62 protein-coding genes, 1 tRNA gene and 4 pseudogenes (1 of these 67 running past the window's edge) are annotated in these 52505 nt (G+C 70.0%); 24 read left to right on the top strand and 43 right to left on the bottom strand.

The window, feature by feature from the left end; translation table 11 throughout:
* Positions 1–1217, top strand: partial view of an amidohydrolase family protein gene (locus ACZ6KY_RS38150; protein WP_469314856.1) — the 3' portion only. Its footprint begins 34 nt before the window's first position; the window shows 1217 of its 1251 coding nt (coding positions 35–1251); its start codon lies beyond the left edge, outside the window; the stop codon is at positions 1215–1217.
* 168 nt (positions 1218–1385) lie between these two features.
* On the opposite strand, the gene ACZ6KY_RS38145 is transcribed toward ACZ6KY_RS38150, so the two are convergent.
* Positions 1386–2486, bottom strand: a complete 1101-nt coding sequence (locus ACZ6KY_RS38145) for a hypothetical protein (RefSeq protein ID WP_469314855.1) — start codon at positions 2484–2486, stop codon at positions 1386–1388.
* A 119-nt stretch (positions 2487–2605) separates the two neighbouring features.
* On the opposite strand from ACZ6KY_RS38145, the gene ACZ6KY_RS38140 reads away from it, so the two are divergent.
* Entirely contained in the window at positions 2606–3262 is a 657-nt protein-coding gene (locus ACZ6KY_RS38140; protein WP_469314854.1) for an SDR family oxidoreductase, read from the top strand.
* Between the two features lie 47 nt (positions 3263–3309).
* Here the strand turns inward: ACZ6KY_RS38140 and ACZ6KY_RS38135 are convergent, their stop codons facing one another.
* Positions 3310–3522 carry a hypothetical protein gene (locus ACZ6KY_RS38135; RefSeq protein WP_469314853.1) on the bottom strand — a complete coding sequence of 71 codons (213 nt, stop codon included), beginning with the start codon at positions 3520–3522 and terminating at the stop codon, positions 3310–3312.
* A gap of 323 nt (positions 3523–3845) precedes the next feature.
* On the opposite strand from ACZ6KY_RS38135, the gene ACZ6KY_RS38130 reads away from it, so the two are divergent.
* Complete coding sequence (locus ACZ6KY_RS38130) at positions 3846–5948, top strand: hypothetical protein (protein WP_469314852.1); 2103 nt, start codon at positions 3846–3848, stop codon at positions 5946–5948.
* Between the two features lie 242 nt (positions 5949–6190).
* Here the strand turns inward: ACZ6KY_RS38130 and ACZ6KY_RS38125 are convergent.
* Positions 6191–6272 (bottom strand) — tRNA-Tyr (locus ACZ6KY_RS38125).
* 202 nt (positions 6273–6474) lie between these two features.
* Here ACZ6KY_RS38125 and ACZ6KY_RS38120 point away from each other — a divergent pair.
* A complete protein-coding gene (locus tag ACZ6KY_RS38120) occupies positions 6475–6963 on the top strand; it encodes a YajQ family cyclic di-GMP-binding protein (protein WP_469314851.1) in 489 nt (162 codons plus the stop codon).
* A 19-nt stretch (positions 6964–6982) separates the two neighbouring features.
* Here ACZ6KY_RS38120 and ACZ6KY_RS38115 read toward each other — a convergent pair whose 3' ends face one another.
* Together ACZ6KY_RS38115 and ACZ6KY_RS38110 are read right to left on the bottom strand one after the other, a co-directional pair.
* A complete protein-coding gene (locus tag ACZ6KY_RS38115) occupies positions 6983–8341 on the bottom strand; it encodes a tyrosine-type recombinase/integrase (protein ID WP_469314850.1) in 1359 nt (452 codons plus the stop codon).
* On the bottom strand, positions 8334–8885 hold the full coding sequence (locus tag ACZ6KY_RS38110) for a helix-turn-helix transcriptional regulator (protein WP_469314849.1): 552 nt from the start codon (positions 8883–8885) through the stop codon (positions 8334–8336). Before ACZ6KY_RS38110 ends, ACZ6KY_RS38115 begins: the two co-directional genes overlap by 8 nt.
* 110 nt (positions 8886–8995) lie before the next feature.
* On the opposite strand from ACZ6KY_RS38110, the gene ACZ6KY_RS38105 reads away from it, so the two are divergent.
* From ACZ6KY_RS38105 to ACZ6KY_RS38070, 8 genes are all read left to right on the top strand, one after another.
* Positions 8996–9226 (top strand): helix-turn-helix transcriptional regulator, encoded by a 231-nt coding sequence (locus ACZ6KY_RS38105; RefSeq protein ID WP_469314848.1) that lies wholly within the window; start codon positions 8996–8998, stop codon positions 9224–9226.
* 193 nt (positions 9227–9419) lie between these two features.
* On the top strand, positions 9420–10325 hold the full coding sequence (locus ACZ6KY_RS38100) for a bifunctional DNA primase/polymerase (protein ID WP_469314847.1): 906 nt from the start codon (positions 9420–9422) through the stop codon (positions 10323–10325).
* The gene (locus ACZ6KY_RS38095) at positions 10322–12175 is read left to right on the top strand and encodes an ATP-binding protein (RefSeq protein ID WP_469314846.1); all 1854 of its coding nucleotides are present in this window, start codon (positions 10322–10324) and stop codon (positions 12173–12175) included. Before ACZ6KY_RS38100 ends, ACZ6KY_RS38095 begins: the two co-directional genes overlap by 4 nt.
* 64 nt (positions 12176–12239) lie before the next feature.
* Positions 12240–12626 carry a helix-turn-helix domain-containing protein gene (locus tag ACZ6KY_RS38090; RefSeq protein WP_469314845.1) on the top strand — a complete coding sequence of 129 codons (387 nt, stop codon included), beginning with the start codon at positions 12240–12242 and terminating at the stop codon, positions 12624–12626.
* Complete coding sequence (locus ACZ6KY_RS38085) at positions 12623–12847, top strand: hypothetical protein (RefSeq protein WP_469314844.1); 225 nt, start codon at positions 12623–12625, stop codon at positions 12845–12847. Before ACZ6KY_RS38090 ends, ACZ6KY_RS38085 begins: the two co-directional genes overlap by 4 nt.
* Positions 12844–13020 (top strand): hypothetical protein, encoded by a 177-nt coding sequence (locus ACZ6KY_RS38080; protein ID WP_469314843.1) that lies wholly within the window; start codon positions 12844–12846, stop codon positions 13018–13020. Before ACZ6KY_RS38085 ends, ACZ6KY_RS38080 begins: the two co-directional genes overlap by 4 nt.
* On the top strand, positions 13017–13409 hold the full coding sequence (locus ACZ6KY_RS38075) for a hypothetical protein (protein ID WP_469314842.1): 393 nt from the start codon (positions 13017–13019) through the stop codon (positions 13407–13409). Before ACZ6KY_RS38080 ends, ACZ6KY_RS38075 begins: the two co-directional genes overlap by 4 nt.
* Complete coding sequence (locus ACZ6KY_RS38070; protein ID WP_469314841.1) at positions 13406–13804, top strand: hypothetical protein; 399 nt, start codon at positions 13406–13408, stop codon at positions 13802–13804. Before ACZ6KY_RS38075 ends, ACZ6KY_RS38070 begins: the two co-directional genes overlap by 4 nt.
* A gap of 189 nt (positions 13805–13993) precedes the next feature.
* Here the strand turns inward: ACZ6KY_RS38070 and ACZ6KY_RS38065 are convergent, their stop codons facing one another.
* The 4 genes from ACZ6KY_RS38065 to ACZ6KY_RS38050 form a co-directional block, all read right to left on the bottom strand.
* Positions 13994–14395 carry a hypothetical protein gene (locus tag ACZ6KY_RS38065; protein WP_469314840.1) on the bottom strand — a complete coding sequence of 134 codons (402 nt, stop codon included), beginning with the start codon at positions 14393–14395 and terminating at the stop codon, positions 13994–13996.
* A complete protein-coding gene (locus ACZ6KY_RS38060; protein WP_469314839.1) occupies positions 14392–14853 on the bottom strand; it encodes a hypothetical protein in 462 nt (153 codons plus the stop codon). The genes ACZ6KY_RS38065 and ACZ6KY_RS38060 overlap by 4 nt, the downstream gene beginning before the upstream one ends.
* Positions 14854–14938: 85 nt before the next feature.
* The gene (locus ACZ6KY_RS38055; protein WP_469314838.1) at positions 14939–15778 is read right to left on the bottom strand and encodes a helix-turn-helix domain-containing protein; all 840 of its coding nucleotides are present in this window, start codon (positions 15776–15778) and stop codon (positions 14939–14941) included.
* The gene (locus ACZ6KY_RS38050) at positions 15775–16518 is read right to left on the bottom strand and encodes a DUF6879 family protein (protein WP_469314837.1); all 744 of its coding nucleotides are present in this window, start codon (positions 16516–16518) and stop codon (positions 15775–15777) included. Before ACZ6KY_RS38050 ends, ACZ6KY_RS38055 begins: the two co-directional genes overlap by 4 nt.
* A 156-nt stretch (positions 16519–16674) precedes the next feature.
* Here ACZ6KY_RS38050 and ACZ6KY_RS38045 point away from each other — a divergent pair, with 156 nt between their 5' ends.
* The gene (locus ACZ6KY_RS38045) at positions 16675–17085 is read left to right on the top strand and encodes a hypothetical protein (RefSeq protein ID WP_469314836.1); all 411 of its coding nucleotides are present in this window, start codon (positions 16675–16677) and stop codon (positions 17083–17085) included.
* Between the two features lie 125 nt (positions 17086–17210).
* On the opposite strand, the gene ACZ6KY_RS38040 is transcribed toward ACZ6KY_RS38045, so the two are convergent.
* The 15 genes from ACZ6KY_RS38040 to ACZ6KY_RS37970 all read right to left on the bottom strand — a co-directional run bounded on the left by ACZ6KY_RS38040 (position 17211) and on the right by ACZ6KY_RS37970 (position 24999).
* A complete protein-coding gene (locus tag ACZ6KY_RS38040) occupies positions 17211–17480 on the bottom strand; it encodes a hypothetical protein (RefSeq protein WP_469314835.1) in 270 nt (89 codons plus the stop codon).
* Between the two features lie 172 nt (positions 17481–17652).
* On the bottom strand, positions 17653–18045 hold the full coding sequence (locus ACZ6KY_RS38035) for a hypothetical protein (protein ID WP_469314834.1): 393 nt from the start codon (positions 18043–18045) through the stop codon (positions 17653–17655).
* Between the two features lie 397 nt (positions 18046–18442).
* Complete coding sequence (locus tag ACZ6KY_RS38030) at positions 18443–20587, bottom strand: FtsK/SpoIIIE domain-containing protein (protein WP_469314833.1); 2145 nt, start codon at positions 20585–20587, stop codon at positions 18443–18445.
* Between the two features lie 85 nt (positions 20588–20672).
* A complete protein-coding gene (locus ACZ6KY_RS38025) occupies positions 20673–20852 on the bottom strand; it encodes a hypothetical protein (protein ID WP_469314832.1) in 180 nt (59 codons plus the stop codon).
* Positions 20853–20855: 3 nt separating this feature from the next.
* Entirely contained in the window at positions 20856–21065 is a 210-nt protein-coding gene (locus ACZ6KY_RS38020) for a hypothetical protein (RefSeq protein ID WP_469314831.1), read from the bottom strand.
* Between the two features lie 94 nt (positions 21066–21159).
* The gene (locus ACZ6KY_RS38015) at positions 21160–21483 is read right to left on the bottom strand and encodes a hypothetical protein (protein ID WP_469314830.1); all 324 of its coding nucleotides are present in this window, start codon (positions 21481–21483) and stop codon (positions 21160–21162) included.
* The gene (locus tag ACZ6KY_RS38010; protein ID WP_469314829.1) at positions 21480–21653 is read right to left on the bottom strand and encodes a hypothetical protein; all 174 of its coding nucleotides are present in this window, start codon (positions 21651–21653) and stop codon (positions 21480–21482) included. Before ACZ6KY_RS38010 ends, ACZ6KY_RS38015 begins: the two co-directional genes overlap by 4 nt.
* Before the next feature lie 5 nt (positions 21654–21658).
* Positions 21659–22951, bottom strand: a complete 1293-nt coding sequence (locus tag ACZ6KY_RS38005; RefSeq protein WP_469314828.1) for a hypothetical protein — start codon at positions 22949–22951, stop codon at positions 21659–21661.
* Positions 22948–23142 (bottom strand): hypothetical protein, encoded by a 195-nt coding sequence (locus ACZ6KY_RS38000; protein ID WP_469314827.1) that lies wholly within the window; start codon positions 23140–23142, stop codon positions 22948–22950. The genes ACZ6KY_RS38005 and ACZ6KY_RS38000 overlap by 4 nt, the downstream gene beginning before the upstream one ends.
* Positions 23139–23510, bottom strand: coding sequence for a DUF6907 domain-containing protein (locus tag ACZ6KY_RS37995; RefSeq protein WP_469314826.1), 372 nt, complete (start codon positions 23508–23510; stop codon positions 23139–23141). The genes ACZ6KY_RS38000 and ACZ6KY_RS37995 overlap by 4 nt, the downstream gene beginning before the upstream one ends.
* Positions 23507–23689: a hypothetical protein gene (locus ACZ6KY_RS37990; RefSeq protein ID WP_469314825.1), complete on the bottom strand. Its 183-nt coding sequence runs from the start codon at positions 23687–23689 to the stop codon at positions 23507–23509. The genes ACZ6KY_RS37995 and ACZ6KY_RS37990 overlap by 4 nt, the downstream gene beginning before the upstream one ends.
* Positions 23686–23847, bottom strand: coding sequence for a hypothetical protein (locus ACZ6KY_RS37985; protein ID WP_469314824.1), 162 nt, complete (start codon positions 23845–23847; stop codon positions 23686–23688). Before ACZ6KY_RS37985 ends, ACZ6KY_RS37990 begins: the two co-directional genes overlap by 4 nt.
* Positions 23844–24071 carry a hypothetical protein gene (locus ACZ6KY_RS37980; protein ID WP_469314823.1) on the bottom strand — a complete coding sequence of 76 codons (228 nt, stop codon included), beginning with the start codon at positions 24069–24071 and terminating at the stop codon, positions 23844–23846. Before ACZ6KY_RS37980 ends, ACZ6KY_RS37985 begins: the two co-directional genes overlap by 4 nt.
* On the bottom strand, positions 24068–24508 hold the full coding sequence (locus tag ACZ6KY_RS37975) for a hypothetical protein (RefSeq protein WP_469314822.1): 441 nt from the start codon (positions 24506–24508) through the stop codon (positions 24068–24070). Before ACZ6KY_RS37975 ends, ACZ6KY_RS37980 begins: the two co-directional genes overlap by 4 nt.
* Positions 24508–24999, bottom strand: coding sequence for a hypothetical protein (locus ACZ6KY_RS37970; RefSeq protein WP_469314821.1), 492 nt, complete (start codon positions 24997–24999; stop codon positions 24508–24510). Before ACZ6KY_RS37970 ends, ACZ6KY_RS37975 begins: the two co-directional genes overlap by 1 nt.
* Positions 25000–25209: 210 nt before the next feature.
* Here ACZ6KY_RS37970 and ACZ6KY_RS37965 point away from each other — a divergent pair, with 210 nt between their 5' ends.
* The gene (locus ACZ6KY_RS37965) at positions 25210–25419 is read left to right on the top strand and encodes a hypothetical protein (RefSeq protein ID WP_469314820.1); all 210 of its coding nucleotides are present in this window, start codon (positions 25210–25212) and stop codon (positions 25417–25419) included.
* A gap of 455 nt (positions 25420–25874) precedes the next feature.
* Here the strand turns inward: ACZ6KY_RS37965 and ACZ6KY_RS37960 are convergent, their stop codons facing one another.
* Positions 25875–26141: a GlsB/YeaQ/YmgE family stress response membrane protein gene (locus ACZ6KY_RS37960; RefSeq protein WP_355840698.1), complete on the bottom strand. Its 267-nt coding sequence runs from the start codon at positions 26139–26141 to the stop codon at positions 25875–25877.
* Between the two features lie 189 nt (positions 26142–26330).
* Here ACZ6KY_RS37960 and ACZ6KY_RS37955 point away from each other — a divergent pair, with 189 nt between their 5' ends.
* Positions 26331–27575 (top strand): APC family permease, encoded by a 1245-nt coding sequence (locus ACZ6KY_RS37955; protein WP_469314819.1) that lies wholly within the window; start codon positions 26331–26333, stop codon positions 27573–27575.
* A gap of 4 nt (positions 27576–27579) precedes the next feature.
* Here the strand turns inward: ACZ6KY_RS37955 and ACZ6KY_RS37950 are convergent, their stop codons facing one another.
* Both ACZ6KY_RS37950 and ACZ6KY_RS37945 read right to left on the bottom strand, forming a co-directional pair.
* Complete coding sequence (locus ACZ6KY_RS37950; RefSeq protein WP_469314818.1) at positions 27580–28146, bottom strand: SMI1/KNR4 family protein; 567 nt, start codon at positions 28144–28146, stop codon at positions 27580–27582.
* Between the two features lie 213 nt (positions 28147–28359).
* A complete protein-coding gene (locus ACZ6KY_RS37945; RefSeq protein WP_469314817.1) occupies positions 28360–28707 on the bottom strand; it encodes a YccF domain-containing protein in 348 nt (115 codons plus the stop codon).
* A gap of 57 nt (positions 28708–28764) precedes the next feature.
* Between ACZ6KY_RS37945 and ACZ6KY_RS37940 the strand changes: the two genes are divergently transcribed.
* On the top strand, positions 28765–29166 hold the full coding sequence (locus ACZ6KY_RS37940; RefSeq protein ID WP_405916365.1) for a YccF domain-containing protein: 402 nt from the start codon (positions 28765–28767) through the stop codon (positions 29164–29166).
* On the opposite strand, the gene ACZ6KY_RS37935 is transcribed toward ACZ6KY_RS37940, so the two are convergent.
* A complete protein-coding gene (locus ACZ6KY_RS37935; RefSeq protein WP_469314816.1) occupies positions 29163–29444 on the bottom strand; it encodes an amphi-Trp domain-containing protein in 282 nt (93 codons plus the stop codon). The two genes, ACZ6KY_RS37940 and ACZ6KY_RS37935, sit on opposite strands and share 4 nt — an antisense overlap.
* Between ACZ6KY_RS37935 and ACZ6KY_RS37930 the strand changes: the two are divergent.
* Positions 29329–30067 (top strand): annotated as a pseudogene (locus ACZ6KY_RS37930) (SCO6745 family protein). The gene ACZ6KY_RS37935 and the pseudogene ACZ6KY_RS37930 sit on opposite strands and share 116 nt — an antisense overlap.
* 50 nt (positions 30068–30117) lie before the next feature.
* On the opposite strand, the gene ACZ6KY_RS37925 reads toward ACZ6KY_RS37930, so the two are convergent.
* Entirely contained in the window at positions 30118–30816 is a 699-nt protein-coding gene (locus ACZ6KY_RS37925; protein WP_469314815.1) for a hypothetical protein, read from the bottom strand.
* Between the two features lie 14 nt (positions 30817–30830).
* On the opposite strand from ACZ6KY_RS37925, the gene ACZ6KY_RS37920 reads away from it, so the two are divergent.
* Positions 30831–31547 carry a potassium channel family protein gene (locus ACZ6KY_RS37920; protein ID WP_469314814.1) on the top strand — a complete coding sequence of 239 codons (717 nt, stop codon included), beginning with the start codon at positions 30831–30833 and terminating at the stop codon, positions 31545–31547.
* 36 nt (positions 31548–31583) lie between these two features.
* Here the strand turns inward: ACZ6KY_RS37920 and ACZ6KY_RS37915 are convergent, their stop codons facing one another.
* Positions 31584–33014: a DUF2252 domain-containing protein gene (locus tag ACZ6KY_RS37915; RefSeq protein ID WP_469314813.1), complete on the bottom strand. Its 1431-nt coding sequence runs from the start codon at positions 33012–33014 to the stop codon at positions 31584–31586.
* A 103-nt stretch (positions 33015–33117) separates the two neighbouring features.
* Positions 33118–33444, bottom strand: a complete 327-nt coding sequence (locus ACZ6KY_RS37910; RefSeq protein WP_469314812.1) for a carboxymuconolactone decarboxylase family protein — start codon at positions 33442–33444, stop codon at positions 33118–33120.
* A gap of 113 nt (positions 33445–33557) precedes the next feature.
* Here ACZ6KY_RS37910 and ACZ6KY_RS37905 point away from each other — a divergent pair, with 113 nt between their 5' ends.
* Positions 33558–34226 carry a transposase gene (locus tag ACZ6KY_RS37905; protein WP_469314811.1) on the top strand — a complete coding sequence of 223 codons (669 nt, stop codon included), beginning with the start codon at positions 33558–33560 and terminating at the stop codon, positions 34224–34226.
* Here the strand turns inward: ACZ6KY_RS37905 and ACZ6KY_RS37900 are convergent.
* The 12 genes and pseudogenes from ACZ6KY_RS37900 to ACZ6KY_RS37845 form a co-directional block, all read right to left on the bottom strand.
* Positions 34192–34290, bottom strand: a pseudogene (locus tag ACZ6KY_RS37900) (YccF domain-containing protein); the annotation flags it as partial. The gene ACZ6KY_RS37905 and the pseudogene ACZ6KY_RS37900 overlap by 35 nt on opposite strands.
* A gap of 26 nt (positions 34291–34316) precedes the next feature.
* A complete protein-coding gene (htpX, locus tag ACZ6KY_RS37895) occupies positions 34317–35180 on the bottom strand; it encodes a zinc metalloprotease HtpX (protein WP_401339000.1) in 864 nt (287 codons plus the stop codon).
* A gap of 288 nt (positions 35181–35468) precedes the next feature.
* The gene (locus ACZ6KY_RS37890) at positions 35469–36968 is read right to left on the bottom strand and encodes an NADH-quinone oxidoreductase subunit N (protein ID WP_469314810.1); all 1500 of its coding nucleotides are present in this window, start codon (positions 36966–36968) and stop codon (positions 35469–35471) included.
* Positions 36965–38539, bottom strand: a complete 1575-nt coding sequence (locus ACZ6KY_RS37885; protein ID WP_469314809.1) for a complex I subunit 4 family protein — start codon at positions 38537–38539, stop codon at positions 36965–36967. Before ACZ6KY_RS37885 ends, ACZ6KY_RS37890 begins: the two co-directional genes overlap by 4 nt.
* Positions 38540–38545: 6 nt before the next feature.
* Entirely contained in the window at positions 38546–40537 is a 1992-nt protein-coding gene (locus ACZ6KY_RS37880) for an NADH-quinone oxidoreductase subunit 5 family protein (protein ID WP_469314808.1), read from the bottom strand.
* A complete protein-coding gene (gene nuoK, locus ACZ6KY_RS37875; RefSeq protein ID WP_389284135.1) occupies positions 40534–40914 on the bottom strand; it encodes an NADH-quinone oxidoreductase subunit NuoK in 381 nt (126 codons plus the stop codon). Before nuoK ends, ACZ6KY_RS37880 begins: the two co-directional genes overlap by 4 nt.
* A complete protein-coding gene (locus ACZ6KY_RS37870; RefSeq protein ID WP_469314807.1) occupies positions 40914–41564 on the bottom strand; it encodes an NADH-quinone oxidoreductase subunit J family protein in 651 nt (216 codons plus the stop codon). Before ACZ6KY_RS37870 ends, nuoK begins: the two co-directional genes overlap by 1 nt.
* On the bottom strand, positions 41561–42223 hold the full coding sequence (locus tag ACZ6KY_RS37865) for a NuoI/complex I 23 kDa subunit family protein (RefSeq protein WP_469314806.1): 663 nt from the start codon (positions 42221–42223) through the stop codon (positions 41561–41563). Before ACZ6KY_RS37865 ends, ACZ6KY_RS37870 begins: the two co-directional genes overlap by 4 nt.
* Before the next feature lie 2 nt (positions 42224–42225).
* Positions 42226–43194, bottom strand: coding sequence for a complex I subunit 1/NuoH family protein (locus tag ACZ6KY_RS37860; RefSeq protein ID WP_469314805.1), 969 nt, complete (start codon positions 43192–43194; stop codon positions 42226–42228).
* On the bottom strand, positions 43191–44711 hold the full coding sequence (locus ACZ6KY_RS37855; RefSeq protein ID WP_469314804.1) for an NADH-quinone oxidoreductase subunit C: 1521 nt from the start codon (positions 44709–44711) through the stop codon (positions 43191–43193). Before ACZ6KY_RS37855 ends, ACZ6KY_RS37860 begins: the two co-directional genes overlap by 4 nt.
* A 266-nt stretch (positions 44712–44977) precedes the next feature.
* Positions 44978–45574 (bottom strand): annotated as a pseudogene (locus tag ACZ6KY_RS37850) (NADH-quinone oxidoreductase subunit B); the annotation flags it as partial.
* Complete coding sequence (locus ACZ6KY_RS37845; protein ID WP_469314803.1) at positions 45565–45978, bottom strand: NADH-quinone oxidoreductase subunit A; 414 nt, start codon at positions 45976–45978, stop codon at positions 45565–45567. The gene ACZ6KY_RS37845 and the pseudogene ACZ6KY_RS37850, both read right to left, overlap by 10 nt.
* A 350-nt stretch (positions 45979–46328) precedes the next feature.
* Between ACZ6KY_RS37845 and ACZ6KY_RS37840 the strand changes: the two genes are divergently transcribed.
* The 5 genes and pseudogenes from ACZ6KY_RS37840 to ACZ6KY_RS37820 form a co-directional block, all read left to right on the top strand.
* Entirely contained in the window at positions 46329–47528 is a 1200-nt protein-coding gene (locus ACZ6KY_RS37840) for a sensor histidine kinase (protein ID WP_469314802.1), read from the top strand.
* Positions 47529–47858: 330 nt separating this feature from the next.
* Positions 47859–49214, top strand: a complete 1356-nt coding sequence (locus ACZ6KY_RS37835) for a sensor histidine kinase (RefSeq protein ID WP_469314801.1) — start codon at positions 47859–47861, stop codon at positions 49212–49214.
* Between the two features lie 290 nt (positions 49215–49504).
* Positions 49505–50164, top strand: coding sequence for a LuxR C-terminal-related transcriptional regulator (locus ACZ6KY_RS37830; protein ID WP_469314860.1), 660 nt, complete (start codon positions 49505–49507; stop codon positions 50162–50164).
* Between the two features lie 238 nt (positions 50165–50402).
* The gene (locus tag ACZ6KY_RS37825; RefSeq protein ID WP_469314800.1) at positions 50403–52346 is read left to right on the top strand and encodes a 2-oxoacid:acceptor oxidoreductase subunit alpha; all 1944 of its coding nucleotides are present in this window, start codon (positions 50403–50405) and stop codon (positions 52344–52346) included.
* Positions 52339–52505: pseudogene (locus tag ACZ6KY_RS37820) on the top strand (2-oxoacid:ferredoxin oxidoreductase subunit beta); the annotation flags it as partial. The gene ACZ6KY_RS37825 and the pseudogene ACZ6KY_RS37820, both read left to right, overlap by 8 nt.

The following is a 52505-nucleotide window of genomic DNA, read 5'->3' as shown; positions in this document are numbered from 1 at the left end:
CGTCGGGACACACCGACACGGCCGCTCTCCTGCTGTGCGGGGCGCGGCTCACCGACGGCCGGACCGTGGACGTACGGCTGGGCGATGGCCGTATCGAGGCGGTCGGCACCGCGGGGAGCCTGGCGGCGGGGGCCTCGGGGGCTCTCGTCGCGAAGGTGGACCTCGACGGCTACCTCCTCCTGCCGGCTCCCGCCGAGGCCCACGCGCACAGCGACACGGCCCTGACGGCCGACGGTGACGGCCCCCTCGCCTACGACGACCAGGACATCCGGCGCCGGGCCACCGAGGCGGCGCTGCTGCAACTGGGGCACGGCGCCACGGCGTTGCGGTCCCATGTGCACGTCGGCGACGTACAGGGGCTGGACGCGCTGACGGCGGTGCTCGAGGTGCGGCGGTCGTTGCGGGGGCTCGCCGAACTGGCGACGGTGGCGATGCCGCGGGTACTGACCGGAGCGGCCGGCGCCGACGGGCTCGCGATGCTGCGGGACGCCCTGAAGATGGGCGCGTCCGTGGTGGGCGGCTGCCCGGACGCGGACCCCGATCCGACGGGTTACGTCCAGGCGGTCCTGGAACTCGCCTCCGAACACGGCTGTCCGGTCGATCTGCACACGGACGCGGCCGATCCCGCCCGGCTCGCCCGGCTCGCGGCGATGGCGGGCGGGCTGCGGCCCGGGGTGACGCTCGGCCCGTGCGGCGGCCTCGGCCGGCTGCCGTCCGAGGTGGCCGCCCGCGCCGCGGACCAACTCGCCGCGGCCGGAGTGACGGTGGTGTGTCTGCCGCAGGGCGGCTGCGGCTCGGCCGACCGGCACGGCACCGCTCCCGTACGACTGCTCCGGGCGGCCGGCGTGCGGGTCGCGGCGGGCGGTGGCGCCCTGCGCGACGTGTCCAACCCGGTGGGACGCGGGGATCCGCTGGAGGCCGCCTACCTGCTGGCCTCCCGGTGCGGGCTGCGCCCCGAGGACGCGTACGACACGGTGAGTCGCGCCGCCCGAGCGGCTCTCGGGCTGCCCGAGGTCCGCGTGGAGGCGGGATTCCCGGCCGAGTTGCTCGCCGTACGCGGGGACCGGCTCGCGGGGGCGCTGTCCCTTGCGTACAGCCGGATCGTGATCCACCGCGGACGCGTGGTGGCACGGACCAGCGCGGTGCGGGAGTACTGCGGCTCGGCGGCCGAGTCGGGGCTGGAACTGCCCCGGCAGGGACGGGGAGAGCCGTCGTAGCCGGGCCGGGCACGACGGCCTTCACGCGCGCGTGAAGCTGCTAAACGACGGTCCACGCGTGCGTGAAGCGCCGCTCTACGGGCTCCACGCGCCCCGGGAGTCCTGCCTGCCTGGACAGGCCGGGCTCCCGGGGGCCGGGGAAGGCTTTGGCCGACGGGCGTCCGCGCGCTAGAGCTCGTCGCCGCCCGGGAACACGCCGCCCAGCGGGCTGCCCCCGGGAAGCTTGCCCACGGGGATCTCGGTGGCTCCCGACGGCGCGCTGATGTCGCCCGCCCGGGAGAACTTCAGGACGAGGGGCAGCTTGGCGTTCTTCGGGCTGTCGGCGAGGACGGCCAGGTCGACCTTGATCTGCCGGAGGTCACCACTCTTCAGGGTGAAGTCGACGGCGACCTTCTTGTTCGGGGCGTCCTTGAGGTCCTTGGCAGAGGGGAGTTCCGCGCCCGCCGGAAGGTCTCCCCGCAGCGGACGGAGTCTGTCGAAGACTCCGGTGAGCAGGTCACGGACATTGCCCGTGGCGACGACGTGCTCGACGCCGTCCGCGCCACTCCTGGTCCGGAAGGTGACCTCGCGACCGATGACACCTCGTACGGCTTCGAGAACCTTCTTCTGGGTCTTGGCGTCGATGTCACCGGCACCGGCGGATCCCTTCGCGGCACCCCCGGCGGACTTCCGCGAACTCTCCAGCTCCTTGGTGTCGACCTTCACCCAGTCGCCTTCGAGGACCTTCTTCATCTCCTTCTCGCCCGGAGGGAGATCGCCGACCGACGGCATGGGAACGCCCATCGCCTCACCGACGGCCTTCATGTCGGCGCGGTAGTACGTGAAGTCGCCGATGATCCGGTATTCGACCAGGACGCCGCCGGTCCCGGTGATCCTCACGCTCGCACCGACGAGATCCTTCTGACCCGAATCCGCCAGCGCCTTCCGGGACTTGACGGAGACGTCGACGCGCAGCCCACTGACGAACCTCGCGAACTCCGGCGGAAGGGGCTCGTCGGAACTGGCCTCGCCCGCCAGCGTGTTGATCGTGTCGGCGTCGGCGTCGAGGTCCAACTGGAAGGCCAGGGACTTCTGTTCGCCGAGCCGTTCGACGGCCTGGTCCACTTTCTGCCCGGCCGTGAGGTTCTGGACCGTACCGCAGGCGGCCGCCGTGGCGAGGAGGACGGCGGCGCAGCCGACCGCGGTGACGGTCTTGCGTACGGCGGTGATGATGGTCTCCTCTATGACGCCGTACGAACTCGCACGGCGTTCCCTCGTTCGCGTGTTCACTCGTCTTCACTCGTTCTCGCGGCGATCACCCGAGCATCCACAGTGATCACCCATGTGACTCACGAGTTGTCCACAGGGTTGTGCGGCGAACGCCGTCATCCGGGCGTACGGTCGGAAACATGCGCATTGTCATCGCTGGTGGTCATGGTCAGATCGCGCTGCGGCTGGAGCGGCTGCTCTCCGCGCGCGGGGACGAGGTCGCGGGGATCATCCGTCGCGCCGAACAGGGCGACGATCTGCGGGCGGCCGGCGCCGAGCCGGTCCTGTGCGATCTGGAGTCGGCGTCGGTGGAGGAGGTCGCCGCGCACCTGCAGGGCGCGGACGCGGCCGTCTTCGCGGCGGGCGCGGGACCGGGCAGCGGGACGGACCGCAAGCAGACGGTGGACAAGGGCGCCGCGATCCTGTTCGCGGACGCCGCCGAGCGCGCGGGCGTACGCCGGCACGTGGTCGTCTCCTCGATGGGCGCGGACCCGGCCCACCCGGGCGACGACATCTTCGACGCGTATCTGCGCGCGAAGGGCGAGGCCGACGAGTACGTACGCGGTCGTACGGGCCTGGACTGGACGATCCTGCGTCCCGGCGGCCTGATCGACGACGCCGGGACCGGTCTCGTACGCCTGGAGGCCTCCACCGGCCGCGGCATGATCCCCCGCGACGACGTCGCCGCGGTCCTCGCCGAACTGGTCGACACCCCGGCCACCGCCGGTCTGACCCTGGAAGCGGTCAGCGGCTCGACACCTGTCTCGGTGGCGGTGAAGTCGGTGGCGGGCAATTAGCTAGGGACTGCTCCTTCGGGAGCTGGTTCAGAACAACGGGAGCTGGTTCAGAACAGCGGGAGCTGGCCGGGGAATTCCGGGACGGTGTACCCGTCCAGCCCGGGCTGGGCGGCTCCGAGTTGTGCCTGGCGGCGCGAACCGGGGCACGAGACCAGGTCCCCGCTCCCCCGCACGCCGGGCGGATCGTGCCGAGCGAACCGGCCCGCGACGACGGCGATCTCCCGACGGCACTCCGGGCAGTGTCTGCGACGCGATGACATGGGATCAGTGTGCCCCGTAGGTACCGGACCCCATCAGCGCGCCCGTTGTCGGCCGTTCTCCGTCGCTCCACTGGTTCCCAGACCCGCGGCACGTGGCATGGGGGGCGCCGCCCGGCTTCGAGGCGGCTGGAAACCGCCCGTTTTCTCCACTCTTGCCCAGCCCGCGGAACCGAGGAGGTGGCGGCATAGGTGACGTTTACATGTACCCCATATGTACTCCTGGCATACAGAAGGTAAGGTCCGACCACCTTCCTGAAGAGAACATCCGTACGCACCGGATTCCGGACCTCAGATCTCGCCGGGCGGCGAGTCCGTGCCCGAGGATGTTCGAGTTGCCTGAAGCCCACGAAGCATCAGCATCGCCTCTGCCCGCTCGGTTGCGCACCGCAGCGGTACGTCTCCTCCTTCCCACGGTGCTCGCGCTGTCGTTCGCCGTTCAGGCAGTAGGTGCGCTCCTCCCCAGCGTCTCCCTGCTCGTGGCCTCCACCGCTGTCGGGCTGACGGCGGACATCGCCCTGCACCGGTGGCAGCGGAACACGGCCACCGCTCTCGGGAAGCTGCACGCGACCGTGTTCGTGCGCCAAGTCGTCCGGGGCTTCCTGCTGGTGGCCGGCCTGATCCGCATCGAGGACCAGGACTACGAGACGAGGTACCTGGCTCTCGTCTGCAGTCTGCTGTTCTGCTGCTCCCTGCATTTCGCGTGCCAGGCGCTGGCGATCACCGTACGTCGCACCCGCACCCTGCCCGTGGTGACCCGGAACATCGACGCCTCGCCCCTGCGGCTGAGCCCCGCCCTCCCAGGGCTGCTGATGCAGCGCGCCGGACAGCGGCTCCTCATGTTCGGTCTGCCCTCGACGGCCGGTCTGCTGATCACCGCGGCGACCGGCTCGGCGCGGTGGGCCGCGGCGGGAATCGGCCTGTCCGCCGCCTTCGGGGCGGTGGCGCTCGGCATGCTGCTGCTGCGCCTGCTGCCGAAGCGCAGGCCGGTGGCCAGCGAGCAGGCTCTGGAGTGGTTCGAGGCGTGGCTCGCGGAGTACCAGCCGACGGTGGGCATGTACTTCTCCGGCGGCACGAGCTCGGCGTATCAGGCGAACATGTGGCTGGAGCCGCTGGCCCGGCTCGAGGGCCGTCCGCTGATCGTGCTGCGTGAGCGCTTCATGGTGAAGCACATCGCGTCCACCGACATCCCGATCGTGTGTCTGCCGAGGGTCGCCGACCTGATGAGGCTGGAGCACTCCACGCTGAAGACGCTGATCCACCCGTCGCACTCGGGGAAGACCTCGCAGGTGCTGCGGATCCCCAGCATCAAGCACGCGTTCGTCAACCACGGCGAGAGCGACAAACTGTCCAGCTGCAACCCGTACGCGAAGGCCTACGACGAGGTGTGGGTGGCCGGTCCCGCGGCGCGCGAGCGGTACGCCCTGGCGGACGTCGGGATCGACGACAGGGACGTCGTGGAGATCGGACGCCCGCAACTGGAGACGATCGAGCCGTACGCCGGTGCGCCCTCGGGCCCGTACACCACGGTTCTCTACGCCCCCACATGGGAGGGCTGGGACGGCAACCCCGGCAACACCTCGATCATCGAGGCCGGCGAGAACATGGTCCGCACCCTCCTGGCCGATCCCGGGGTCCGGCTCCTGTACAAGCCGCACCCGTTGACCGGCTCGGTCGAACCCCGCGCGGGAGCGGCGAACGCCCGGATCCAGGAGATGATCCGCGCCGCGAACCCTCGCCGTGCCGCGGAACACCCCGCTGAAGGACCCGCGCCCTCCGCGGCGGCGGAACTGGCCCACCGCACCGCCGAACTCGACCGGCTGACCACGTCCTCGTTCCGGGCGGGCGCGGACGACGTGGAGCGGATGCAGCTGCAGACGGTCCCCGAACCCGACCGGGCCGCGGCGGTGGCCGCCACGACCGCAGCCTGGCAGGCCGCGTACTGGGCCTCGTTCCCCGCGTGGGAGCACCAGATCGTCGTCGGGGCCCGGCCGAACGTCTACGCCTGCTTCAACGAGGCCGATCTGCTGGTCAGCGATGTCTCCAGCGTCATCTCCGACTACCTGGCGAGCGAGAAGCCCTACGCCGTCGCCAACACCAGCGGTCTTTCCGAGCAGGACTTCCGCGACGCCTTCCCCACCGTCCGGGCAGGCGCCGTCCTCGCGTCGGACGGCTCCGGCATACCGGCCCTTCTGGAGTCCGTGCGCCACCCCGAGAAGGACACCTACGCCGAGGCCCGCAGCGAGCTCGAACTGCATCTGCTGGGCCCCTCGGACCCGCCGTCCGTCGTCCGCTTCAACGAGGCCGCCCGTGCGCTGTGCGCGGCGGCCGACCAACACCGGGCGGGTATGGCGGTACGAGCGCTCCCGGCCATCCCGGCACAGCGAAACGCCGGCGCGGCACTGGACAACGAACACGTCAAGGGCTGAGCCCTCGGGGCATGTTCGCCGGCATCCCCGGAGCAGGCGGCCACCGCACAGCGTGTGCGGCGGCCGCCTGCTCCATGGAACGGCCCTCGCCTCGCCCTGAAGTCCCGCTCGACCCCTCGATCCGGATGTCACAGAGTGACTCAAGTCACCTCTTTTCGACTCCGCCCGAAAGGCCGCCCCAACGCAAGAAAAGACCCCCTCCGATCCACGTTTCCGCAGTTCGGAGGGGGTCTATCTTCATGTGGCGGCGCCAGGGTTCGAACCTGGGTAGGCTAAGCCGGCAGATTTACAGTCTGCTCCCTTTGGCCACTCGGGCACACCGCCGGGGTCGCTGCCCCTGAACCCCGCTCTTCGGCGGTGCTCCTTGGCAACGACGTAAACGATACCTGATGCCCAGGGATGCTTCGCCACCCAATTGATCGACGCTTGGGGGGAGGGGGGTGACTAGGCTTATGCGGATGCGGCCGGAGGCCTACGCCGGGCTCGACCGCCGCCCCTACGCACCCGATACAAGGAGCCACAGGACATGGCCGACTCCAGTTTCGACATCGTCTCGAAGGTCGAGCGGCAGGAGGTCGACAACGCCCTCAACCAGACCGCCAAGGAGATCTCGCAGCGCTACGACTTCAAGAACGTCGGCGCCTCCATCTCCTGGTCCGGCGAGAAGATCGTCATGGAAGCGAACTCCGAGGAGCGGGTGAAGGCCATCCTCGACGTGTTCGAGACCAAGCTGATCAAGCGGGGCATCTCGCTGAAGTCACTGGACGCCGGTGAGCCCCAACTCTCCGGCAAGGAGTACAAGATCTTCGCGACGATCGAGGAGGGCATCTCCCAGGACAACGCGAAGAAGGTGGCGAAGATCATTCGCGACGAGGGCCCCAAGGGCGTGAAGGCCCAGGTGCAGGGCGACGAGCTGCGCGTCAGCTCGAAGAGCCGTGACGACCTCCAGGCCGTTCAGGCTCTCCTCAAGGGCAAGGACTTCGACTTCGCTCTGCAGTACGTGAACTACCGGTGATGCAAGCCCCTGAGCTGCGCTAACGGGAAATCGTCGCGGCCGGAGGGCACAACGCGGGCACATCGCCGAGGATCGCCTCGACGGCGGCCCGTGTTGTGTCCTCGTCGTCTGGCCAAAGGTGGGTGTAGATGTCGAGCGTGATCGACGGCTTCGAGTGCCCGAGTCGCCGCTGCACCGTCTTCACGCTCTCGCGGTTCCGGATCAACGCCGAGGCGTAGAAGTGCCGCAGGTCGTGCATGCTCGCCCCGTCCGGCACGCGTACCGGTGCGGGCTCCTGCCCGTCCGGCCGGCCCCGCTGGACCCAGGCCGCGTACGACTCCGCGTACGCCTTGCCGAGGGCGTCGTTCGCCCGCTCCTCCATCCGGGCCCAGACGTGCGACCAACTGGCCCGCTTCAGCACGTCGTTCCGCCCGTTGGTGAACAGCATCCGCGCCGTCCGCGTCCTCGGCTTCCGCGGGTCCGTGCGGTCCTCGATCTCGACCTCGACAGCGGGGTACTGCTGGAGGTGCGCGGCCAGCGCCTCGACCGCCACGGCCGCGAGCGGCACGGTGCGGTAGCTCTCGTGTGTCTTCGGCTCGCCGAGGTACGGCTCGGGCGTCTCGTCCTCGGCCGCGTCGGTGTCCCTGTCCGGGGTGATGAGCTGCTGTCGCACCGTCACCTCGCGGCGCAGGAAGTCGATGCAGTCGAGTTCGAGACCGAACACCTCGCCCTGGCGGAGCCCGGATGCCGCGGCGAGCAGGATCATCGCCCGGTGCCGGGGCGGGGCGGCCTCGATCAGCGCCCGCACCGCGTCCGTGTGCAGAGGGACGATCTCAGCTCGGCGAACCTCAGGCAACTTGATGCCGGCGCACGGGTTCAGCGCGATCGTCCGGTCCCTCACGGCCGTGTGCATCACGGTGACGAGGTAGGCGAACGTCACCCGGAGCGTGGACGGGGCGAGAACCTGTGACCGGTGCTTGACCCAAGCCTGCACCTCCGAGGGGCGGATGGTCACGACCGGGCGGTCGCCGAACGTCGGGTAGATGTGCAGCCGTAGTGCCCGCTCGACGCGCGACGAGGTGCCGCCTCGGTGTACGGCCGAGGTGCGCCAGCGCTCGGCGACCGAGCGGAAGCTCTCCTTGCCCGCAGCCGGATCGACGTACAGGCCGCGGGCGAGGTCCGCCTCGATCGTCGCTGCTCGGGTGTCCGCCTGGCTGCGCTTGGTGAAGTTCTCCTTCTGCTGCTCCCCCGCCGCGTCGCGCCAACGGACCTGCCAGCGCTTCCCCTTGCCATGGTCCTTGCTCGGCGCCAGGGTGCGCGTCCTGCTGGAGTGCTCGGTACAGGGCTCGGCGCCCTTTGGCGGGCGGGCGAGGTGCCAACGGTCGTAGACGCTAGCCACGGCGCTCCTCCTGGTCCGCCGCGTCGGCCGACGAGTCTCCAGACTCCGGCTCAACCCGGCTGTAGCTGACCAGAGGGACGGACCGGTCTGGATCATCAGGATTGTCGGGGTCAGGCACGAGAGTGGTTCGCAGCTCAGCGAACTCGGGCTTCCGGCCTTCGAGGTCAGCAAGGGGGCGCTCAGACAGATAAGTGCGCGTCCGTTCCCCGTGCATGCTGAAAAGCGGGACGTTGCCCCGGAACCACTCACGAGCATCAAGGGTCGGCAGGGTGTAGTTCGGGACGATCTTGTAGAGGCGATCGTCCAGCGGGATGATCAGGTGGGTAGGCGCGACGTCGAGAGCCAGGGCGAGAGCCATGAGTTCGGACACCGTGACGTTCTTGCGCTTCCCGGTCTCCAAGCTGGCCACGGCGAAGCGGTCCCAGGAAGGGCCGTACTTCCCCATCTCCTTCCCCAGCTGGGCCGCGGTCCAGCCGCGTCGCGCGCGGAGCTCCTTCACTCGCCGGGCAATGGTCTCTACTGGACCTACCGCTTCAGGTGACATGAGTTCACCTTAGCGAGAACTTGCATCACCTGCCACCGTGAGGCATCATCCCTCCTCAAGGAGTCTTTGCAGCCACTCTAGGTGAATCTATTTCACATACAGGAGAAGTGATGCCTCGAATCCAACTGTCTCAGGTCACTGAGGCGCAGAGGCGGAAGCTCGCCACCGCCGACGAGGTCGCCGAATACCTCGGCGTTCCGCTCGGCACCGTCTACCAGTGGTCGAGCCGCGGCGGCGGCCCGAAGCTCATCAAGGTCGGTCGCCACCTCCGCGCACGCTGGTCGGACGTGGAGGAGTGGCTGGACGCCCAGACCGTGAAGACCGGGGGCGCCGCGGCATGAGCCAGAACACAGAAACGCCCCGGGTCGTAGCCGGGGCGTTTCAGGAAGTCCTCTTCGCTGCGGGCGGCGGGACCGCGTCCAATGTAGCGCGCCCGATCGTCCTGATCACAAGGGGACGTATCGAATTCCTCGCACGCTGCCCCCGCTGCCAGGCGATGCACCGACACGTCCACCTCGGCCAGGTCACCGCGCCGTGCGGAGCAACGTACGAACTGCGTCCGCGCCGCGCCAAGAGGCCAACGTGAGGCCCCTGGAACTCGCCCTGAGAGTGGCCGAAGGGCGAGGCTACGCACCGTTCCCCACCACCCGAATGAAGCTGCCCGCGATCCGGTCGCCCCACCGCGACGACCCGGTAGGAGCGCCACGGTGCCGGGGTGAGTGCGGACGTATGGGCCACGGTGTCCACGACGCAACGACCGACCCTGACCGGCTCGGTGAACTGTTCGAGGCTGCACCGCACGCGGCCGGCTACGGCATCGCCTGCGGTCGCGGAGACTTCCCGCTCCTCGGTGTCGACCTCGACCGGAAGAACGGCGTCGACGGAGTGGCCGCCCTGGAGGCGCTCGCCGAACGGCACGGCTTCACAGTGCCGGACACCACGACCATCACGACCCCGTCTGGCGGGCTGCACCTGTGGTTCACCGGCCCGGCTGGCGCCCCTGTACGCAACAGCGCCAGCAAGCTCGGTCCCGGGATCGACATCCGCGGCTACGGCGGCTACCTGATCGGTCCCGGGTCCGTCACCGGGAAGGGCATCTACCGGGTGGCGGACGGACGGGACGCCGCGGAACTCCCCGACGAACTGTTCCGCCTGATGCTTCCCCCGGAACCCGTCCGCCGTACAACCGCACTGATCGTGCCGGGCCCGAGGCGGGGCGCCGCCCTGCTCGGCCTGGTCAAGTTCGTCCTCGGCGCGCCCGAGGGCGAGTTGAACAACCGTCTGTACTGGGCCGCCTGCCGCGCGTACGAAACCGGCACCGAGGCGAACGCCATCAGCGAAGCCCTGATCAGTGCCGCAACGTCCCTGGGCCACCCGGAGCGCGCCGCCGAGCGCACCGTGAGCAGCGCCCGCAACGCACCTGTGAGGAACCACCGATGACCGACGACCACCAGGGCGACCAGGACGACCAGGACGACATCAACGTGAGGGCCCGCGAGATCCTCGAACAGGCCGGCGTCACCGACCAGCCGCCGGCCGAAGGGGAGTCGAAGGGGCGCGGCCCCTCGCAGGCGTCCCAGCTCGCAGCGCTGGCCCGTGAACGGTACGACCTCTTTATGTCGGACGACGGCCGTCCGTACGCCGTGAAGAAGGGCGGGGCTCCCACCGTCTACGCGCTGCGGGGCCGTGCCGGGCTGCGGTCCAACTTGGCTCGGATGTACACCGACGCCAACGGCGGCTCCGTTCCGTCTCAGTCGGCGCTCGCCGACGCCATGACCGTCCTCGAAGGGGTGGCTTCGGACGCCGAGCCCCGAACGCTGCACATCCGTGTCGCGCGCCACGAGGAGCGCATCGTCGTGGACCTGGCCACACCCGAAGGGCGATGCGTGACGATCGGCCCCGACGGGTGGCGGCGTGAGGCAACGTCGCCGGTGCTGTTCCGCCGGTCCGGTGCCATGAAACCGCTACCCGAACCGATCAGCGACGGCGACGGCCTGGCCAAGCTGCAAGACCTGCTCAACACCGACGAGGAAGGCTTTCGCCTCCTGGTCGCCTGGCTCGTCGCGTGCTTCATCCCGGACCTGCCCCACCCGATCTTGACCTTCCGGGGAGAGCAGGGCACCGGAAAGTCGTACGCGGCGAAAATGGTCATCGGGATCATCGACCCGTCCGGGGCGCCGAAGCGGACCGCGCCCAGGGACATCAAGTCCTGGGCAACTCAGGCGTTCAACAGCTGGGCCCTATGCCTGGACAACGTAAGCATCATCCCGGACTGGCTGTCCGATGCTCTCTGCCGCGCCGTCACCGGAGACGGGATCGTCGACCGAGCCCTGTACACCGACGACGACGTCGTGGTCCTGGAGTTCCGACGCGTCCTGGCCATGACCACCATCGACGCCGGCGCTCTCGCGGGCGACCTTGCCGAACGCCTGGTGACCATCGAACTCCACACGATCCCCGACTCGAAGCGCCGCGAAGAGAACGAGATGGATCAGGCGTACGCGGACGCCCACCCTGGCGTCCTCGCCTCACTGTTCGATCTCCTCGCCGAGGTGCTGAAGGTGCTCCCGGACGTCCAGTTGACCGAGCGCCCGCGCATGGCCGACTTCGCCCGCGTCCTCGCGGCCGTCGACCAGGTGAAGGGCTGGAAGACGCTGGAGTCGTACAAGGCCACGGCCCGCGACGCCGTGGCCGACGTCCTCGACGGCGAGCCGTTCGCCCAGGCCGTGTGTGCCCTCGTCGACCGATCCGGGCCGCTGGGCGTGACACTCACCGCCTCGGAGTTGCTGGAGCGCGTACCCACCCCCGACAAGCTGCCGAAGAAGTGGCCGAAGGACCCGACCCGGGCCGGCGGCCAGTTGAAGCGGCTCGCCCCGGCCCTGCGCACGATCGGGATCGAGGTGGACGACAGCAAGCGCGGCCCGCGCCCGAAGAAGCAGCGGCTGTACACCCTGACCGCGACAGCAGAGAGAAGGTACGAAACAGCGTACCCAGCGTCCCCCAACGGCCCCGATAGCGCCGTGACCAGCGGAAACAGGGGGGACGCTGAAGGGGGGACGCTAGCGTCCCCCACCTCGACCGGGGGGACGCTGGGGAACGCTGAGGGGGACGCTGTCCTCTTCACAGCGTCCCCCCACGACACCACCTCTGACCTGCGCGAACACAGCAGGGGGGACGCTGGGGACGCTGGGGACGCTGAAATGCAGCACCTCTCTAATCCCGCCCTCTGCTCGGTCTGCCTCGAACCCATGGACGCATCCCTCGGTGGCGCCACCCACCCCACCTGCTGACGGCAGCAAGCGGCCGGCCCATGCCCGGGGCCGGCCCTGAACCACACGAAGGAGATGACCGCGGATGTCCGTGAGTGACCTGGACGCAAGATCCCGCGTCGCCCTGCTGCTCGCCCAGGGCACCACCTCCGACAAGGCCGGCGAGGCCGTCGGGGTATCGGGGCGAACCGTTCGGAGATGGCGCGAAGACCCCGAGTTCGAGGCCGAGGTGAAGGAAGCCCGACGCGCGATCCTCTCCGAAGCCGTCGCCGCCCTCGGCGCAGCAGCACGCGAAGCCGTGGACACACTCCGCGCCGCCCTCGACGAGGAGTCCCCCAGCATCCGCGTCCGCGCGGCCGTCGCCATCATCGGCGCCCTGCCCAGCCTCTCCGAACATGCCGACCTCAACGACCGCCTGGCCCGCCTGGAGGCCGCTCTCAACCCCAACCCCGACGAGAGGACCGTCGCATGAACCGCAGGATCGGCGCCCGCCTGGAGCGCCTCGAACAACACATCGGCAGCGCACCCGACCTGGAGGCCGAGGCCGACCAGTACGGCACCCGGCTCTGGTCTGCACCCGGCTACCGCGCGTATGCCCAGGACACCCCGGACGGGGCCCGCCTGGCGGTCGTCGGCGCGGCCGGTCCCCTCGTGTACGAGGTGGTCGGCGTGGCCCTCGGAGACCTGTCGTGAGCCGGGCACGGCTGGCCGGGCGGATGGACCGCCTGGAGAAGCGCAGCGCGGAGGTGCAGGCCCTCGGTGCGGAGGTATTGGGCCTGGTCGACCTCCTCGCCGACGGCGGGTGCGTGGCCGAACTGGCGGAACTGTTCGGTCTCGACGACGGCGACACCGGGAGGACGTCGTGAACCGGCGTCTCGATGCCCGTCTGGGGCGCCTCGAACTGGCCATGGCCCCGCCGGCGGACGGCCCGATCTGCCGCTATCACGGCCCGTACTGCGCAATGGGCCGTAACTGGCCGCTCGACAGGGCCACCGCCGACCCGACCAGCGTGCAGATGGACGACCTCATCGACCTGCTCCACGAGGGGCGCCGTAAGGCCGGCCTCCCCGTCGAACCGCACCCGCGGGAGACGTGGGCGACCGACCGGCACGAGCGGGTCCCGGAGGCCGAACTGCGGCAGCGGGAGCAGGAGGCGCGGGAGCTCCTCGCGGAGGCGCGTGCCCGCAACGACCGGATGGAGGCGGCGATCATCGCTGGCCTCGACGTAGATCTCAACCACCAGGAGACATCATGACCAGGAACGTCAACCCGTCTGTCACGCCGAGCGCTGCCGCGCATGCCGAGCGGATCTGGGCGGGGGAGGAGTCGGCGGAGCGGGAGAGGCCGACGGCCGGGCAGTCGACGGCGGAGATGATCGCGGCGCGGATCCTGCCCGGGTACCGGGCGGACGCGGAGCTGCGGGAGCGGGCCCGTATGAGCGAGTTGAGGGCCCGCGGCATCATCGCGGCCGAGACCGACGAGCCCGACGACGAGGTCGAGGAGGACCTGGTCGAGGTCGAGGACGTCGAGGAGGAGGACGTCCCGCTGACCACGGCCGAGAAGTACGCGGCCGTCGAGCGGAAGCGCCAGCAGGCCGAGCACGCGGCGACCCTGGCAGCTCATAGGGGTGCGGTGAAAACGCTGAGGTAGCGGCCGGCGCCGTAATTCACCGCCCGCTGACTTGCCCGGTCACCGCGATGGAGGCCGAGCCCGCCCGCCCTCGTGTATCGCCTGGGGTGCCACGAGAGCGGGCGGGCAGCCGTCACCGGTCGCCCTGCTGCCCGCAAGGGACTGACCGGCCCCTACTCGCCGCCGACCACGGGGGCCGGCCGCGAGAGTTCAGATGCGGGTGCCCACCGCGAGGGTGTCGTTGCCCGCGAGACGGGCGACCGCCCGCAGCATCACCGCCAGGCGGCGCTCGCCGAGATCCGTCACCGCGGCCAGGGTGACGTGCCCGATGCCCGTCATCGACAAGACGAGGCCGAGGAACGCGCGCTGCTCCTCGTCCAGGCCCAGGCGGTACACGTAGCCCATCAGCCCCTCCCACCGGACCTCTGATGTGCTGGGCGTGTCCAGAAGGCCGAGCGCGCGCTGCACGCTGCGGTGGGCGAGGATCGTCTCTTCCTCGACGAGGGCGTGCGCGGCAGCCCGCTCCCCGTTGGACGTCGCCGACTGGATCAGCCTCACCCCACGGCTCTCCAGCATGAAGCCGTCCGTGGTCGTAGCTGAGGTGATGGTCATCGGATTGCCTCCGCGGGGAGTCGAGAGCCACCCGGGCCGAGCGCGGCGCCGAGTAGGACGGGATCGGTCAGGCGCCCGGAGCCATCAGGCCGTTCGATCCATACGCGGCCGCGCACCGGATACAGGACCGGCGGGCAGCGCAGTACCCAGCCCCGGGGCCGGACAGTGAGCGTGGGGACGTCGTCGAGGTCGTCGCCGAGCGTCGGTGGCAGCAGCCACCAGGCCATGCCCTGGGTCACGTCGGACAGGACCGGGCCACGGCGCGTCGGGTGGATGCGCTTGAGGGCGTCCATGGTCCGCGCGAGGGTGGTCTCGGCGACCATCCAATGGCCCCCGATGGGGAAAGGGCCGAGTTCGTCCACGTCCCACAGGGACCGGATCTCGGCAGGGGTATCGGCGCAGGAGACGAGCCAGTCCTGTCCTGCCTGCCGCGCGTACGGGGCGAGGGGTAAGGCCATGACCAGCAAGGTAGGGACTCTGGCGAATCAAGGCCGGTCTGATTCGCGAATATTCGCCCGCGCCGCTCAGCGATTCGCCGTGATGCTATGGGCGGTCGGTGAACTGGCTCCGGGCCCGTGCGATCAGGCGCCGCGCGTGGGTCCCGTACACCGCGGCCTGGTCGAGGGTGTCCCACACCCGGCGGTACAGGGCGATGCTGTCCGCGTCGTTGAGCCACAGCTCGGCGTGCCACTCCTCGACGATCGCCGTGCGGTCGTCGTACAGCCAGAAACCATTGGCTGGCGGCACGCCCACCTGTGCGCCGAAGGGGACGATTCCGAGGCGGACGGTGTCGAGGCCGATCACGCTGCCGAGGCGGTCCAGCTGCGCCGCGAGGACGTCGGGCGGGGCGACACCAGCATGTAGGGCTGCCTCCCAGAGCAGAACGTGGAAGGTGCGGCCCGGCTGGTAGAGGAGATCCTGCCGATGTACCCGGGCCCGTACCGCGTCCTCAACGTCGCGGGGCGACTGGTGCAGCTCCGCGTACCGGGTGAACACGGCGCGCGCATAGTCGGGGGTCTGGAGCATGCCGACGACCAAGGCGCCCTGCCACGCCCGGAGTTCCGTGGACCGCTCGTACTCGATGGTGAGGACGTCCTGCACGGGCCGGTGTCCGGCCCGCAGTTGACGTCTCCAGGACCGCGTCTGTGTCTCCAAGCCCTGGAGTCTCGCGCCGAGTTCTGAGGCTGTCTCCGGGGCGCCTACGGCCGCAGCCCACGCGGTGACGTCGTCGGCGGTGGCGGTCTGCCGTCCGGTCTCCAGCTTCGAGACCTTGGCCTGCGGCCAGTCCAGCAAGCCCGCAAGATCCCGCTGGGTCCGGTCGCCCCGGAGTTCGCGGAGCCGGCGGCCGAGCGCCTCGCGGGCCTGCTGGAAGTCCGTGCTCACATCGGCAAGTTACCCGGAGCCTGGTCGTACGGCACGGCGTGATGCCATGCGGCTTCCCGGGCTTGGGCGTAGCGGAGCACCTGGACAGGGTCGGTGATCAGCTCGACGGCGGTCATGTTGTCGGCGTCGTCGTGGTGGAGCAGGGCGACCACCCGCGCGTCGAAGACCCAGAAGTCCTCACGCGGGAGGCCCAGTTCGTCGGCCCGGGTGCGGGCCAGGACGCGAATGGTCTCGCCCACCGCAGTGTTCCGGCGCGCGTTGTCGAGGAGGTACCGCTGCCCCACGGTGGGCGGCTCGTCGAGGATCCGCACCCGCTCGAACCGCTTCCCGAGGGCGGACTGTTCGCGGCGGCCGGCGCACCACGGGTCGTCGAGGTCCCAGTCGACGCAGCCCTCGGCGAGGAACTGCGCGTAGGTGTCGGTGGCCTCGTCGGAGGCGTAGCGGCGGCGGGTCTCCAGGCGCCAGGCGGAGTGCTTCAGCTTGGCGAACATGCCGCTGAAGTCCTCGAAGCTGATGAGCTGGGGCACGTGCACGGGCTCCTTCGGGCCGAAGTTGGCGAGCAGCTCGCGGGGCACGGTGACCGCGGCCTCGCCGTCCGCGAGGTCGAGCTGCGCGAGGTCTGCGGGATCGGTGATCGGGTTGCCCTGTACGACGTACGTGTCGGTGCCGGGCTCGGTGTACAGGGTGGGGCATCCGTCGTTGCCGGAGTTCGTGCCGACCTTCCACAGCCTGCGGGTCATCGCCGGTCCCTTCGTTGGTCGGGTGATCTGCCGCGCACCGTAGTGCTCCCTAACCCGGCCGCAACAGGGCGCCAGAGCGCAGCACGGCCGGGCGCGGCGTGGGGCCGGGTTGCGACCACATAGCCGATGGACGGCAGTGGGACGTATCGTGCGGCCGTGCTGCTGTATCACTTCACCAACGCCGAACACTGGGGCGAGATTCTTGAGTCCGGCGAGATCCGGGCCCGCTGGCCCCGCGACCCTGACGATCTGCCGAAGCTCCAACGCACCGTGCACCTGAGCGGCAGCCCCGATCCGGCATCGCTCCCAGGGACCCTGAACGCGCGCCCGATACGGATCGCTGTCGAGGTGCCCGACGCCGAGGCTTACCAATGGGAGCCATGGGCCCGGGTCCATCTGCCAGCGGGCGCCTACTCGACGCTTACGTCGACTCGGTTCGGCGGGGAACCTTCCGCCTGGTACGTCGTCGAGCGGGCAGTGCCCATGTCCGAATGGGTCGAGGCAGTCGACCTTGAGGCCCGAACGCCACTGTGGCCCCCCGCCGCGGTCAAAGTAGTAACCGCATAAGGGATGCAGTTACGCGGGCTCTGACCTTGCGGGTACCCGGGTGGTGGCACACGCGGGAAGCCTGGGCGTGGCGGTGCGCCAGCCAGACCCGATCGGCTGAACACCCTTACGCCGGCTTGCCTCGGTCAGGCGTCGCCGCGCTCAACGTCGATCTTGGCGTTCCATGCGCGTACGACGCGGTTGCAGCCCTTGGCGAAGACCGAAGCATCCCAGGCAAGGAACGCCACGGTCGGAAGGGCAGAGACGATGTCGGACCAGCCGAAGTACGGCACCACTGTGCTTTGAAGGATCGCCCCAAAGAAGATGCCTGCGCCGATCCCAAACGCGGCGGCGCGCTCGTCGACCTCTGGGATCTTCGTTCTGGGGTTGATCTCCGGTTCTGCCTTGAATGCCACTGGTCCCCCCTAGGACTGGCGAATAATGAGTGGCGGAAGTGTGCCACACGCTGGGGCGTCTAACGCGCTCAGTGTCGTGGGTCTGGTGCCAGGCGTTGTGAGCTCGCTGGTCGAGGCGCAGCCGGAGCCAGCTGCACAGTCGATCGCAGGATGTCTGTCCTGCCAGGTGTGGTTAGTAGTTCTGCTTTTGGCACCACTGCTGGGCGGTGTCCCAGGCTGCAAAGCCAATAACGCCGTTGTCCGTCAGGTATTCGACGGGTAGCGCCTTCCCTTTGCCGTGGGCCTTGAGACGGTCAACGGCACCTTGCATGTCCCGCTGATATGTCTTGGCATCATTGTCGGTGAGGGTGCCCGCGGCGGCTTCGTTCTGGAACTCGGTCAGGTCGAGGCAATACGTGCCGATGTCGTCCTTCTCGTCGGCGGCCGAGTACGGGGCGGGTCTGCTGCCGCTGGGCGCGCTGCTGCCGGAGGCGCTGCCGAGGATCGCCTGGCCAGCGAACAGGATTCCGACGGTTATGGCGGCGGCGGCTGCGGCGGAGACAACCGTGTTGGTGCGCCCGTTCAAGGAGATCTCCGGTGTCAGGGTGCCCCGCCAGCAGTGCCAGCGGGGGCGTGGTGGTGCAGGAATGTTAAGGCTTGGCGGCTGCGGCGTGATCGCGAGCACCGCGGCTATCCACCCAAAGTTGTAGTGCAGGAGCGGTTTTACAGACTGCGGGCGTCCGCCAGGTGTCCGCCTCGGCGAGGAACAGGAAGGCGGTCCGCTCCTCGTGGATGGGCCGGTCGTTCTCGGCGGCGAGTTCGGCCCCGACGGGTACGGCGAGGGCGTTCTTACACCGGTTTTCCTGCTGCAGACTGACGTGCGAAACCCGAAACCTTGCAGCTCAGCTCCGATATCAGGGGTGAAACCGGTTTCGGGGTGGGGCGAAACCTCAACCCCACCCCGAAACCGGCTCAGAGGCGCCCTACGCGTCGTCCTCGACGGCCGGTAGATCGGCGTACCGCAGGCCCTTGGCGCCGCCGCAGCACTCCCGGATCGTGAGCTGCCGGGTGGACACCTTGAACGGCTTCAACGCGGCGGACAAGGCCGTAGAGGCTCCGGCCGCATCCATCTCGGTCCACGGCCGGTACAGGTCCGCCCGGTACGCGGCGAGGGCCTCGACGAGCCGGTGCGAGTGGACCGTCTCGACCCCGTCCGGCCAGATCGCCCGCAGGTGATCGACGATCGTCTCGACGTCCTGCTCCTCGACCTGCGCGCCGACGGCCTGACCGGTGAGGGTGCCGGCGGCGGTACGGAGCGCGAGGGCGCGCTTGCCGATGTCCTCGGCCTCGGTCTGCTTGATGAACGCGGCCCGCACCGTGATGCCTTCACGGCCGCGGGCGAGGATGCCGGTGCCCTGCTCGTCGATGCTGATGTCGGTGGCCCGCAGACCGCGGTCGTAGGCGCCGGTGCCCAGCACGTTGTTGTTGGCGCGCCAGTCCATGACGGCGAGGCACAGCCGGGTGCCGACGCTGCTGGACACGGAGGACGGCAGGGACGGCGCGTCGGGGTTCTGGGTGAGCAGGATGAGGATGATCCCGTATGCGCGGCCCTTCTTGATCAGGCGGGTCGACAGGGCTGCGGCTTCCTCCTTGTAGTCGGCGTGGGTGAACAGCTCCTGCACCTCGTCGATGACGATGACGCGCGGGCCGAGCTGCTGCTCGGGGTACTTCTCGGCGAGCGCGCGGGTGACGCGTCGGCCGTCGGGGACCTCGGACGCGGGCAGGCCCTTGATGAACTTGGCGCGCCGCTGGTACTCGGCGATGCCGGAGCGCATCCCGGCGAGGGCGGCCTCCAGGTCCTCGTCCTCGTCTCCACTGACGTACCGGTGGCAGACGGGCTTGACCGAGTCGAGGTCGCCGGAGCCCTTGAGTTCGTAGATCCACAGTTCGGCGGTGACGTCGAGGGCGACGCCGAGGACGATGGCGAGCGCGCACGAGGTCTTGCCGGAGCCGGGGATGCCGCCGACCAGCAGGTTGGAGTACATGAGGGTGATCTCGATGAGGTTGCCGCGCGGGTCGAAGCCGTAGGGCAGCGGCTCGTACACGTCGGCCTGGCCCTCGCGCATGAGCGGCCACAGCTTCCGGCCGGCCTTGGCCGGGTCGCGCTGGGCGACCCAGAGCACGAGGCGCCCGGGGTGGGCCGTGCGGTCGACGGACGGCCACACGGTGCTGATGGGGCGTCGCATGGCCGCGGCGAGCGCTTCCCGCTTCTCCAGGACCTCGGCGGCCTTGATGCCCGGGGGCAGGTCGACCTCGGCACGCCATCCGGGTCCGTCGCGCATCACCTCGGAGGCGAACTCGGTTCCCCGCTTGCCCTTCTTGCCCTCGATGCCGATGGCGGCGAGCGCGTCGAGGACCTCGGTGGAGTCGAGTCGGCGCAGGATGTTGGTGGCGACGTACCGGGTGACGAGCGGTTTCCCGTCGCTCTTCTTGCCGTTGAGGCCGATCAGGGTGGTGGCGGCGAGCGTCGCTGTGAGCGTCCAGCCGGGGGCCAGGAAGCAGCCGACCAGGGTGGTGATGCCGGTGGTCGTGGCAACGGCCACGGAAGCGACTCGGCGCGGCCGGACGCGGCGCGAGTGCTCACGGGACAGGGACAGCCACGCCTCGATGTCCGCGGACGCGGCGGCCTTGGCCTCGACGGGTCGGGCCTCGGTGTCGGCGACCCAGCGGCCCCAGCGGATGACCATGCGGGCGAGGCCGCGGGGCGCGCGGGTGAGCAGGCGCAGGGAGTAGACGGGCAGGCGGATGGTGTGGAAGGCGGTGACGTGGCCGTAGTACGAAGCCGTCCAGCGGGCGGCCGTGGCGAACTCGGCGGCGTTGCGCAGGAAGGTGGGGACGACGGGCGGCGCCTCGGCGAGGTACGCCTGCCGCTCCGCGATCCACGTATCAGGCGACGTCTGTTCGGCCGGCGGATCGACGGGGCGCGGGGCAGCGTCCTGGACGACGTCGATGACCGTCTCGGTGAGGGTGTCCCTGGCGTCCTCGGCGAAGCGGTGGACGTCCTGTTCGTCCTGGTCCGGGGCGGGCTGGGGGATGTCCTTGTGGAGCTGGATCACGTTCTCGGTCATGCTGCTCTGGTCCTGCCTCTCGGTGAGGTGTGGGACGCCCGGGGACGGCGGACTACTTGGCGGTTGGACGCCGTCCCCGGGGTGGCTACTTCTTCTTGCCGCGGCCGTTCTCGCGCTGCTCCGCCTTCTCACGGATCCGCTCCACACGGTTCTCCAATGCCTTCACGGGCTTGCCGCGGGCCCGGCGGTGCTCGATGCGGATGCCGAGGCCGACGACCCGGAGGATCTCGCCGGCGGAGTGCGGGTCCCTGTCGGTGAACGCCATGGGTCAGCCCTCCGAGTCGGTGTCGTCGGCGGTCGTGGCTTCGGCGATGAGCAGGTGGGTGCGGGCGATCGAGTCCCACAGGGTGCCGGCGGCCGCGTAGGCGACGGTCTTGTGCGGGCCGTCGCCGCGGGCCGCGTTCTCGGCCCACCCTGCGAGGCGCTCCGCGTGGGTGACTGCGGCGTCTGCCAACTTCACGTGCTGCTCTCGGTTCACGGGTTCCTCCTGGTCATGGGCTGGGTTGTCCAGCCCCACCGCGCCCTCGCAGTCGTGGGCGTAGGCCCACAACTGACGGAGGACGGAGGGGCCGTCAGCCCTTGCGGGAGCTGCGCCATACGTCGCGCAGGATGAGCAGGCAGATCACGAGGGCGACCATGCCGATCGCCAGCACCATCAGCGCGATGGAGAAGCCGATCAGCAGGGCGACGAGGACCGTGCCGACGACGACCAGGGCGAGGACGGCCAGGCAGCCGAGGCCGATGTACGCGCCCCACGGGTGGGCCTTGATCGGCTGCAGCGGTGCGGTCGGGTGGCTCGCGACTCCGTCCGGCGGAGTCGCGAACGGTGCCGGTCCGTACATCGGATTGCCCGCGAGGTCGTACCCGATCTGCCGCTGAGAGACGGGCTCGTTCACGACGTCCACCTCCGCAGCCGGGGCAGGCCGGAGCGGGCCGCGAGGCCGAGGCCGAACGCCACCACGACGGGCTTGGACAGGACCGCGGCAACGACCGCGACGACGAGGGCGAGGAGCGGCGGGAAGGCGATCAGGAGCCCGACCAGGGCACCGAGGAGAAGCCAGCGCATGACCACTACCGCCCTTCCGTGGTGACCACTTGGCGCCGTAGGTCGGCGGCCTCGCGGCGGCTGAGTCCGAACTCGTCCTGCAACTGGGAGATGGTCACGCGGCGGCCGGTGGCAGATGACCGGTCGCGGTCGAGGCGCTGCGCCCTTTTCAGCAGCTCGCTCGGGGTGATCGTGACCACCTGGGTGACCACCTGGCGGGTGGTCTGCACGGGTACGGCAGCGGTCATCTTCGAGGCGTCGCCAGGCTCCAGGCCGGTGCCGCCGCTGACGTCCTTCCAGTGCCACGGCAACGACTCGGGGATGACCACCTCCGGGTTGGTGACCAGGCGTCCGCGGATGTTGTCCCACCGGTACAGCGTCGGTCCCGAGTTGATAACGGGCCGGGCCGTGAGCGGCAGCAGGCGCACCCCCGCGGGAACAACGGGCGGCCGCGCGGGAGGCAGGGCAAGACGCTCCTCGGCAACCGTGTCGATATCGACACGGTTGGCCCACGGCGAGGCGAGGTCGATCGTCGCGAGGGATGCGGCGTGACGGCGGGCGGCGAGTAGGTCGAGGAGCTTCGCCCGCTGCTCTACGCTCGCGCTGGCCTGCGCCTTGCCCACCGCGACGGACAGGCGCCGGGACAGCCGGGCACGGCCGCGACCCTTGGGCGGGGTGTCGGCGAGCTTGGCGGCCAGGCCGACCGCCTTCACGGTCCAACGGTCGCGGGAGATCTGCTCGGCGGTGCGGTCGCGGACGGCGAGGCCGAGGCGGGACAGCAGCCGCTCACGGGCCTCTCGGGCGAGCAGGGCGGGCAGGCTGCCGGAGTCGGTGCCGGGCTTGGCGTGCCGCAGCTCGATCCCCATCGCGAGGTGCCACAGCAGTGCGGCCATGATCGGGCCGACGACCGCGCGGACGGTGCCGCCCACGATGCCGGACTCCGAGTAGGCCGGGATCACCTGCACGGTCGTGATGAACCAGACCAGCATGCCCGGCGTGCCAGGGGCGCCGGCGGTGCGCAGGTTCTGCCGGGCCATCAGGGCGCAGGAGAACAAGGCCAGCTCGGCGGCGAGGAACATCACGGAGCGTTCCTCGACGGCGGTCATGCCGAGGCGGTCGCGGGCGAATCCCCACGAGGTGTCGCCGCTGTACGCGGTGCAGACGAGGGCGCCGATCGCGGCGACGAGGACGGCGGCCGGGGGCCGGGTGGTGGTCTTGCGGACGGCGCGGGCGGCGAGTGTGACGGCGACGAGGAGCGTCACCGTGGCGCCGACGACGGCCGTCGGGTGGGCGTGTGCCCAGCCGGGTACGGGGTTCATTCGCCCACCTCCGGGGCGGCGGCGCGCACGATGCGGTGCGCGGCCAGGGTGGTGCCCTCGCGGTCGCTGCGCGCGTTGGCGTCGAGCAGCGCAGCCATGAGGGCGGGGACAGACGGGAGGGGCCGGGCCGACCGGGCGGCCGCACGGATGGCGGCCACCTCGGTCGGACGGCGGACAGGGCCGCGCCTCATGCGGTGCCCTCGCGGGTGAGCGCGTCGAGCCGGTCGGCGAGGTCGCGGAGCCGGTCGGCGTGCCCGTCGAGCGCGGCGGCCAGGCCGTACAGCTGGACCGCGTCGAGGGCGCCGGTGTAGCCGCACGCCTCGACGTAGCCGCACACGGCCCGGTCCTCGGGGCGGGTGGCGTACGGGGACTCGGAGACCATGACCCGGAAGACTTCGGTGCCTTCGAAGGCGAGGACGGTCTCGGTGCCGTAGTGGGTGAGGTCGCAGCGGTAGGCGTCGGGCCGGTGGTCGTCGTGACCTCGGCACCACGTGGGCTCTGGCAGGGTGACGTCGCCGTGGTCGGCGGTGGTCAGGGTGATGGTGCGCGGGGTGCTCACTGGTCGGTCACCGCCTCGTCGGCCATCTCGACGAGCTGCTGGAGGGCGACCTCCAGGCGGCCGAGGGTGCGGGCCATCGCCCGGTCGTCGCCCATGTCGAGGTCGTTCAGCGCGGTCAGTTCCTTGCGGGCCTGCTCGATCCGGTACCGGTCGTGGCCGGTCATCTCGAAGCGGCTCACAGGGCCCCCTCCTTGCGGATGCTGCTCCCGGTGACGCCGGCGGCGGTGACGCGGATCGTGGTCGTGCGGGTGGTGGTGCGGCGGATGATCCCGGCGGCGACGAGACGCTGGCCGGGGACGGCCCGCGCGGGGCGGGCCGTCTCGGTCGAGTTCGTCACCGGGCACCCCCGACAGGGCGGCCGGAGTGGACGTGGGCGGTGAGGAGGTCGGCGACCTCGCCGTCGAGGGCGTTCGGGTCCGTGGCCTCGGTGACCAGCTCGACGAGGAAGCTGTGGAAGGCGTCCATCGCGGGGCCGCCGAGCCCGGCCGCGGTGTTCGCGGCGTGGTTGGCGTCGAGCTGCCCGAGGATCCGGGCAGCGTCGGCGGTGACGGCGGTCATCATCGGCCACCACCGTCGACCTCGGCGCGGAGCCGCGAGGGCGCGTCCTGGGCGGCCTTCCTGACGGCCCGCGGGTCGGCACCGGCCCGCAGGTTCTTGACGAGGTAGTCGAACAGGTAGCTGTAATCGGGGTCGACCTCGGCGCGGGCGTGCTCGATGGCAGCGAACGCGAGGAGCGGGGAGACGGTGGCAGCACGCAGGGCTTCGGCGAACTCAGCGCCACCCTTGGCCGCCACCACCCGGGCAACCTCCGGCATGATCTCGGCGACCGTCTCGACCATGCGGTCGAGGGTGGCCACGAGGTTCGGCGTGCGAAGCGCCTCGTCGTACGCGGCGGTCGCGACGTACAGGCCGGCGGCGAGGATGGTGAGGTGCTGCTCCTCGTCCTCGCGAGGGCCGTCGGCGGAGACGGTGACGGGCTTCTTGGCGACGGTCGTCATCAGGCAGCCACCCCCGCCAGGGTCTCGTCGTCGGCCGGGGTGACGATCCGCTCGACGCGGAGGGACGGGGCGTTGTCGCGCATCGGGACGTCGCCGAGGCCGTGCTGCTCGAAGATGGCGCGGACCTTGTCGAGGTCGACGGTCTGCCGGTTGGAGGTGACGCGACGGACGAGCCAGGCGCCGTAGGTCCCGGCGGGCAGGCGGTCCAGGAGCTTGCGGTGCTTGCGCTTCGCGCGGTCGGCGGAGCGGGCGGAGTCGGCGGCGAGGTCGTAGCCGAGTGCGGCGCGCTCGATGTCCTCGACGGCGGGCAGCTCGTCGGTGGTGAAGAGGTCGGTCGGGTCGGGGGCCTCGACGGGCGCGGGCGCCTCGGTCTCGGCGGCCGGCTGCTCGACGAGCGAGGCGGGGGCGATGACGGAGCGGATGGCGTCGGCGGCTACTCCGGCGAGGGCGCCGATCAGGCCGCGCACCGTACGAACAGTGCTGGGGGACATAAGGTTGAACACAGCGGTTCTCCTGTTTGCGCAGGTGGTCCGTAGGCCCTCGTTCGGTGTGCAACCACCGACGAGGGCCGCTTGCGTGTCCGGCCCCGGAGACTTGCGTCAACTCAGTTCCGAACAATGTTGACACTACTCCCACGCCATGGGACTGTCAACTATGTTCCGCACAGGGTTCGCAAGAGAGGTCGTGACAACATGACAGCCATGGCACGAGACGAGATCCCCGAACTCCGGGCACTCCGCGACGAGTACGACCGAGCCCGCGACGCCCTCATGGCAGCCATCGGAAAGCACCTCGACCAGGGGGAGCCGAACGCCCGCATCGCCCGCTCGGTGGATTGGTCACGCGAGTACATCGCCCGCATCCGAAAAGAGCGCGAGGCCGAAGGCGAAGGCGAGCCGACGGAGCACTGACCGCAGGAACGCCAACGGCCGGACCAATTGGTCCGGCCGCAGCCATGAGGGCACAGCCAGGGCACAAGACCCTGAATAACGCTGCGCAACGTTGGCAAATACTGACAGTAGTTTCCGCAGGTCAAGTGCCCTTTTGTCGCTCCGATGCAGGTCAGAGGATCAAGCGAGCGGTACGTGAACTACCGGTAGAACGCCGGGCACGCCCTGTTGCGCCGGGCACGACGAGCGCCGACCAGCACCGGGCAACAGCGGTCGCGCTTCACCAACCCCGCCTCAGGGGCGGATCGTTGCGGCCGTTCCCTTGCGGGGCGGGTGCTTGCCCTGGCCGCTTCGTGCGCGTACCCGAGACGTGGCCGAAGCAGTGGCCTGAGCAGTGACCGAAGGTACGAGGAAGGGTGGGCACTCAGGCGTGCCCACCCTTCTCGGTCGTGAACCGCCGTCTCGGGGCTGGGCGCTCAGCGGCGCGAGTCGCCGAACAGGATGCGGTAGAGGATCAGCAGCACGAGCGAGCCGCCGATGGCCGCGGCCCAGGTGGCGCCGTCGTAGAAGTGCTTGGTGATGGGGTGGTCCAGCCAGCGGGCCGATATCCAGCCGCCGATGAACGCGCCCACGACACCGATGACGGTCGTTCCGATGAACCCTCCCGGGTCGCGCCCCGGGAGCAGGAACTTGGCGATGGCGCCTGCCAGCAGCCCCAGAATGATCCAGCTGATGATGCCCATGTCCTGAGCCTGCCCCTCCGTGTTGTCTCCACGCTGTCCCGGGCCTGTGAGTTCGGTCCCGGCGGCCCGTGTCCGCGCTGTCCGTGTCCAGTGCGGTCACGTGTGTATCGATGCCGTGTTGATGCCCTGCTGATGAACAGGACGTCGCTACGGCTCCCGCCGGTTGCGGTGATCAGTAGGGTGCGGCCCATGACTCAGTCCAGTCCCGAGTTGCGCCGCACTCTGGGTGTCGGGGACGCCGTGCTCATCGGGCTCGGCTCGATGATCGGTGCCGGGATCTTCGCCGCGCTCGGTCCCGCGGCGCGTGCGGCCGGATCCGGACTCCTGCTCGGACTCGCGGTCGCCGCCGTCGTCGCCTACTGCAACGCGATGTCCTCGGCACGGCTCGCCGCCCTATACCCCGCATCCGGCGGTACCTACGTCTACGGACGTGAGCGGCTCGGTGCCTTCTGGGGATATCTGGCGGGCTGGTCGTTCGTCGTCGGCAAGACAGCCTCCTGCGCGGCGATGGCGCTCACCGTGGGCGCGTACGTCTGGCCGGCGCACGCCCACGCGGTGGCGGTCACGGCCGTGGTCGCGCTGACCGCCGTGAACTACGGCGGCATGCGGAAGTCGGCCTGGCTGACGCGGGCGATCGTGGCAGTGGTCCTGGCAGTCCTCGCTTCCGTGGTCGTCGGGTGTCTCGGCTCGGACGTCTCCGATGCCGGGCGGCTTGGCATCGGACTGTCGTCCGGCGTGGGCGGAGTGCTTCAGGCGGCGGGTCTGTTGTTCTTCGCGTTCGCCGGGTACGCGAGGATCGCGACGCTCGGTGAGGAGGTACGGGATCCGGCACGCACCGTCCCACGCGCGATCCCGTTGGCTCTGGGCATCGCGCTCGTGGTGTACACGGCTGTCGCCGTCGCCGTCCTTTCGGTGCTCGGATCGGCCGGGCTGGGGCTCGCCCCGGCGCCGCTGGCGGACGCCGTACGGGCGGCCGGGCTGCCAACGCTCGTGCCGGTGGTACGGGTGGGGGCCGCCGTGGCCGCGCTCGGTTCTCTGCTCGCCCTGATCCTGGGTGTCTCGCGGACCACCCTGGCCATGGCCCGCGACCGTCATCTGCCGGGCGCCCTGGCCGCCGTGCATCCGCGCTTCCGAGTCCCCCACCGGGCGGAACTGGCCGTGGGCGCGGTGGTGGCCGTGCTGGCCGCGACCGTGGACGTGCGCGGCGCGATCGGCTTCTCCTCCTTCGGTGTGCTGGCCTACTACGCGGTCGCCAACGCGTCCGCCTGGACATTGAGTTCGGCTCCGGCATCACGGGTCGTCCCGGCGCTGGGACTGCTCGGATGCGTGACGCTGGCGTTCGCCCTGCCGGGGGTTTCGGTGGTCGTGGGCGCGGCCGTCCTCGCGGTGGGGGCGACCGCATACGGCGTACGGCTGTGGGCGGCTCCGCGCTAGCGGGTCAGGAGGCCTGCGTCACCGTCGTACGTATGTGGAGGTCGGGCCAAAGGGGGAGGTCGGCTCCGTCGTTGGACTCCTCGTACCAGCCCGTTCCCTCGAGCCAGGCGAGCAGCCAGGTCGCGAGGCTCGGTGCGTCCACGTACCAGGCGTGGTCGGCCTCGTCGGCGTTCGGCTCGTAGAGCAGCACTGTGCCGTCGGGACTTCGGCAGTCCACGCACGCGTACATTCCGCAGCCCCAGTGGGATATCGGCAGAACACCCTCGGGCCACGGCCACTCGGGGTCCTTGCGGCCGCTCTCACGGCTGGCCAGATACTGCGGAACGACCGCGGGCTCTCCCGAGGGCTGGCCGTCGAGCAGGGGCAACAGACCGTACTCCGGACCGAATCCGCCGTCCCCTATCCGCAGGTAGAGCGCGGCGAGCAGAGCGGGCAGCGGGAAGCCCAGGACGGCCTCGGCGCGGGCGACCTCAGCCGGGCCCACGGGCGCGGGGAGCGAAGGCCAGCCCCACGGGCGGGTGTTACGGGCCTCCGTAGCTACCCGTTCCAGCAACTGCTCGATTTCGGTCATGGGTTCATCATGCAGCGCGCCACTGACAATCGGGGAGCCTGTGGACAACCCTCACGCGAGACGGACGTCCACGCCGTTTTCGGCACCGGGAGCGAGCAGGCCGGGGAGGCTGGGAAGTCCGGAGGGGGAGGCCCTCGAAGGTCGGCTCGGCTGCGGTCAGCGAGTACGCGTAGGCCCGCCAGGGACACGGCCGCGCCCTGCGGGCCCGTGCGGCTAGCGCGACGCGAACGGCTCGTCCGTGCGCACGATTTCGCGCCCCAGCGGGAACAGCGAGACCGGGATGAACTTGAAGCTGGCGATACCGAACGGGATGCCGATGATCGTCAGGCACATGGCGATGCCCGTGCCGATGTGGGCCAGGGCGAGCCACCAGCCCGCGAGGACCAGCCACAGGACGTTGCCGACGCAGGACGGCGCACCCGCGTCGTGGCGCTCCACCGTCGTGTGGCCGAACGGCCACAGCGCGTAGACGCCGATACGGAACGCGGCGATGCCGAACGGGATTGTCCCGCAACCTTCCCGATCACGCCACAAGAGCGCCGCGGTTCCGCCTGAAGGCATGACCAGCCGATACTGGTGGGAGAGGCATGCCGCCGGACCCACCTGGAGGTACCGATCATGAAGCTCTTCCACCTGCTGCTGAACATCATCTGGCTCGTCTTCTGCGGCATCTGGATGGCGATCGGCTACCTCATCGCAGCCCTCATCTGCTTCATCTTGATCATCACCATCCCGTTCGGCATCGCGTCGCTGCGTATCGCCGGCTTCGTCCTCTGGCCGTTCGGCCGCACCACAGTGGACAAGCCGGACGCCGGCGCAGGCTCGTTCATCGGGAACGTGATCTGGGTGATCTTCGCGGGCTGGTGGCTGGCCCTGGCGCACCTCGTCACGAGCATCCCGCTGTTCCTGTCGATCATCGGGATCCCGTTCGGGTGGGCCAACCTGAAGCTCATCCCCATCTCACTGATGCCGTTGGGCCGCGAGGTGGTTTCGACGGACCAGGGGTTCGGCGGGCGCTAGATGGCCGAAGCCTGCCCCTCCTGGGCTGTCGACCACTTGAGCTCGATCTCCAGTTCCATCTTCCCGTCCCCCACCTCGACTTCGATTTCGCTCTGCAATTCGTGGGGGATCCGCAGGCTCAACTTGCCGGGGCCTAGCTGGAGTTCAGCACGACCACCAGTCCTGAGCGCGGCTGCGAGTGCCGCGAGCTGGTCAGCAGCCTCAAGGCGTGACAAGGGATGGCAGACCACCACTCGGGACACTGTCCTCCAAGCTCGGGAACGAGGCGCGGTGGCCATGTTGCGCCGCATCCTCGGAGATCAGTCCGACGGTGTCGGACGTGCCACCGAGTTGCTGCGCCGCGCGGCCGCCGCAGTCCCGTGGGCGGGGCGCCCGATCTTCGGGGGTCTGCGTTCTCTCAGCTTCCCCGAGAACGAGCTGGGGCACTGTGGCGTGCCGCAGACCTCGTGCGCGAGCACCGCGGCGACAGCCACGTGATCTGCTGGGCGGTCGGCGGCGCCGACGCTGTGGAGATCCTGCTGCTCACCGAGCAGTGGTGGGGATTGCCAGCACGCTCCTACGCGCCGAGCCGTGGCTGGCCGACGCCGGCATGGACGCTGGTTTCGACCGCCTCATCCGTCGCGGCATGACGACCCGAGATGAGCAGCTCACCGATGCCGGGCGGGCGTTCCGGGAAGAAGTCGAGGTGCGCACCGACGAACTCGAACGCCCACTCCTGGACGCCTTGGGCGACGACGCGGACGAGCTCATCGCCCACCTCGACGCCTGGTCCGAAGCGATCATCGCCTTCGGCTCGTATCCGCAAGGAATCTCCGACGTCTACAACACCGGCGCGGGCCCGCACTTCGGCTCCGGGCTCACCCTCGACACCGCGGCTGAACTGTACGGTCGCGACGCCTGACGCCTCTCGACTGGCGCCACTTGCCAGACGCGCACGTCTGGTTCTGCTTGTCACGGTGGCTGTGGGGCCGTTGTTTCGGTCAGGGCGGATGGTGCCAGTACCCACAGCAGGGCCCGACCGGTCAGGGGTGTTGTGGCGATCAGGGTCAGGCAGATCTCGACGAGCGATCCGTCGCCGGTGAGGACGTCGAGGTCGGCGGTCAGGCGGCCCAGCAGGTAGATGACGGCGTCGACGACGATCCAGGAGGCCAGGTTGGCTCCGATCCACCAGGCCCAGCGGCTGGTGACCTTGCGGAGCACCATGGATTGCGACAGGCCGAGCAGGGGGCCGAGCGCCAGGCTCTGGCTGGCGGCCAGCAGGTAGGTCGTCGACACGTCACCGTCGGTGTCCTGGGCGCTGATCACGGCGGGCATGATCACGAGGAGCCAGGCCAGCAGCGCCGGGCCGATGTTGGCGGTGATCCACACCTTTCGTGGCAGAGGTACCCGTTGCCGGACGACCAGCCATTGCAGGGCTCCCAGAACGCCCCCGAACAGGATGGCCCCGAGGGTGGCGACCAGGAGTGCCACCAGGACGTGGCCGCTGGCGAGATCGAGGTGGAGGGCGTCGCTGCCGAGCAGCGCCAGGACGAAACCGGCGGTCAGGACGGTGACGAAGGCGATCGTGTTGTAGCCGATCCACTGCCAGTACAGGCGGGTGTTCCACCCGCTCGCGGAGGTCGTCGCCTGGCCGGTACCGGAAGCGGGCATCGTTCATTCCTCCGGTGTCTGTGATCCCTCCGCAGCGGATGCCTTTCAGTCTGTTCCGGGGCGTGCAAGGTGTCCACACGAGCCATTTCGGCGAGTTTGTGGTGCGTCGCCCCTACTGCACCGCGGTTGCTCGGGGAGAGTGGCTGTTCGCGAGCGGGCGAGGCGACGGGTTCGTCACGGCATCGGGTGCGTCCGAGAGGGGGATGGTGGACGGAAAGTCGCGCGGTGGACGTCGGACGGTCGTGCTCACGACGGTGCGTTGCGTGCTGGTCGCGGCTGCCCTGGTCGCCGCCTATTACCTGTTGCCACTGGACTCGGCCTTCACGGCAACGTCGATCATCGTGCTGGTGGCAGGGTTGGTGGCGGTGGCGCTGCTTCTCGGGTGGCAAGTGCGCGGCATCGTGAGTTCCGAGCGCCCACGGCTGCGCGCGATGGCGGCTCTGGCGACGGCACTTCCGTTGTTCCTGCTGCTCTTTGCCACGACCGACTACCTGCTGGATCGCAGCGCGCCGGGCAGTTTCAGCGAAGGGCTGTCGAGGACCGACGCGCTGTACTTCACGATGACCGTGTTCAGCACGGTCGGATTCGGCGACATCAGCCCGCGCAGCCAGGCGGCCCGGATCCTTGTCACGGGGCAGATCACGGCCAACCTTCTGCTGCTCGGCGTGGCCGCCCGAGTCGTGGTGAACGCGGTTGAAGAGGGCCGACGGGCACAGGACGGGATGCGATAACGCGTCGGACTGTCACGCCGGGCTCCCGAGGGCCGGTCACCCGGCCGGGACGTCCTCCGCGGGCAGCCGTCCAGCCTTCACCGCGTCGACGAGTGCCTGATGATCGCGCTCGTTCTGGTCGGCGTACGCCTCCGCGAAGGTCACGAGGGCCCGGTCGAAGGAGTCCTTCCCGCCCAGGTAGGAGGCGATCGCGATCCGGTCGCCGGACCGTGCGTGCGCGCGGGCGAGGGTGAGGCCGCAGACGCCGCCGAAGGTCTCCAGTTGCGTGGGCGACATCGTCTCCGGCATCGCGATGCCCTTCCAGTCACGCAGTTGCCGTACGTAGAAGTCGCGGCGCTTGCCGTCGATGCCGCCCACCCGTTCCCAGCCGAGGAACATGTCGCTCGCCGCCTGCATCAACCGCTGGCCGGCGACCACGCGTTCGCCCTGGTTGCGGTACTGGCTGGCCCCGACGTGGTCGGCGAGGACGGAGGTGTCGGCCTCCTTGGCCTGTAGGAACAGCGGGTCGCGGCCGTCCCGCCCGAGGAGCAGGAAGATCCAGCACCGGGTACCGACGCTCCCGACTCCGACCACCTTGCGCGCGACGTCCGCGAGTTGGTAGTCGTCCAGGAGGAAGCGCCGGTCGGACGGCAGCGTGACCCCGTACCGCTCGATGAGTCCCCGGAACTGGCGCTCCAACGCGGTGCGTTCGGTGTCGGGAAGCAGATCGGCAACGGGGACCAGCAGTGGGGGATCCGGCGCGATCATCGGTCGGCCGTCGACCTGGCGCGTGAGTTTTTCGAAGACCTGCACGGTGTCGCGCGAGCGGGCCTTCGCCAGGGCGCGGTCCAGCTTCTTCTGCCCACTCTTGCGTAGCTGGTCCGTCGTGAGGTCCTTGAGGAGCTCGGCGTCGATTCTCGCGTACCAGACATCGAGGTTGCTCATCCCGGCGAAGCGGATCATCGCTTCGCGGTACGAGCGCACGGTGCCGCTCACGATCCGGGCACGCTCGGCGTCGTCGAAGCCGTTCGCCCGGCCGGCGATGACGAAGCTCGCCGACAGCCGCTTGACGTCCCACTCCCACGGACCCGGCAGCGTCTCGTCGAAGTCGTTGATGTCGAACATCAACTTCCGCTCCGGCGAGGCCAACAGCCGGAAATTGAGCAGATGGGCGTCTCCGCACAACTGCGCGTCGATGTCCGAGACGGGACTGCCGGCCAGGTCGGACGCCATGATCGCCGCGGCGCCCCGGTAGAACCGGAACGGGGACTCGGTCATCCGGCTGTACCGGATCGGTACCAACTCCTGCACCCGGGCGGCGGACTGCTCCTCCAGGATCGCCAGCGGGTCCGGTCTCTTCGGACCGGGTCTGTACACCGCGTGTTCCGACCGTGGAGAGCGGCGCCGCGCCTCCTTGCCGAGTGCCACGCGCTCCGCGGGTGTCGCGTGGGGCGACATACGCATCGCCGTGGTGGCGTTCTTTGACATTGGAGGCTCTCCTGCCTGGCCCTGCGGCCCCCGGGTCGCCTGGGGACACGGCGCTCGGAGTGCTGCCGTGTCCCCCTCGCCTTGGCCTGGTGATCGTTTGTTCTCAGCCCTGCTCTTCGAGTTCGGCGTCGGCGACAGCGATGGCGATGCCGAGTGCTGCCGTGATGTTGCCCGCTGCCGTCATGACGCGGGCTGTACCCACGATGGGAGCGATGGCGACCAGGACGTCCTGCAACTGGGCCGCTGTGACGCCTGTTTCCATGGCGGGGCCGATATGGGCCATGTAGGAGATCGGCGGAGCGTCCGAGGCGGCCAGGGCCGCGATGCGCGTGAGCAGCAGCATGTCCGGGGCCAGCCCGCATCGTTCGATCGAGTCGACCGTCATCGCGGCGAGCGTGTCCAGGACAGGGGTTTCCGACGCAGTGGCCATGTCTGGGTGCCTTCCCGTGGGCTTCCGGCGCCGGGTGAGCAACGGTGGCGGAGCATCGAGCATCCGCGAGCGCCGGGCTTCCCTCAACGTTAGATCCGTCCAGGGCACCCCGCATGGCAGCGCAGGTGGTCCCTGTTCACATCGAGGCGGCTACAGCGGTCCTCAACGAAGAACTCCAACAGCTTCAGAGCCTGCGTGACGAGGCAACCGACTGGCTGACGAAGATGCAGGAGACCGACCGGCACACGCGTGATCTCATCGCGCTGGCGGGCATAGCGAAGAAGTCGTTCCCGGGCATGGCCCCGGAGCAGCAAGCCGCGATCTTGTCCATGCTGGAACTGAAGGTCACGATCACGGGCCCGGTGCCCGACGATCGGCGCGGTGGTGTCCCCCGCACGGTGCGGGCCTGGTACGCCGCCGCCGGCCTCGGCATCCCTGCCGCCGAGCTCTCCGACGAGGAATGGGCAAGGAACGCTCCCCTGCTCCCCAAGGGGCGCCGGGGCACCGTTCGCCGGTCCGTGGACGCCATCTTCTACAAGGCGCGCACCGGCAAGTCCTGGCCGGTCGTGATCAAGGAAACGGGCGCCACCATCCAGGCTTCGAAGCACTTCAACGCCTGGGCCTCCAACGCCACCTGGAGCCGTGTGTGCGCTGCCCTGGCGGAAGTGGGGCAGGTCCCTCTCCCGGAGCTTCGGCTCCTGCCCCCGATGGTCATCGAAGGACGGGTCGACCCGAGCGTGATGCTTCACGCAGAAGAACGATCCCGAACGGGATTCCGATGATGGTGATGCAGAGGATGACGCCTGCGGCCAGGTATCCGAGGAACAGCCAGAAGCCGCTCAGGATGAGCTAAATGACGTTCAGAATTGTCTTCACGGCTGACGACCTGCCATCTGCTCGAGCCGGGAGATGCGCTCCGCCATCGGCGGATGCGTAGAGAACATCTTCGACATTCCCTGTCCCGGGCGAAAGGGGTTCGCGATCATCATGTGGCTCGCGGTCTCGATGCGCGGCTCGGGAGGCAGCGGCAGCTGCTTCGTGCCGGCGTCGAGCTTGCGCAGCGCGCTCGCGAGGGCGAGGGGGTCACCGGTGAGCTGGGCACCGGACGCGTCCGCCTCGTACTCCCTGGAGCGGCTGATGGCGAGCTGGATGAGGGAAGCGGCGAGCGGGCCCAGAATCATGACCAGGAGCATCCCGAGAATGCCGGGACCGTCGTCGTCGTTGGACCGGCCGACCGGGATCAGCCAGGCGAAGTTGACCAGGAACATGATCACGGAGGCGAGGGCGCCGGCCACGGACGAGATCAGGATGTCGCGGTTGTAGACGTGACTGAGCTCGTGGCCGATGACACCGCGCAACTCGCGCTCGTCCAGGATGCGCAGGATCCCCTCGGTGCAGCACACGGCCGCGTTGCGCGGGTTGCGGCCCGTCGCGAACGCGTTGGGTGCCTCCGTCGGTGAGATGTACAGGCGCGGCATGGGCTGGCGGGCCTGGGTCGAGAGATCGCGGACCATGCGGTACAGGGCCGGGGCCTCGAACTCACTCACCGGGCGGGCGCGCATCGCGCGTAGAGCCAGTTTGTCGCTGTTCCAGTACGCGTACGCGTTCGTCCCGATCGCGATGAACAGCGCGACGATCAGGCCTGTACGCCCGAAGAAGCTGCCGATGACGATGATGAGTGCGGACAGTCCCCCGAGGAGTACGGCTGTCCTGAGCCCATTGTGCCGGCGGTGCACGGTACGCCCTCCAAGTCGTGCGGCAGGGGAACCCATTGCCTGCTGATGCTCTGCTTCCACTCTTCAGTGGACCCTCCCGTACTGGTCAACGCCAGACGGAGAGCACTAGTTCCCTTGTGCGCACTGCCTGGCGCGTGGGCCGTCCGGGTGATTCGAACGGCGGTCTGGCACGCGCGCGTGCCACTTGAACGGGGCGGGGAAACCGGTTGGATCGGGTGGCGGGACCCCGTTGGGATCGGGACGGGAAACCGGTCACCGCTTCAGAAGAGACGCATCAGAAGAGACGCTTCAGAAGAGAACGGTCTCCGAGAAGCGCAGGATCAACTGGGGCGCCCCGGACAGGACGACACCCAGGACGGCCGTCACGGCGATGGCCGCGGTCAGCGGAACCGGTGCGCGGCGCGTGCCCGGCTCGCCCTCGGGAGCGCGGAAGAGCAGCGTCGTCCACTGGAGGTAGTAGAAGAGCGCGATCACCACGTTGACGGCCATGACGACGGCCAGCCAGCCGAGCCCCGCGTCGACGGCCGCCGAGAAGACGGTCACCTTGGCGAACAGGCCGATGATGCCCGGCGGCAGACCGGCGAGGCAGAGCAGGAAGAAGCCGAGGACCAGCGCGGAGAGGGGGCTCTCGGCGTACAGGCCCCGGTAGTCGCTGATGCGGTTCAGGGGGCTTTGGCGGGCCACCAGGGCGGCCACGGCGAAGGCGCCGAGGTTGACGGCCGCGTACATGAGGGCGTACGCGACCGTGGAGCCGATGGCTTTCTCGGCGTCCTTGGAGTAGGCGGCGGCCGCGATCGGGACCAGGAGGTAGCCGGCCTGTCCGACGGAGGACCAGGCGAGCAGCCGTACCGCGCTGTACGCGCGCGTGGACCGCTGTCGCAGGGCGCCGACGTTCCCGACCGTCATGGTGAGGGCCGCCAGCGCCGCCAGCGCAGGGCCCCAGACGTCCGCGTACGACGGGAAGGCGATGACGGTGACGAGGATCAGCCCGGAGAAGCCGACCGCCTTGCCGACGACCGACAGGTAGGCGGCGATCGGCAGGGGCGCCCCTACGTAGGTGTCGGGCACCCAGAAGTGGAAGGGCACGGCGGCCGTCTTGAAGGCGAAGCCGACGAGAGTGAGGACGACGCCCGTCTGGGCGAGGGTGTGGAACTGTCCGTCGACGTGCTGGATCCGGTCCGCGATCCGCGTGAGGTAGAGGGTGCCGGTCGTCGCGTAGACGAAGCTGACGCCCATCAGGCTCACCGCGGTCGCGGTGACGGAGGACAGGAAGAACTTCAGGGCCGCTTCCGATGACTTCTTGTCGCCGCGCTTGATGCCGACGAGCGCGAAGGCGGGCAGCGAGGCGACTTCCAGGGCGACGATGAGGGTCGCGAGGTCGCGGGAGGCGGGCAGCAGGGCGGCGCCGGCGGCCGAGGAGAGCAGCAGGAACCAGTACTCCCCTTCAGGGAGTTCCCTGTCGGCGTCCTTCAGAGCGGTGACCGACAGCAGGGCGACGAGGAGCGCGCCGCCGAGAACCAGGAGCTGGATGGCCAGGGTGAAGTGGTCCGCCACGTAGCTGCAGGTGTCCGCGTCGCCCGTCAGGCAGAACGTGGCCCGCTCGCCGTCCCGGAGGGGCAGCAGCGACAGCGCGGACGCGGCGAGGCCCGCCACGGACATCCAGCCGAGCACGGCTTTCCTCGCGTCGCCGATGAAGAGATCGGTGACGAGCACGACGAGTCCGACGACCGCCGCGAGGGTGGGCGGCGCGATGGCGAGCCAGTCGACGGACTGGACCAGGGAACTCATCGGGTGCCTCCTGCGAGGAGCTGCTGTACGGCCGGGTCGGTCAGGCCGAGCAGGGCCCGGGGCCACAGACCGGCGACGACGGTGAGGGCGACGAGCGGCGTCCAGGCCGCGAACTCGTAGTTCTGGACGTCGGCGAGTTTCGGCGACCCCTGCGGCGTCTCGCCCATGCAGACCCGGCGTACCACGATGAGCATGTACGCGGCGGTGAGCAGTGTGCCGAACGCGGCGATCGTCATGAACGTCAGATAAGCAGGACGGCTGAGGCCGGCGGCGGGCTCGAACGCGCCGAACATCGCCAGCATCTCGCCCCAGAACCCGGCGAGGCCCGGCAGTCCGAGCGAGGCGACCGCGGCGAAGGCCAGCAGGCCGCCGAGGCGCGGGGCCTTGCCGTACAGCGCGGCGCCCGTCTCCTCGGCGAGGGTGTCGAGGCCGGTGGTGCCCGTGCGGTCCTTCAGCGCTCCGACGAGGAAGAAGAGGAGGCCGGTGATGAGGCCGTGGGCGATGTTGGCGAACAGCGCGCCGTTCACGCCGGTCGGGGTCATCGTCGAGATCCCGAGCAGGACGAAGCCCATGTGGCCGACGGAGGAGTAGGCGATGAGCCGCTTGAGGTCGCCCTTCGCTCCCTGTCTGACGAGGGCAAGGCAGGCCAGGGAGCCGTAGATGATCCCGACCACGGCGAAGGCGGCGAGGTAGGGGGCGAACGTCCGGAAGCCGTCCGGCGCGATGGGCAGCAGGATCCGGACGAACCCGTACGTGCCCATCTTCAGCATGACGCCGGCCAGCAGGACCGAGCCGACGGTCGGGGCGGCGGTGTGGGCGTCGGGCAGCCAGCTGTGCAGCGGCCACATCGGCGTCTTGACCGCGAGCCCGATCCCGATCGCCAGAACGGCGGTGACCTGCACGGATGTACTCAGCGACCGGCCGTTGTCAGTGGCGAGTGCCACCATGTCGAATGTGCCCGCTTTGATTCCGATCAGGAGCAGGCCGAGCAGCATGACGACCGAACCGAGCAGGGTGTAGAGGATGAACTTCCAGGCCGCGGCCTGGCGCTGGGCACCGCCCCAGCGGGCGATGAGGAAGTACATCGGGATGAGGACCGTCTCGAACGCGAGGAAGAACAGCAGCAGATCGAGGACGGCGAAGGTCGCGAGCGTGCCGGACTCGAGGACGAGCAGCAGTACGACGAATGCCTTCGGGGTCGGGCCCGCGGGCATCTTGAAGTAGGAGTACAGCGCGCAGAGGAAGGTCAGCAGCGCGGTCAGGACCAGAAGGGGGAGGGAAATGCCGTCGACGCCGAGGTGGATCCGCACGTGGAGTGCGGGGATCCAGCTGATGTCCGTCGTGGCCTGCATCTTCGACGGATGGTCGCGGTCGAAGCCGAGCGCGAGGACGATCGCGGCGATGAGGACCACGCCCGTGACGGTGACGCCGTGCCGCAGCACCGCCTGCTCGGGCGACTTCCCCTTCAGCCCCGGCGGGGTCGGCAGAAGGGTGGCGGCGGCCCCGATGAGCGGGCCGACGACGATCAACGCGAGAAGAATCTGCATCACGGATTCACTGATATCGATCACGCCTGCTCACGCTCCCGTGGCGACGAGGAGGGCGGCGACCACCAGGACGACGGTGCCGGCGAGCAGCGCGCTCACATAGGTCTGCACATTGCCGGTCTGCGCACGCCGTACGGCCGTGCCGAGCCAGCGGGGTAGTGCGCCCGCACCGCGTACATAGGTGTCGACGACCTCTCGGTCGAGGAACCGGACGAGCGAGGCTCCGGCCTGGACCGGGCGGACGAACAGCACGGTGTACACGGCGTCGAGGTGGAAGCCGACGGCCGCGTGGCGGTGCAGCGGGCCGAGCAGCAGCCGTCCCGGGTCCGCGGGGTCGGGGGCGTAGGCCACGTCTCCGAAGGCGGGTGCGTGGCCGGCGATGGCCTCGGCCTCGACCTGTCCGGCGTCGGCGCCGGGGTGGGCCGCGACCGCGCCCATCGGAACGTGGACCGCCAGGGCGGTGGTGTGCCGCCAGGCTCCGTAGGTGACGATCCCGCCGACCAGGGCGAGTCCTGTGCCGAGCACCGAGGTGGTGAGGACCGGCGTCAGATCGCGGCCGTCGAACCAGTCGGGCAGCGGCCCGAAGGCCAGACCGAACGCGAGCGAGGGGATGGCGAGCACCCACAGCACGGCCGTCATGGTGATCGGTTGCCTGCCGTGGTCCGGGGCCTCGGTTCCGTGGCCCCGGAAGGCCAGCAGCCACAGCCGGGTCGCGTACGCGGCGGTGAGGACGGCGGTGACCAGGCCCGTGACCAGGACGATCCAGCCGGAAGCTCCGGGGGCCTGCTCGGTGTGACCGGTGGCGACGCGCTCGGCGGCGCCGAGGACGGCCTCCTTGGAGAAGAAGCCGCTGAAGGGAGGGATCGCGGCGAGCGCGAGCAGTGCGACGGTCATCGTCCAGTAGGCGTCGGGGACGCGGGTGCGCAGGTCCTTCATCCGGGACATGACGGCCAGCGAGTTGGTGCCGGAGGCGTGGATGATCACGCCGGCGGCGAGGAACAGCAGCGCCTTGAAGGCGCCGTGCGCGAGGAGGTGGAAGACGGCGGCACCGCGGTCGCCGACGGCGAGGGCACCGGCCATGTAGCCGAGCTGACCGATCGTCGAGTAGGCGAGGACCCGCTTGATGTCGTCCTGGGCGAGCGCCGCGAGTCCCGAACCGACCATCGTGACACCGGCCATGACGGCGAGCACGACCATCGCGGCCGCGGAGGCCTGGAAGACGGGGAGGAGCCGGGCGACGAAGTAGATACCGGCGGCGACCATCGTCGCGGCGTGGATCAGCGCGGAGACGGGTGTGGGGCCCGCCATCGCGTCGGGCAGCCAGGTGTGCAGCGGGAACAGCGCCGACTTGCCCGCCACGCCCGCGAGGAGCAGCAGGGCGACCACGGTCGCGTGGTGCAGTCCGCCGCTCACGACGGTCCCGAGGACCGTGGTGATCCGGAAGGAGCCGGCGTCGGTGGCCAGCGCGAACAGGCCGATGAGGAAGGGGACGTCGCCGAGTTTGGTGACCAGGAAGGCCTTGAGGGAGGCGGCGCGGGCTTCGGGTGTCTCCCAGTAGTGGCCGACCAGGAAGTACGAGCAGATGCCCATGACCTCCCAGCCGACGAGGAGAACCATCAGGTCGCCGGAGTAGACGACGAGCAGCATCGCGGAGGTGAACAGGGAGACGAGAGCGGCGTACGAGGGGTAGCGCGGGTCGTCGCGCAGGTAGCCCGTCGAGTAGATCTGCACGCAGCTGGCGACGACGCCGACGAGTACGGCGACGAGGGCGGCGAAGCCGTCGATGTGCAGGCCCAGTTCGATGGGGACCGAGCCGGTCGGGATGTATTCGGTGTGCGTGTCGATGGACTGACCGCCGCCCTGGTGCACCGCGACCAGCACGGCGAGGACGAGCGAGACGAGGGTCGGCAGGACGGCGAGCGGGCGGACGAAGCCCGGGGCCGTGCGGCCGAGGAGAAGTCCGGCGGCGGCGGCCAGGAACGGAAGGAGGGGGACGAGGACGGCGAGGGTGGTCGTGGTCACGCGGTGGCCTCAGCCTTCTCGGCCGCGGGGGCGTCGCTGTCGGGGTCGTCGGGGCCGTGGCCCTCGGCGGTGTCACGGAGCTTGTCGATGTCCGAGGTGCCGCCGTTGCGGTACACGGCGAGGACGATCGCCAGGCCGATGCCGATCTCGGCGGCGGCGATGGCGATGGTGAACAGGGTCAGCGCCTGGCCGGAGTGCAGCGTGTCGCGGGCGGCCTTGGAGAGCCAGACGTCGAACGCGACGAGGTTCAGGTTGACGGCGTTGAGCATCAGCTCGACGGACATCAGGACCAGGATCGCGTTGCGCCGCGCGAGGACTCCGTACAGGCCCGTGCAGAACAGGAGGGCGGCGAGCACGGCGGGATAGGCGAGGTGCATCAGCGGACACCTTCCTTGTCTTGCTTGCCGTCGCGGCTTCCGGGGACGCGCGGGGTGGTGGTCGTCGCGGCTGCGTCCGCCTTCGCCTTGCGGGAGAGGACGATCGCGCCGACCAGGGCGGCGAGGAGGAGGACGGAGAGCGCTTCGAAGGGGAGGACCCAGTTCTGGAAGAGGCTCGCTCCGGTCACCTCGGTGGAACCGGCGGCGGCGCCGTTGAGATCGACCCAGGTCGTGCGGAAGGCGTCGACGACGACCCAGACGAGGGCGCCGGCCGAGGCGCCGGCGACGGTCAGGGCTGCCCAGCGGTTGCCGGAGTCGGCGTCCGGGGAGCGCCCGATCGGAGCCCTGGTGAGCATCAGACCGAACAGGAGGAGGACGACGACGGAACCGACGTAGATGAGGACCTGCACCCAGGCGATGAACTCGGCCGTCAGCAGGAGGTATTCGACGGCGAGGCCGCCGAGGGCGACCACCAGCCACAGCGCGGCGTGCACCAGCTGCTTGGTGGTGACGGTGACGATCGCGGCGCCGAAGGTGAGCAGGCCGACGAGGAGGAAGGAGATCTCGATGCCGGTCGGGGAGAGGAAGCCGTGGTGTCCGGCGGTGGTGGTCGCGTGGGCCGCCGTGGCCGTGACTGCTGCGAGGGTCACGACTGTCCCTCCTGCGGACCGGAGGGGGGTGTGGCCGGGGGCTCGGCCGGAGCGGAGGCCGAGGGGTCGGTCTGGGCTGCCTGCTCGGCCTGCGCTGCCCGAGCTGCCTGCTCGGTTTGCTCGGCCTGCGCTGCTTGCTCGGTGGCGAGTTTGTCGGCGGTTTTGCGGGCGGCGGCGATTTCCTTGGGTTCTTCGGCGCCGGGGTCGAGGGCGGGCGGGGCCGGGACGGTCCACATCCACTCGCGGAGCTTGTCGCGTTCGTGGGTGAGTTCGTGGATGTCGGTCTCCGCGTACTCGAACTCCGGGGTCCAGAACAGCGCGTCGAAAGGACAGACCTCGATGCAGATACCGCAGTACATGCACAGGGCGAAGTCGATGGCGAAGCGGTCGAGGACGTTGCGGCTGCGCTCGCGGCCACCCGGGGCGGCGGGCGGGACCGTCTCCTTGTGGGAGTCGATGTAGATGCACCAGTCCGGGCACTCGCGGGCGCACAGCATGCAGACCGTGCAGTTCTCCTCGAAGAGGGCGATGACGCCGCGGGTGCGGGGCGGGAGTTGGGGCTGGGCGTCCGGGTACTGCGCGGTGACGGTCTTCTTCGTCATCGTGCGGAGGGTGACGGCCAGGCCCTTGGCGAGGCCGGAGCCAGGAATGGGGGCCATGGTTACGCGATCACCACCTTGACGATGCCGGTGAGGGCGATCTGGGCGAGGGACAGAGGGACGAGGAGGGTCCAGGAGAGTCTCTGGAGCTGGTCCTCGCGCAGGCGGGGGTAGGTGACGCGGAGCCAGATGACGACGAAGGCGAGGACCGCGCTCTTCAGGAGGGTCCAGACCCAGCCGAGACCGTCGGCGCCCCAGGGGCCGTGCCAGCCGCCCAGGAAGAGGACGGTGGTCAGGCCGCAAAGGACGACGATTCCGGCGTATTCGGCGAGCAGGAACAAGGCGAAACGCAGGCCCGTGTACTCGGTGTACGCGCCGAAGATGATCTCGGAGTCGGCGACGGGCATGTCGAAGGGGGGCCGTTGGAGTTCGGCGAGGCCGGCGACGAAGAACACGATCGCGCCGACGATCTGCCAGGGCAGCCACCACCACTGGAAGGCGTCCACGATGCCGGGGAGCGAGACCGTGCCGGCCGCCATCGCGACCGAGGCCGCGGTCAGGAGCATCGGGAGCTCGTACGCGAGGAGCTGGGCGGCTGTGCGCAGGCCGCCGAGGAGGGAGAACTTGTTGGCCGACGCCCAGCCCGCCATGAGCGAGCCGAGGACGCCCACGCCCATCACGGCGAGGACGAAGAAGATGCCCGCGTCGACGACCTCGCCGACCGCGCCCTCGCCCGGGCCGATCGGGATGACGAGGAGGACCAGGAGGTACGGAAGGAGGGCCACGGCGGGGGCGAGCTGGAAGATGCGCCGGTCCGCGCCCGCGGGGACGATGTCTTCCTTCTGCGCGAACTTCACGCCGTCCGCGACGAGTTGGGCCCAGCCGTGGAAGCCGCCCGCGTACATCGGGCCGAGGCGGCCCTGCATGTGGGCCATCACCTTGTGCTCGGTCTGGCCGACGATCAGGGGGAAGGTCAGGAACACGACGAAGACGACGAGGAGGCGTAGGGCGACGTCGAGAGCGTCGTTCACTGCGTACCTCCGGAGGGGTCGTCGGGGGCGGGGGCGGGGTTCGAGTCGGTAGTGGGGGGCGACTCCGGGTCTGCGGAGTTCGAGTCGGCGGATTTCGGATCGGCGGATTTCGGATCGGCGGATTTCGGATCGGGGCCGGGCTTCGCCTTCGGCTCCTGTCCTGGCTCCGGCTCGGACTCCGACCCGGGCATCGGCTCCGGCCGGGGCTCAGACTCACGCCCGGAATCCGGCTCGGGCCCAGGCTTCGCCTCAGGGGTCGCCGCGGGCCCGATATCCGGCCCGGGCTCGGGTCCAGAATCCTGCTCGGCGTTCGTCTCAGGGGTCGGGGCGGGCCCGGCCTCGGGCTTCGGTTCCGGCGTCACCTCGGGCTTCGGCTCCGGCGTCACCCCGGGCGGCTTCGGTCCCCGATCCGTCTTGGGTTCCGAGTCGTCGAACGCGGGCTTCGCCTGGTGCCAGGGAGCATCGGAGCTGCGCGGCGCGGCGGCCCTTCTGACGGGCGTCGTCGCGGAGTCAGGCTCGGCTGCCGGGGAGGCACTCGCCGGAGCGGTCGGTTCGGAGGGAACCGTCGGTTCGGTGGAGCCCGTCGGTGCGGAGGCATCCGTCGGTTCCGTCGCAGGCGTCGGTTGCGAGGTCGGCGTCGGGTCCGAAAGGGGCGGCTGTTGCGAGGCAGGCGTCGGGTTCGAAGGGGGCGGCTGTTGGGCTCGTTGGGTGGCGGAGCCCTGGCTTGCGCTGCGGGCTCGGCGGGCGGGCCGCGCGACCTCCGCGCCGGAGACGGCACTCGCTCCGGCGGAAGCCGCACCCGCGTCCGTGGCACCCGTGGTCGCGCCGGCGTCGGCAGGGGCGGCGGGCGTCTGGCTGGCCGAGCCGTCCCCCGCCGTGCGGGCCCTGCGCACCGGGCGGTCGCCTGCGGGGCGGGCCGCGCCACGGGCCGGGCGGGACGGAGCCGGGGGGAGCTGGCCCTTGAGGGGGCCCCACTCGTTGGGGTCGGGGACGCCGGGCGGCAGCATCTGGCGGCGCTTCGGGCCGCCGTGCTCGGACTCGCCGGGTTCCTTCGCGCCGGGCCAGGCCTTGGCGACGCGGGCGGCCAGGACGAAGTCCTTGCGGAGGGGGTGGCCTTCAAAACCCTCCGGCAGGAGCAGGGGGTCGAGGCCGGGGTGGCCCTCGAACGTCACCCCGAACATCTCGTGGGTCTCGCGCTCGTGCCAGGCGGCTCCCGCGTACACGGAGACCGCCGACGGGAGGACCGGGGCCGTGTGCGGGACGGTCGTACGGACGAGGAGGCGGCGTACCGGGGACAGGGCCACGACGTGGGCCGAGACGCGAAAGCCCGTACCGGGTTCGTCGACGGCGCTCAGCCAGTCGAAGTAGGTGCAGCCGAGCGCGTCGCGGGCCGTTTCCAGGGCCGCGATCCAGGAGGCCGGCGGTACGTCGACCGTCAGGACCTCGTACGACTCCTCGGCCGTGGAGTCGGGGCCGAAGAGTTCCTCGGCGGGGCCGGGGAGCCAGCCGACGGTCATCGGTCCTCCTCGCCCGGGGCGGCCGGATCCACCCCGGGAGCGGTCGAGGTCGCCCCGGGAGCACTCGGATCTGCCTGAGGAGGGGTCGGATCCGTCGGAGCGGTGGTCGATTTGCTCCCGGAGGCGACCGCCCTCTCCTGGGATGCGGCTGGCTTGTCCGTGGGCGAGGCCGGACCCTCCGTGGCGGCGGCGGCCGGACTCTCCTGGGATGCGGCCCGATCCTCCTGGGACGTGGCCGGACCTTGCTCGGATGCGGGCGGTGTCTCCGTGGGCGAGGCCGGTGGCTTCATCAGGCCGCTCTGGAGTGCGGCGGCCGACGGGCGCGGCGCGTCGGACCCGTAGCGCTCCCCCAGCGATTCCCGGGCGATCTTCTCCTGGAGCTTGAGGATGCCCTGGAGCAGAGCCTCGGGGCGGGGCGGGCACCCGGGGACGTAGACGTCGACGGGGATGATCTGGTCGACGCCCTTGGTGACGGAGTAGGAGTCCCAGTACGGGCCGCCGCAGTTGGAGCAGGCGCCGAAGGAGATGACGTACTTCGGCTCGGGCATCTGCTCGTACAGGCGCTTGACGGCGGGCGCCATCTTGTCCGTGACCGTGCCCGACACGACCATCAGGTCGGCCTGGCGGGGGCCCGGCGCGAACGGGATCACGCCGAGGCGGATGAAGTCGTGGCGGGCCATCGACGCGGCGATGAACTCGATCGCGCAGCAGGCGAGGCCGAAGTTGAAGACCCAGAGCGAGTAGCGGCGGCCCCAGTTCAGGACCACCTTCATGGGCTCGGGGGCGAGGCGGGCGAGCGCGCCGAGCCGCTTCGGCTCGGGCAGCGGCACCGGCTGTTCCGGGGCGGAGGGGGTCACGTCCATGTCAGGACGCCCTTCTTGTATGCGTACAGCAGGCCCACGGCCAGGAAGCCGAGGAAGATGAACATCTCTACGAGCGTCGCGGCGCCGTAGCCGGGAGCGGCGAAGACCGTGGCCCAGGGGAAGAGGAAGATCGAGTCGACGGCGAAGATGACGTAGAGGAAGGCGTACATGTAGTAGCGGACCTGGGTGTGGGCCCAGCCCTCGCCGACGGGGTCGACGCCGCACTCGTACGTCAGGAGTTTCTCGGGGGTCGGGACCACGGGCCGCAGCAGGCGGCCGGCCCCGAAGGCGACGGCGACGAACAGCACGCCCACGACGGCGAGCAGCCCGACGACCGAGTAGGACCGGAAGTAGTCCGCCGCGACGACGGTTCCGGTCGCCGTGACAACGGTCGGTTCCGGCACGTCAGCCCCTCACTCCCTGACCTCGTTGCGCCCCGTCGTGCGCCGTCGCGCACTCTGTGATGCGCCATGTTCGACGATCTGTACGGACGGGAGTCTAGGGCCTGCTAAAGAGAGCGTAAGCAGCCCGTCACGCCTCGACCATCCCTCGGCCACCGGTGACGCGTTCACGTCTCACGGTGTGAACGCGTCCCGGCGGCACCCCGTCGTCACATCCGGTGCCGGCTCGCCTTCGTATCCCGTGCCGGCTTGTCGGCACGTCGGTCCTCACCTCTGGGGGTGGGGTTTTCCCCAGTGCATCGCGGCGGCCCACCTCATGGCGCGGCGGCGCGCCGCCGGGCAGGCTAGCGGATATGACCGAACGCATCACGCCCACCAGTCCGCCGGACGAACCGTCCGACGGTGACCGGCTGCCCGCCGCGAGACCCGCCCTCGGCCGGCAGACCTGGCTGGAGATCGCCCATCTCCTGGCGAACCTGCCGGCCTCGATCATCGGATTCGTGTTCGTGGTGACGATGCTCGCCACGGGCGCGGGGCTCGCGGTGACGGTCGTAGGACTGCCGCTGCTCGCGGCCGGGCTGCGGGGTTCGCGGCAACTGGGCAAGGCGGAGCGGGCGCGGGCGCGGCGGCTGTTGGGGCTGCGGATCGACGAGCCGAGCCCGTTGCCGGTGCGCCGGACCGGCTTCTTCGGCTGGTTGTGGTCGAGCCTGAAGGACCCGGTGGGCTGGCGGGCGGTGCTGTACGACTTCATACGGCTGCCCTGGGGCATCGTCACCTTCGCGGTGACGCTCGTGTCGCTGTTCGTGCTGTGGCCGTTGCTGCCGTTCATCGCGCGGGGGCTGACGAACGTGGACCGGGCGATGGTGCGCGGGTTGCTGTCGCCCTCCGACGAGTTGGAGCGGCGCATCGCCGAACTGGAGTCGGACCGCGGGGTCGTGGTCGACACGGCCGCCGCCGATCTGCGCCGTATCGAGCGCGATCTGCACGACGGGGCGCAGGCCCGGCTCGTCAATCTCGCGATGGGTCTCGGCCTGGCGAAGGAGAAGCTGCTGGAGGACCCGGACGCCGCGGCGTCGATGGTCGACGAGGCGCACGGCGAGGTGAAGCTCGCCCTTCAGGAACTGCGGGATCTGGCCCGCGGTATCCACCCGGCGGTCCTCACCGACCGGGGTCTGGACGCCGCCCTGTCCTCGATCGCCTCGCGGTGCACCGTGCCCGTGAAGGTGACCGCCGAACTGGACACACGGCCGGCCGCCGCGATCGAGGGCATCGCGTACTTCACCGTCTCCGAGCTGCTCCAGAACGTCAGCAAGCACAGCGGGGCGAGGTCCGCGTCCGTCGACGTCTGGCGGACGGACGAGCGCCTGCTCATCCAGGTCCGGGACGACGGCCGCGGCGGGGCCGGCCTCGACGGCGGTACGGGTATGGCGGGGCTCGCGGACCGGCTCGGCGCGGTGGACGGCCTGTTCGTCGTCGACTCGCCGGTGGGCGGCCCGACGGTCATCACGGCCGAACTCCCGTGGCGGGGACGCCAGGACGAGCCCGCGCAGTAAGCGATTTCGTCGTCAGGGGGCAGGAGGCCGCGAAGGAACGAGGGCGGGGCCGCGCGCCCGGTTCACTCGATGGAGACCTCCGACTGGAGACCTCCGGCTGTCGGCTCCGCGCGGAGACTTCCGGGCAGAAGCCCCCGCCCGGGTTCGCGGAGCGAGGTGGGTGCGGAGTGAGGTAGGTAGGGAAAACCCCCCGTTCAAGACGCCGATCCGCTCCATGTCCGGCCGGCGTCCCGAGCGGCAGGCTTGAGGGAGCAGCCGACGCGCGCAACGAGTCGGGGCGCGGGACAAGACGGTCGAGGCGCAGGGCGAGACGAGAGAACGGACGGACCGATGGCCACGGAGTACGGACACGGATACGGGCACCGGAGCGGGCCCGGATTCGACGAGGCGGGTGCCGGTGAGCGGCGGCACCGCCTTCCGGCCCCGCTGCGGGCGCCGATCGAGGCCCGCAGCTGGCGCGAGTTCGGCTATGTGATGCTGGGCCTGCCGCTCGGGATCATCATGTTCACGTTCGCCGTCACGATGGTCTCGCTCGGCGCGGGCCTGCTGATCACCTTCCTGGGCATCCCGGTGCTCGCCGCCGCGCTGGCCGGCTGCCGCGGCTTCGGTTCGCTGGAGCGGGCGCGTGCGCGCGGACTGCTCGGTGTCGAGGTGGCCGAGCCCGAGCCGCTGAGGATGAGGAAGCACGGCGCGATGGCGTGGATGGGCGCCGTGCTCAAGAGCGGCACGTCGTGGCGGCACCTGCTGTACGCGGTGGTCCAGTTCCCGTGGTCGGTGTTCTCCTTCGCCGTGACCCTGAGCTTCTGGACGTACGGGTGGGCACTGCTGACGTATCCGCTGTGGTTCTGGGTCTTCCCGATGTACGGCGGGCAGGGCGGACTCCAGCTGTACGGCGACGGGTCGCACTCGGTGTATCTGGACAACCCGTTCGAGATCACGGTGACCGCGCTGGTGGGGCTGCTCTTCACGATGGCGACCCCGTGGATCGTGCGGGCGCTGACGAGCGTGGACCGGCTGATGGTGCACGGGCTGCTCGGCCCCTCGCGGCTGGCCACGCGCGTGGGGGAGCTGGAGTCCGACCGGGGAGTCGTGGTCGACGCGGCCGCCGCCGATCTGCGCCGTATCGAGCGCGATCTGCACGACGGGGCGCAGGCCCGGCTCGTCGCCCTGGCGATGGACCTGGGGCTCGCCAAGGAGAAGCTGGCCGAGGACCCCGAGGCCGCGGCGCGGATGGTGGACGAGGCGCACGGCGAGGTCAAGACGGCGCTTCAGGAGCTGCGGGACCTCGCGCGCGGTATCCATCCGGCGGTGCTGACCGACCGCGGGCTCGACGCGGCGCTGTCCGCGGTGGCCTCGCGGTGCACGGTGCCGGTGCAGGTGGAGGTTGATCTGCCGGCGCGGCCGGCGCCCGCGATCGAGGGGATCGCCTACTTCACCGTCTCCGAGCTGCTGCAGAACATCAGCAAGCACTCCCGTGCGACCCGGGCGACCGTGGATGTGTGGCGCGTCGAGAACCGGCTGATGATCCAGGTCGGCGACAACGGGGTCGGCGGGGCCGACGCCTCCGACGGATCGGGTCTCGCGGGGCTCGCGGAGCGGCTCGACGCGGTGGACGGAATCCTGGTGGTGGACTCGCCGGTCGCCGGACCCACCCGGATCACGGCGGAGCTGCCCTGGCGGGCCTGAGACACCCGGCACCGCCGGTGCCCCACCGGGGCCACCCCGGTGGGGCACCGGAATGCCCGGGCGACCCCACCGGCGCCCACCTCCCGGTGGGGTAACCGGGCGCCCGTTCCCCCACGGTGTTCATCTCGCGACACTCACCCCGGTGTTCACCTCGCGATTCACGTCACTCGGGCGCGCCCCGGTCCGAATGCTGGAATGCTGGGGTCTGTCGTACGAGCGGGCACGAACCCGGCGGAGCCGGGGGCGGGCCGGGGTGGGCTCTGGGGGGCCGAGCAATCGTGGAGGACAGGGTGCGGGTCGTCATCGCCGAGGATTCAGTGCTGCTCAGGGAGGGCCTGACCCGGTTGTTGACCGACCGCGGGCTCGACGTCGTGGCGGGGGTCGGGGACGGCGAAGCGCTGATCAAGACCATCACCGAGTTCGCGGCGCAGGACGCGCTGCCGGACGTCGTGGTCGCGGACGTACGGATGCCGCCGACGCACACCGACGAGGGCGTGCGGGCGGCCGTGCAGCTGCGCAAGGCCCATCCGGGACTCGGTGTGCTCGTGCTGTCGCAGTACGTGGAGGAGCGCTACGCCACCGAACTGCTGGCCGGTTCGAGTCACGGTGTCGGCTATCTGCTCAAGGACCGGGTCGCCGAGGTGCGTGAGTTCGTGGACGCGGTGGTGCGGGTGGCCCAGGGGGGTACCGCGCTGGACCCGGAGGTCGTGGCTCAGCTCCTCGGCCGCAGCCGCAAGCAGGACGTGCTGGCCGGGCTGACGCCGAGGGAGCGGGAGGTTCTCGGGCTCATGGCCGAGGGCCGGACGAACTCCGCCGTCGCCCGTCAGCTGGTGGTCAGCGACGGTGCCGTCGAGAAGCACGTCAGCAACATCTTCCAGAAACTCGGCCTGTCACAAAGTGACGGGGATCACCGGCGTGTTCTGGCCGTCCTCACGTACCTGAACTCATGACGAACTGACAGTCTGTCAGTTGTCGAGCAGAACCAAAGCGTGAGCGGGGAGCGTCGTTCGAGGAAAGGACCCGGGGGCGGGAAAAAATCATGACAAGTCAGGTTGTCAGGGGTCTCAAAACTGCGTCCATCATGCGAATGGCCCAAGGAAGGCGACCCTTACCGACGTAGGGTTGGAAAAGGAAGGGTCTGCGGGAAGGGCCACTCCCGGACAGCCGCCTCAAAGGAGGTCCAGTTCAGTGACGAGCAAGGTCAGCAGCCCAACGGAACAGGCCGACGAAGCCGTCGTAGGCGAGCAGCGCAAACCGCCGGGGGCGAAGGACGTCCGCCGGCTCGACCGGGTCATCATCCGGTTCGCGGGGGACTCCGGTGACGGTATGCAACTCGCCGGCGACCGCTTCACATCGGAAACCGCCTCCTTCGGCAACGACCTCTCGACCCTGCCGAACTTCCCCGCCGAGATCCGCGCGCCCGCAGGCACCCTGCCGGGCGTTTCGTCGTTCCAACTGCACTTCGCCGACCACGACATCCTCACGCCGGGCGACGCGCCCAACGTCCTCGTGGCCATGAACCCGGCCGCCCTGAAGGCGAACATCGCCGATGTGCCGCGCGGCGCCGAGATCATCGTCAACACGGACGAGTTCACCAAACGGGCGATGCAGAAGGTCGGCTACGCGACCAACCCGCTGGAGGACGGCTCGCTGGACGGCTACAACGTCCATCCCGTCCCGCTCACGACGATGACCGTCGAGGCGCTCAAGGAGTTCGAGCTCTCCCGCAAGGAGGCCGAGCGCTCCAAGAACATGTTCGCGCTGGGCCTGTTGTCGTGGATGTACCACCGGCCGACCGAGGGCACCGAGAAGTTCCTGCGGACCAAGTTCGCCAAGAAGCCCGACATCGCGGCCGCCAACCTCGCCGCGTTCAGGGCGGGTTGGAACTTCGGCGAGACGACCGAGGACTTCGCCGTCTCCTACGAGGTCGCGCCGGCCTCGAAGGCCTTCCCGACCGGCACCTACCGCAACATCTCCGGGAACCTCGCCCTGTCGTACGGCCTGATCGCCGCCTCCCGGCAGGCCGATCTGCCGCTCTACCTGGGCTCGTACCCCATCACCCCGGCCTCCGACATCCTGCACGAGCTGAGCCGGCACAAGAACTTCGGGGTGCGCACCTTCCAGGCCGAGGACGAGATCGCGGGCATCGGTGCCGCACTGGGCGCGGCCTTCGGCGGCTCGCTGGGCGTGACGACCACCTCCGGTCCCGGTGTGGCGCTGAAGTCGGAGACGATCGGGCTCGCCGTCTCCCTCGAACTGCCCCTGCTCGTCATCGACATCCAGCGTGGCGGCCCGTCGACCGGCCTGCCGACCAAGACCGAGCAGGCCGACCTGCTCCAGGCGATGTACGGGCGCAACGGCGAGGCGCCGGTGCCGATCGTCGCCCCTCGCACCCCGGCCGACTGTTTCGACGCGGCGATCGAGGCGGCCCGGATCGCGCTGACGTACCGGACGCCCGTCCTGCTGCTCTCCGACGGCTACCTGGCCAACGGCTCCGAGCCCTGGCGCGTCCCGGAGACCGACGAACTCCCTGATCTGCGCGTGCAGTTCGCCCAGGGCCCCAACCACACCCTGGACGACGGCACCGAGGTCTTCTGGCCCTACAAGCGCGACCCGCAGACGCTCGCCCGCCCCTGGGCCATCCCGGGAACTCCCGGCCTGGAACACCGGATCGGCGGTATCGAGAAGCAGGACGGCAGTGGCAACATCTCCTACGACCCCGCCAACCACGACTTCATGGTCCGCACCCGCCAGGCCAAGATCGACGGTATCGACGTCCCCGACCTCGACGTCGACGACCCCACGGCGGGCACCGAGACGGCGGCCAACACCCTTGTCCTGGGCTGGGGTTCGACCTACGGGCCGATCACCGCGGCGGTCCGCCGGCTGCGCACCGCCGGGGAGCACATCGCGCAGGCCCATCTGCGTCATCTCAACCCCTTCCCGCGGAATCTGGGCGCGGTGCTGAAGCGTTACGACAAGGTGGTGATCCCCGAGATGAACCTCGGTCAGCTCGCCACCCTCGTCCGGGCGAGGTATCTGGTGGACGCTCACTCGTACAACCAGGTCAACGGCATGCCGTTCAAGGCTGAGCAGCTCGCCGCGGCTCTCAAGGAGGCCATCGATGGCTGACACGTCAGCGGAAGGCTCGGGCACGATCGAGGCGCTTTCTCTCGTCCCCAAGGCCGAGGCCAGACAGTCCATGAAGGACTTCAAGTCCGATCAGGAGGTGCGCTGGTGCCCCGGTTGCGGTGACTACGCGATCCTGGCCGCCGTGCAGGGCTTCATGCC

Source organism: Streptomyces sp. NPDC042002 (genome assembly GCF_055588305.1).
Note: the sequence above shows the minus strand (reverse complement) of the source record. Positions and strands in the feature narration are given on the sequence as shown.

Bases quoted from the DNA above. Each gene is read 5' to 3' on its own strand.
- ACZ6KY_RS37970 (WP_469314821.1), bottom strand. From the start codon at position 24,999: ATGTCCCCCAGCACTGTTCGTACGGTGCGCGGCCTGATCGGCGCCCTC.
- ACZ6KY_RS37960 (WP_355840698.1), bottom strand. From the start codon at position 26,141: ATGGGCATCATCAGCTGGATCATTCTGGGGCTGCTGGCAGGCGCCATC.
- ACZ6KY_RS37865 (WP_469314806.1), bottom strand. From the start codon at position 42,223: ATGGCCCCCATTCCTGGCTCCGGCCTCGCCAAGGGCCTGGCCGTCACC.
- ACZ6KY_RS38105 (WP_469314848.1), top strand. From the start codon at position 8,996: ATGCCTCGAATCCAACTGTCTCAGGTCACTGAGGCGCAGAGGCGGAAG.
- nuoK (WP_389284135.1), bottom strand. From the start codon at position 40,914: ATGCACCTCGCCTATCCCGCCGTGCTCGCCGCCCTCCTGTTCTGCACG.
- ACZ6KY_RS37910 (WP_469314812.1), bottom strand. From the start codon at position 33,444: ATGGCCACTGCGTCGGAAACCCCTGTCCTGGACACGCTCGCCGCGATG.
- ACZ6KY_RS37955 (WP_469314819.1), top strand. From the start codon at position 26,331: ATGACTCAGTCCAGTCCCGAGTTGCGCCGCACTCTGGGTGTCGGGGAC.
- ACZ6KY_RS38010 (WP_469314829.1), bottom strand. From the start codon at position 21,653: ATGCGCTGGCTTCTCCTCGGTGCCCTGGTCGGGCTCCTGATCGCCTTC.
- ACZ6KY_RS38110 (WP_469314849.1), bottom strand. From the start codon at position 8,885: ATGTCACCTGAAGCGGTAGGTCCAGTAGAGACCATTGCCCGGCGAGTG.
- ACZ6KY_RS37855 (WP_469314804.1), bottom strand. From the start codon at position 44,711: ATGACCGTCGGCTGGCTCCCCGGCCCCGCCGAGGAACTCTTCGGCCCC.
- ACZ6KY_RS38085 (WP_469314844.1), top strand. From the start codon at position 12,623: ATGAACCGCAGGATCGGCGCCCGCCTGGAGCGCCTCGAACAACACATC.
- ACZ6KY_RS38070 (WP_469314841.1), top strand. From the start codon at position 13,406: ATGACCAGGAACGTCAACCCGTCTGTCACGCCGAGCGCTGCCGCGCAT.
- ACZ6KY_RS38135 (WP_469314853.1), bottom strand. From the start codon at position 3,522: ATGTCATCGCGTCGCAGACACTGCCCGGAGTGCCGTCGGGAGATCGCC.
- ACZ6KY_RS37975 (WP_469314822.1), bottom strand. From the start codon at position 24,508: ATGACGACCGTCGCCAAGAAGCCCGTCACCGTCTCCGCCGACGGCCCT.
- ACZ6KY_RS37925 (WP_469314815.1), bottom strand. From the start codon at position 30,816: ATGCCCGCTTCCGGTACCGGCCAGGCGACGACCTCCGCGAGCGGGTGG.
- ACZ6KY_RS38025 (WP_469314832.1), bottom strand. From the start codon at position 20,852: ATGGCGTTCACCGACAGGGACCCGCACTCCGCCGGCGAGATCCTCCGG.
- ACZ6KY_RS38030 (WP_469314833.1), bottom strand. From the start codon at position 20,587: ATGACCGAGAACGTGATCCAGCTCCACAAGGACATCCCCCAGCCCGCC.
- ACZ6KY_RS37905 (WP_469314811.1), top strand. From the start codon at position 33,558: ATGGCAGCGCAGGTGGTCCCTGTTCACATCGAGGCGGCTACAGCGGTC.
- ACZ6KY_RS37835 (WP_469314801.1), top strand. From the start codon at position 47,859: ATGGCCACGGAGTACGGACACGGATACGGGCACCGGAGCGGGCCCGGA.
- ACZ6KY_RS38130 (WP_469314852.1), top strand. From the start codon at position 3,846: ATGTTCGAGTTGCCTGAAGCCCACGAAGCATCAGCATCGCCTCTGCCC.
- ACZ6KY_RS38120 (WP_469314851.1), top strand. From the start codon at position 6,475: ATGGCCGACTCCAGTTTCGACATCGTCTCGAAGGTCGAGCGGCAGGAG.
- ACZ6KY_RS37915 (WP_469314813.1), bottom strand. From the start codon at position 33,014: ATGTCAAAGAACGCCACCACGGCGATGCGTATGTCGCCCCACGCGACA.
- ACZ6KY_RS38000 (WP_469314827.1), bottom strand. From the start codon at position 23,142: ATGAGGCGCGGCCCTGTCCGCCGTCCGACCGAGGTGGCCGCCATCCGT.
- ACZ6KY_RS37840 (WP_469314802.1), top strand. From the start codon at position 46,329: ATGACCGAACGCATCACGCCCACCAGTCCGCCGGACGAACCGTCCGAC.
- ACZ6KY_RS37965 (WP_469314820.1), top strand. From the start codon at position 25,210: ATGGCACGAGACGAGATCCCCGAACTCCGGGCACTCCGCGACGAGTAC.
- ACZ6KY_RS37980 (WP_469314823.1), bottom strand. From the start codon at position 24,071: ATGATGACCGCCGTCACCGCCGACGCTGCCCGGATCCTCGGGCAGCTC.
- ACZ6KY_RS38060 (WP_469314839.1), bottom strand. From the start codon at position 14,853: ATGGCCTTACCCCTCGCCCCGTACGCGCGGCAGGCAGGACAGGACTGG.
- ACZ6KY_RS37950 (WP_469314818.1), bottom strand. From the start codon at position 28,146: ATGACCGAAATCGAGCAGTTGCTGGAACGGGTAGCTACGGAGGCCCGT.
- ACZ6KY_RS38095 (WP_469314846.1), top strand. From the start codon at position 10,322: ATGACCGACGACCACCAGGGCGACCAGGACGACCAGGACGACATCAAC.
- ACZ6KY_RS38090 (WP_469314845.1), top strand. From the start codon at position 12,240: ATGTCCGTGAGTGACCTGGACGCAAGATCCCGCGTCGCCCTGCTGCTC.
- ACZ6KY_RS38065 (WP_469314840.1), bottom strand. From the start codon at position 14,395: ATGACCATCACCTCAGCTACGACCACGGACGGCTTCATGCTGGAGAGC.
- ACZ6KY_RS38140 (WP_469314854.1), top strand. From the start codon at position 2,606: ATGCGCATTGTCATCGCTGGTGGTCATGGTCAGATCGCGCTGCGGCTG.
- ACZ6KY_RS38005 (WP_469314828.1), bottom strand. From the start codon at position 22,951: ATGAACCCCGTACCCGGCTGGGCACACGCCCACCCGACGGCCGTCGTC.
- ACZ6KY_RS37935 (WP_469314816.1), bottom strand. From the start codon at position 29,444: ATGGCCACCGCGCCTCGTTCCCGAGCTTGGAGGACAGTGTCCCGAGTG.
- ACZ6KY_RS37945 (WP_469314817.1), bottom strand. From the start codon at position 28,707: ATGCCTTCAGGCGGAACCGCGGCGCTCTTGTGGCGTGATCGGGAAGGT.
- ACZ6KY_RS37940 (WP_405916365.1), top strand. From the start codon at position 28,765: ATGAAGCTCTTCCACCTGCTGCTGAACATCATCTGGCTCGTCTTCTGC.
- ACZ6KY_RS37890 (WP_469314810.1), bottom strand. From the start codon at position 36,968: ATGAGTTCCCTGGTCCAGTCCGTCGACTGGCTCGCCATCGCGCCGCCC.
- ACZ6KY_RS38050 (WP_469314837.1), bottom strand. From the start codon at position 16,518: ATGACCCGCAGGCTGTGGAAGGTCGGCACGAACTCCGGCAACGACGGA.